This window comes from Enterobacter sp. 168J2 (assembly GCF_034107265.1).
GTDB lineage: Bacteria > Pseudomonadota > Gammaproteobacteria > Enterobacterales > Enterobacteriaceae > Enterobacter > Enterobacter nematophilus.
In genome coordinates this window covers 1,542,001-1,599,291 of the sequence record NZ_JAWNEB010000001.1, presented here as the reverse complement: position 1 = coordinate 1,599,291, position 57,291 = coordinate 1,542,001, and the positions used below count along the sequence as shown (strand labels likewise).

The 57,291-nt window shown below is 56.8% G+C and carries 54 protein-coding genes (1 of these 54 only partly in view); 35 read left to right on the top strand and 19 right to left on the bottom strand.

Annotated elements, in window-relative coordinates; all coding sequences use genetic code 11:
• Positions 1 to 236 precede the first annotated feature (236 nt).
• From USG84_RS07650 to cheZ, 11 genes are all read left to right on the top strand, one after another.
• Positions 237 to 809, top strand: a complete 573-nt coding sequence (locus USG84_RS07650; RefSeq protein WP_061097849.1) for a spore coat U domain-containing protein — start codon at positions 237 to 239, stop codon at positions 807 to 809.
• Positions 810 to 821: 12 nt separating this feature from the next.
• Positions 822 to 1,370 (top strand): spore coat U domain-containing protein, encoded by a 549-nt coding sequence (locus USG84_RS07645; RefSeq protein ID WP_061097850.1) that lies wholly within the window; start codon positions 822 to 824, stop codon positions 1,368 to 1,370.
• Positions 1,371 to 1,386: 16 nt separating this feature from the next.
• Positions 1,387 to 2,145 (top strand): molecular chaperone, encoded by a 759-nt coding sequence (locus USG84_RS07640; RefSeq protein ID WP_151412582.1) that lies wholly within the window; start codon positions 1,387 to 1,389, stop codon positions 2,143 to 2,145.
• Positions 2,121 to 4,505: a fimbria/pilus outer membrane usher protein gene (locus tag USG84_RS07635; RefSeq protein ID WP_151412583.1), complete on the top strand. Its 2,385-nt coding sequence runs from the start codon at positions 2,121 to 2,123 to the stop codon at positions 4,503 to 4,505. Before USG84_RS07640 ends, USG84_RS07635 begins: the two co-directional genes overlap by 25 nt.
• Entirely contained in the window at positions 4,502 to 5,464 is a 963-nt protein-coding gene (locus tag USG84_RS07630; protein ID WP_061097853.1) for a spore coat protein U domain-containing protein, read from the top strand. The genes USG84_RS07635 and USG84_RS07630 overlap by 4 nt, the downstream gene beginning before the upstream one ends.
• Before the next feature lie 84 nt (positions 5,465 to 5,548).
• Entirely contained in the window at positions 5,549 to 7,216 is a 1,668-nt protein-coding gene (gene tar, locus USG84_RS07625) for a methyl-accepting chemotaxis protein II (protein WP_253542578.1), read from the top strand.
• Positions 7,217 to 7,260: 44 nt separating this feature from the next.
• Positions 7,261 to 8,862, top strand: a complete 1,602-nt coding sequence (gene tap / locus USG84_RS07620) for a methyl-accepting chemotaxis protein IV (protein WP_151412585.1) — start codon at positions 7,261 to 7,263, stop codon at positions 8,860 to 8,862.
• Between the two features lie 19 nt (positions 8,863 to 8,881).
• Entirely contained in the window at positions 8,882 to 9,748 is an 867-nt protein-coding gene (gene cheR, locus USG84_RS07615) for a protein-glutamate O-methyltransferase CheR (RefSeq protein WP_014884342.1), read from the top strand.
• Positions 9,745 to 10,794: a protein-glutamate methylesterase/protein-glutamine glutaminase gene (locus USG84_RS07610; protein WP_014884341.1), complete on the top strand. Its 1,050-nt coding sequence runs from the start codon at positions 9,745 to 9,747 to the stop codon at positions 10,792 to 10,794. Before cheR ends, USG84_RS07610 begins: the two co-directional genes overlap by 4 nt.
• Before the next feature lie 17 nt (positions 10,795 to 10,811).
• The gene (gene cheY / locus USG84_RS07605; RefSeq protein ID WP_008500431.1) at positions 10,812 to 11,201 is read left to right on the top strand and encodes a chemotaxis response regulator CheY; all 390 of its coding nucleotides are present in this window, start codon (positions 10,812 to 10,814) and stop codon (positions 11,199 to 11,201) included.
• 10 nt (positions 11,202 to 11,211) lie between these two features.
• Positions 11,212 to 11,856, top strand: coding sequence for a protein phosphatase CheZ (gene cheZ, locus USG84_RS07600; protein ID WP_028013643.1), 645 nt, complete (start codon positions 11,212 to 11,214; stop codon positions 11,854 to 11,856).
• Positions 11,857 to 11,904: 48 nt separating this feature from the next.
• On the opposite strand, the gene USG84_RS07595 is transcribed toward cheZ, so the two are convergent.
• From USG84_RS07595 to USG84_RS07580, 4 genes are all read right to left on the bottom strand, one after another.
• Positions 11,905 to 13,059 (bottom strand): fimbrial protein, encoded by a 1,155-nt coding sequence (locus tag USG84_RS07595; protein WP_320738223.1) that lies wholly within the window; start codon positions 13,057 to 13,059, stop codon positions 11,905 to 11,907.
• A complete protein-coding gene (locus USG84_RS07590) occupies positions 13,049 to 15,604 on the bottom strand; it encodes a fimbria/pilus outer membrane usher protein (RefSeq protein ID WP_151412586.1) in 2,556 nt (851 codons plus the stop codon). Before USG84_RS07590 ends, USG84_RS07595 begins: the two co-directional genes overlap by 11 nt.
• Before the next feature lie 9 nt (positions 15,605 to 15,613).
• Positions 15,614 to 16,306 carry a molecular chaperone gene (locus USG84_RS07585; RefSeq protein ID WP_151412587.1) on the bottom strand — a complete coding sequence of 231 codons (693 nt, stop codon included), beginning with the start codon at positions 16,304 to 16,306 and terminating at the stop codon, positions 15,614 to 15,616.
• A 130-nt stretch (positions 16,307 to 16,436) separates the two neighbouring features.
• On the bottom strand, positions 16,437 to 17,012 hold the full coding sequence (locus USG84_RS07580; protein WP_061097859.1) for a fimbrial protein: 576 nt from the start codon (positions 17,010 to 17,012) through the stop codon (positions 16,437 to 16,439).
• A 499-nt stretch (positions 17,013 to 17,511) separates the two neighbouring features.
• On the opposite strand from USG84_RS07580, the gene flhB reads away from it, so the two are divergent.
• From flhB to USG84_RS07555, 5 genes are all read left to right on the top strand, one after another.
• On the top strand, positions 17,512 to 18,660 hold the full coding sequence (gene flhB, locus USG84_RS07575; RefSeq protein ID WP_041909432.1) for a flagellar biosynthesis protein FlhB: 1,149 nt from the start codon (positions 17,512 to 17,514) through the stop codon (positions 18,658 to 18,660).
• Positions 18,653 to 20,731, top strand: a complete 2,079-nt coding sequence (flhA, locus tag USG84_RS07570; protein WP_061097861.1) for a flagellar biosynthesis protein FlhA — start codon at positions 18,653 to 18,655, stop codon at positions 20,729 to 20,731. The genes flhB and flhA overlap by 8 nt, the downstream gene beginning before the upstream one ends.
• Complete coding sequence (gene flhE / locus USG84_RS07565; RefSeq protein ID WP_151412608.1) at positions 20,731 to 21,123, top strand: flagellar protein FlhE; 393 nt, start codon at positions 20,731 to 20,733, stop codon at positions 21,121 to 21,123. The genes flhA and flhE overlap by 1 nt, the downstream gene beginning before the upstream one ends.
• Before the next feature lie 262 nt (positions 21,124 to 21,385).
• On the top strand, positions 21,386 to 22,969 hold the full coding sequence (locus USG84_RS07560; RefSeq protein WP_151412590.1) for an MFS transporter: 1,584 nt from the start codon (positions 21,386 to 21,388) through the stop codon (positions 22,967 to 22,969).
• Positions 22,970 to 22,973: 4 nt separating this feature from the next.
• The gene (locus USG84_RS07555; protein WP_151412609.1) at positions 22,974 to 24,113 is read left to right on the top strand and encodes a glycoside hydrolase family 105 protein; all 1,140 of its coding nucleotides are present in this window, start codon (positions 22,974 to 22,976) and stop codon (positions 24,111 to 24,113) included.
• A gap of 35 nt (positions 24,114 to 24,148) precedes the next feature.
• Here the strand turns inward: USG84_RS07555 and argS are convergent, their stop codons facing one another.
• Positions 24,149 to 25,882, bottom strand: coding sequence for an arginine--tRNA ligase (gene argS / locus USG84_RS07550; protein ID WP_253542566.1), 1,734 nt, complete (start codon positions 25,880 to 25,882; stop codon positions 24,149 to 24,151).
• Positions 25,883 to 26,121: 239 nt separating this feature from the next.
• Between argS and USG84_RS07545 the strand changes: the two genes are divergently transcribed.
• Together USG84_RS07545 and cutC are read left to right on the top strand one after the other, a co-directional pair.
• The gene (locus USG84_RS07545; RefSeq protein WP_151412591.1) at positions 26,122 to 26,682 is read left to right on the top strand and encodes a VOC family protein; all 561 of its coding nucleotides are present in this window, start codon (positions 26,122 to 26,124) and stop codon (positions 26,680 to 26,682) included.
• 78 nt (positions 26,683 to 26,760) lie between these two features.
• Positions 26,761 to 27,504: a copper homeostasis protein CutC gene (gene cutC, locus USG84_RS07540; RefSeq protein ID WP_253542563.1), complete on the top strand. Its 744-nt coding sequence runs from the start codon at positions 26,761 to 26,763 to the stop codon at positions 27,502 to 27,504.
• A gap of 183 nt (positions 27,505 to 27,687) precedes the next feature.
• On the opposite strand, the gene cmoB is transcribed toward cutC, so the two are convergent.
• Genes cmoB through USG84_RS07515 form a run of 5 tightly spaced genes read right to left on the bottom strand, consistent with a single transcriptional unit; the run spans position 27,688 to position 31,268 of the window.
• Entirely contained in the window at positions 27,688 to 28,659 is a 972-nt protein-coding gene (gene cmoB, locus USG84_RS07535) for a tRNA 5-methoxyuridine(34)/uridine 5-oxyacetic acid(34) synthase CmoB (RefSeq protein WP_151412592.1), read from the bottom strand.
• Positions 28,656 to 29,399 (bottom strand): carboxy-S-adenosyl-L-methionine synthase CmoA, encoded by a 744-nt coding sequence (cmoA, locus tag USG84_RS07530; protein WP_045260318.1) that lies wholly within the window; start codon positions 29,397 to 29,399, stop codon positions 28,656 to 28,658. The genes cmoB and cmoA overlap by 4 nt, the downstream gene beginning before the upstream one ends.
• Before the next feature lie 40 nt (positions 29,400 to 29,439).
• On the bottom strand, positions 29,440 to 29,835 hold the full coding sequence (locus USG84_RS07525) for an MAPEG family protein (RefSeq protein WP_028013630.1): 396 nt from the start codon (positions 29,833 to 29,835) through the stop codon (positions 29,440 to 29,442).
• A gap of 51 nt (positions 29,836 to 29,886) precedes the next feature.
• A complete protein-coding gene (locus USG84_RS07520; protein ID WP_151412593.1) occupies positions 29,887 to 30,705 on the bottom strand; it encodes a DUF72 domain-containing protein in 819 nt (272 codons plus the stop codon).
• Positions 30,702 to 31,268, bottom strand: coding sequence for a hydrolase (locus USG84_RS07515; protein WP_151412594.1), 567 nt, complete (start codon positions 31,266 to 31,268; stop codon positions 30,702 to 30,704). The genes USG84_RS07520 and USG84_RS07515 overlap by 4 nt, the downstream gene beginning before the upstream one ends.
• A gap of 264 nt (positions 31,269 to 31,532) precedes the next feature.
• Here USG84_RS07515 and aspS point away from each other — a divergent pair, with 264 nt between their 5' ends.
• The 6 genes from aspS (at position 31,533) to ruvB (ending at position 36,788) form a co-directional block, all read left to right on the top strand.
• A complete protein-coding gene (aspS, locus tag USG84_RS07510; RefSeq protein ID WP_061097871.1) occupies positions 31,533 to 33,305 on the top strand; it encodes an aspartate--tRNA ligase in 1,773 nt (590 codons plus the stop codon).
• Between the two features lies 1 nt (position 33,306).
• The gene (gene nudB, locus USG84_RS07505) at positions 33,307 to 33,750 is read left to right on the top strand and encodes a dihydroneopterin triphosphate diphosphatase (protein ID WP_059353978.1); all 444 of its coding nucleotides are present in this window, start codon (positions 33,307 to 33,309) and stop codon (positions 33,748 to 33,750) included.
• A 27-nt stretch (positions 33,751 to 33,777) separates the two neighbouring features.
• Positions 33,778 to 34,518, top strand: a complete 741-nt coding sequence (locus USG84_RS07500; protein WP_003859747.1) for a YebC/PmpR family DNA-binding transcriptional regulator — start codon at positions 33,778 to 33,780, stop codon at positions 34,516 to 34,518.
• Positions 34,519 to 34,552: 34 nt separating this feature from the next.
• Positions 34,553 to 35,074: a crossover junction endodeoxyribonuclease RuvC gene (ruvC, locus tag USG84_RS07495; RefSeq protein ID WP_003859749.1), complete on the top strand. Its 522-nt coding sequence runs from the start codon at positions 34,553 to 34,555 to the stop codon at positions 35,072 to 35,074.
• Between the two features lie 80 nt (positions 35,075 to 35,154).
• Positions 35,155 to 35,769: a Holliday junction branch migration protein RuvA gene (gene ruvA, locus USG84_RS07490; RefSeq protein WP_061097873.1), complete on the top strand. Its 615-nt coding sequence runs from the start codon at positions 35,155 to 35,157 to the stop codon at positions 35,767 to 35,769.
• An 8-nt stretch (positions 35,770 to 35,777) separates the two neighbouring features.
• Positions 35,778 to 36,788 (top strand): Holliday junction branch migration DNA helicase RuvB, encoded by a 1,011-nt coding sequence (ruvB, locus tag USG84_RS07485; RefSeq protein ID WP_061097874.1) that lies wholly within the window; start codon positions 35,778 to 35,780, stop codon positions 36,786 to 36,788.
• Positions 36,789 to 36,847: 59 nt separating this feature from the next.
• On the opposite strand, the gene znuB is transcribed toward ruvB, so the two are convergent.
• Both znuB and znuC read right to left on the bottom strand, forming a co-directional pair.
• Complete coding sequence (gene znuB, locus USG84_RS07480) at positions 36,848 to 37,633, bottom strand: zinc ABC transporter permease subunit ZnuB (RefSeq protein WP_151412595.1); 786 nt, start codon at positions 37,631 to 37,633, stop codon at positions 36,848 to 36,850.
• Positions 37,630 to 38,385, bottom strand: a complete 756-nt coding sequence (znuC, locus tag USG84_RS07475) for a zinc ABC transporter ATP-binding protein ZnuC (protein ID WP_014884314.1) — start codon at positions 38,383 to 38,385, stop codon at positions 37,630 to 37,632. The genes znuB and znuC overlap by 4 nt, the downstream gene beginning before the upstream one ends.
• Positions 38,386 to 38,462: 77 nt before the next feature.
• Here znuC and znuA point away from each other — a divergent pair, with 77 nt between their 5' ends.
• The 3 genes from znuA to lpxM all read left to right on the top strand — a co-directional run bounded on the left by znuA (position 38,463) and on the right by lpxM (position 41,833).
• Positions 38,463 to 39,407 carry a zinc ABC transporter substrate-binding protein ZnuA gene (znuA, locus tag USG84_RS07470; RefSeq protein ID WP_151412610.1) on the top strand — a complete coding sequence of 315 codons (945 nt, stop codon included), beginning with the start codon at positions 38,463 to 38,465 and terminating at the stop codon, positions 39,405 to 39,407.
• 15 nt (positions 39,408 to 39,422) lie between these two features.
• Entirely contained in the window at positions 39,423 to 40,742 is a 1,320-nt protein-coding gene (gene mepM, locus USG84_RS07465; RefSeq protein WP_028013619.1) for a murein DD-endopeptidase MepM, read from the top strand.
• Positions 40,743 to 40,861: 119 nt separating this feature from the next.
• Entirely contained in the window at positions 40,862 to 41,833 is a 972-nt protein-coding gene (gene lpxM / locus USG84_RS07460) for a lauroyl-Kdo(2)-lipid IV(A) myristoyltransferase (RefSeq protein ID WP_253542554.1), read from the top strand.
• Positions 41,834 to 41,898: 65 nt separating this feature from the next.
• Here the strand turns inward: lpxM and pyk are convergent, their stop codons facing one another.
• Both pyk and USG84_RS07450 read right to left on the bottom strand, forming a co-directional pair.
• Complete coding sequence (gene pyk / locus USG84_RS07455) at positions 41,899 to 43,341, bottom strand: pyruvate kinase (protein WP_028013616.1); 1,443 nt, start codon at positions 43,339 to 43,341, stop codon at positions 41,899 to 41,901.
• Positions 43,342 to 43,480: 139 nt separating this feature from the next.
• Positions 43,481 to 44,350: a MurR/RpiR family transcriptional regulator gene (locus USG84_RS07450; RefSeq protein ID WP_028013615.1), complete on the bottom strand. Its 870-nt coding sequence runs from the start codon at positions 44,348 to 44,350 to the stop codon at positions 43,481 to 43,483.
• Between the two features lie 358 nt (positions 44,351 to 44,708).
• Here USG84_RS07450 and zwf point away from each other — a divergent pair, with 358 nt between their 5' ends.
• The 3 genes from zwf (at position 44,709) to kdgA (ending at position 48,911) form a co-directional block, all read left to right on the top strand.
• Positions 44,709 to 46,184, top strand: coding sequence for a glucose-6-phosphate dehydrogenase (gene zwf, locus USG84_RS07445; protein WP_193540542.1), 1,476 nt, complete (start codon positions 44,709 to 44,711; stop codon positions 46,182 to 46,184).
• Positions 46,185 to 46,418: 234 nt separating this feature from the next.
• Complete coding sequence (edd, locus tag USG84_RS07440) at positions 46,419 to 48,230, top strand: phosphogluconate dehydratase (protein ID WP_320738222.1); 1,812 nt, start codon at positions 46,419 to 46,421, stop codon at positions 48,228 to 48,230.
• Positions 48,231 to 48,269: 39 nt separating this feature from the next.
• The gene (kdgA, locus tag USG84_RS07435; RefSeq protein ID WP_014884307.1) at positions 48,270 to 48,911 is read left to right on the top strand and encodes a bifunctional 4-hydroxy-2-oxoglutarate aldolase/2-dehydro-3-deoxy-phosphogluconate aldolase; all 642 of its coding nucleotides are present in this window, start codon (positions 48,270 to 48,272) and stop codon (positions 48,909 to 48,911) included.
• Positions 48,912 to 48,952: 41 nt separating this feature from the next.
• On the opposite strand, the gene purT is transcribed toward kdgA, so the two are convergent.
• The gene (gene purT, locus USG84_RS07430) at positions 48,953 to 50,131 is read right to left on the bottom strand and encodes a formate-dependent phosphoribosylglycinamide formyltransferase (RefSeq protein ID WP_320738221.1); all 1,179 of its coding nucleotides are present in this window, start codon (positions 50,129 to 50,131) and stop codon (positions 48,953 to 48,955) included.
• 170 nt (positions 50,132 to 50,301) lie between these two features.
• Here purT and USG84_RS07425 point away from each other — a divergent pair, with 170 nt between their 5' ends.
• Both USG84_RS07425 and ptrB read left to right on the top strand, forming a co-directional pair.
• Positions 50,302 to 50,952, top strand: a complete 651-nt coding sequence (locus tag USG84_RS07425; protein ID WP_061097880.1) for a tellurite resistance TerB family protein — start codon at positions 50,302 to 50,304, stop codon at positions 50,950 to 50,952.
• An 85-nt stretch (positions 50,953 to 51,037) separates the two neighbouring features.
• A complete protein-coding gene (gene ptrB / locus USG84_RS07420; RefSeq protein ID WP_151412598.1) occupies positions 51,038 to 53,098 on the top strand; it encodes an oligopeptidase B in 2,061 nt (686 codons plus the stop codon).
• On the opposite strand, the gene exoX is transcribed toward ptrB, so the two are convergent.
• The 3 genes from exoX to USG84_RS07405 form a co-directional block, all read right to left on the bottom strand.
• Positions 53,095 to 53,757: an exodeoxyribonuclease X gene (gene exoX / locus USG84_RS07415; protein WP_025756911.1), complete on the bottom strand. Its 663-nt coding sequence runs from the start codon at positions 53,755 to 53,757 to the stop codon at positions 53,095 to 53,097. The two genes, ptrB and exoX, sit on opposite strands and share 4 nt — an antisense overlap.
• Before the next feature lie 24 nt (positions 53,758 to 53,781).
• Positions 53,782 to 54,432, bottom strand: a complete 651-nt coding sequence (locus USG84_RS07410) for a nitrilase-related carbon-nitrogen hydrolase (protein ID WP_151412599.1) — start codon at positions 54,430 to 54,432, stop codon at positions 53,782 to 53,784.
• Between the two features lie 110 nt (positions 54,433 to 54,542).
• Complete coding sequence (locus USG84_RS07405) at positions 54,543 to 54,773, bottom strand: DNA polymerase III subunit theta (protein WP_013096102.1); 231 nt, start codon at positions 54,771 to 54,773, stop codon at positions 54,543 to 54,545.
• A 136-nt stretch (positions 54,774 to 54,909) separates the two neighbouring features.
• On the opposite strand from USG84_RS07405, the gene yobA reads away from it, so the two are divergent.
• Genes yobA through USG84_RS07390 form a run of 3 tightly spaced genes read left to right on the top strand, consistent with a single transcriptional unit; the run spans position 54,910 to position 56,507 of the window.
• On the top strand, positions 54,910 to 55,281 hold the full coding sequence (gene yobA, locus USG84_RS07400; RefSeq protein WP_266178933.1) for a CopC domain-containing protein YobA: 372 nt from the start codon (positions 54,910 to 54,912) through the stop codon (positions 55,279 to 55,281).
• A gap of 1 nt (position 55,282) precedes the next feature.
• Positions 55,283 to 56,152, top strand: a complete 870-nt coding sequence (gene copD / locus USG84_RS07395) for a copper homeostasis membrane protein CopD (protein ID WP_151412600.1) — start codon at positions 55,283 to 55,285, stop codon at positions 56,150 to 56,152.
• Positions 56,153 to 56,168: 16 nt separating this feature from the next.
• Entirely contained in the window at positions 56,169 to 56,507 is a 339-nt protein-coding gene (locus tag USG84_RS07390; RefSeq protein ID WP_266178861.1) for a YebY family protein, read from the top strand.
• A gap of 405 nt (positions 56,508 to 56,912) precedes the next feature.
• Here USG84_RS07390 and USG84_RS07385 read toward each other — a convergent pair whose 3' ends face one another.
• Positions 56,913 to 57,291, bottom strand: the 3' end of a protein-coding gene (locus tag USG84_RS07385; RefSeq protein ID WP_151412602.1) for a VirK/YbjX family protein. Its footprint extends 563 nt past the window's final position; only the last 379 of its 942 coding nucleotides appear in the window; its start codon lies off the right edge, out of view — the gene reads right to left on this strand; the stop codon is at positions 56,913 to 56,915.

Genomic DNA, 57,291 nt, shown 5'->3' with positions numbered 1-57,291 from the left:
TATCCTCAGTCAACGTGCAGGAATATTCCTTTTTTTTGTTTTAACCCATTGTTTTATATCTACAAACAAAGTTATCAGGACATGGGTTTTGCCTGCCATGCGCCGGGTGGTCGAAGCGATATCCGTAAACTAAATTCTCAATAACCCCCTCTGAGGAACGTTAAGCGGGGCTAACATCTTGAACGTTAAAAATAAAATGTCGCAAGGGAACGGAGACGTCTTCTGGAGGGTGGTAAATGAAAAGAAAACTCCTTTTGATCTGCGCAGGCACGTTGCTGACTGCGACAACAGCCCATCATGCGCTGGCCGTCACCAGCAACGGCACCATTGGCGCCACGCTGACGCTGACAAACGGTTGTCTGATTAACGGATCGCCCGCGCAAAGCGGCATTAACTTCGGGATACTCGATTTCGGTACCCATCCCGCAACGTTTTCCACCCTGACCACGCAGCTAACCGGCGCCAGCGGCGGAAATACCTTCACCATTCAATGCACGACCGCCAGCTATTCGGTGGCGATCACCGGCAACACCAACTCCACGGCACCTGGCACCGTTGTCGGCTCGCCGGGAACGCCCGCGCGCTATCTGGTAAACACGGCCAATACGGCGCAGGGCGTGGCTTATAGCCTGTACAGCGACAGTGGCTTCAACACCCTGATTGCCAATAACGCCGCGTTGCCTATCGCGTCCACGGCGGGGGGCGTTGACAGTTACACCCTTTACGGACGTATTACCGGCGGCGGTAACAGCGTAACGGTGGTACCAGGCACCTATACCGACACGATTAACGTCAGCGTAACCTATTAGATCTGCACTGCCATGAAGGCACCTTTTATAGGTCTGCGCAAAAGCGCAGAGGGACACGTGCAGCCTTTTTTCGCGCTGATCGTCGGGCTGCTGCTGCTCCCCACGGCGGGGGCGGTGACGTCGCAATCCTTTAAGGTCAGCGCGACCATTGTACCGGGGTGCGCAGTGGCTACCGGCAGCGGGGGGCTTCTCGGTACGCTGGATTTTGGCACCCATAACGGCGTGGCAAGCGCGCCGGTAAGCACCAGCTTTGTGCCGAACGGGGCCTTGTCCATCGCCTGCACGCCGGGCGTGGCGCTGAGTATGAGTATTAACGGCGGTCAGAATTATTCATCCGTTCGCCGAATGAAGCGCGCGAACGGGACGGAAATGGTCCCTTACCGGCTGTACAGCAGCAGTTCGCTGGCCGCGAACAGCGAAATCGGCGTTAACCAGGCGATACCGGTGACCTATACCAACAGCAATAACATCGCGCTGCCGCTATTTGGCGTGGCGCTATTGACCGGGTTTAGCCCGGCAGGAACCTATTCCGATCAGCTCACCGTGACCTTGTCATGGTAATAAAGGGAGAGAGGCAATGAAGCCATTTATCAGGCATTTGTGTCTGGCGAGCGCGTTGTCAGGCGTCGCGGCAGCCGGAGAGGCGCAGGCGGCGGCCACTATTCTGCTCTGGCCCATCGATCCCTGGCTTGCCGCAGATGCTAACGCTACGGAGCTGTGGATCCAGAACCAGGGGAACAGCGCAACGACCATGCAGGTGCGCATTGTGCGCTGGAAGCAGGAGGGGGGGTACGAACGCTACAGCGCGCAGCAGGACGTGGTCGCCAGCCCACCCATTGTCACCATCCAGAAAGGCAATAAGCAGCTGATTCGTCTTATTAAACAGGGCGCGGTTCCAGCGGGCGTCGAACAGGCCTACCGTATTATCGTGGATGAAATTCCGCAGCCTGACGGCAAAGACGCCCCCGCCATCGGCCTCAAATTACAGATGCGTTACTCCATTCCGCTGTTTGTCTACGGACAGGGGATCCCGATCCTGAAAGAGGGGGCGCATCACGCGCTGGTGGAGACCCGAAACCTGAGCTGGCGGGTGACGCAGGAGGGAGGACAACCTGCATTACAGGTGCGTAATCAGGGGGATGTGCACGTCAGGCTTAGCCAGGTGTCGCTGACGCAGGGGGGACAAAAACGCACCGTAGCGGAGGGGTTACTGGGGTACGTTCTGCCGGGCAGCACCCGCAGCTGGCCGATACCCGCTGGCGTTCGTCAGCCAGACCGGATGAGCGCGCAGATTAATGCCAGGGACGAACAATGGCAGTCGCCTCCCGTCAACTGAAGCCGGCAATGATGATGCTGCTTTGCGTCAGTACCACAGCCTGGGGCGATCCCGGCGACGACAGTTTGCCGCCGCCTCCCCAGGCACAGGCGGTAAATGATGAAGCGGTCTTTCAGCTTGCCCTCGTGCTCAACCACTACGACACAGGTCTGGTGGTACCCGTGACGCAGCGCAACGGCGCTTTCTTTATCTCCAGCGCCGATTTGCTGCGCGCGGGGCTTCCCCCGGAGCATGTGCCCGCCGGAGAGGTGAATCTCGCCTCACTGAGCCAGGTGCGCGTGGAGTACGACAGCGCCGGGCAGCGACTGCTGCTGACCCTTCCCCGGGACTGGGTCACCGCCCGGGTGACTCCCTTTAGCGCGCAAACGGCGCAGTCCAAACCGCACTACGGACGCGGGGCGCTGCTGAATTACGATCTTTACACCAACCACACGGAGCACGTTGGCGGCCAGGCGTCGCTCTGGCATGAGCTCCGCTACTTCGACGAGAACGGCTCGTTTTCCTCTACCGGGTACGCCCGGAAAAATTTCACTGGAAACGACGGCCAGCAGGAAGGGTATGTTCGCTATGACACCACGCTGCTGATAACGAATGAGGATGACGCGACCACCTGGAGCGCCGGAGACGTGATCGGCGATGCCCTGAGCTGGACCTCCAGCGTGCGGATAGGCGGTATCAGCTACGGACGCGATTTCTCCCTGCGCCCGGACCTGGTGACATGGCCGCTGCCCGAATTTTCGGGAGAGGCCGCGGTCCCCACCTCGGTGGATCTCTTCATCAACGGCTATCGATCCGGCTCGACTCAGCTTCAGCCGGGGCCTTTCACCCTGACCAATCTGCCCTATATCAACGGGGCGGGGGATGCGGTGCTGGTCACCACCGATGCGCTGGGACGCCAGGTGAGCACCACGCTGCCGTTTTACGTCACCAGCGATTTGCTTAAAACAGGGCTGAGCGACGGGGCCGTGACGCTCGGCAGCCTGCGCCGCAATTACGGCATCAGGAATTTTGACTACGGCCCGGCGGCAGGCAGCGGCTCGTATCGCTACGGGCTGACCGACTGGCTGACGCTGGAGGGCCACGCGGAAGGGGCAGAAGAGCTGGCGCTGGGCGGAGCGGGGACGGTGATAAAGCTGGGGCGGTTTGGCGTGGTGAATACCTCCTACTCACAAAGCCGCATGCGCGGAGACGACGGCGGGCAAATCAGCTGGGGCTATCAGTACAGCACCAGCGAATTTAGCGTCGCGACCCAGCACACCCGCCGCGATCGCGGCTTTGGCAATCTCGCTCTCTACGATCAGCCGACGGTGTATGACGAAAATGACCGGCCCATCGCCAGCTTTAGCCGCAATACCGACCAGTATTCTCTGACCTTCAATCTGGGACAGTACGGCAATATCGGCGCGGCCTGGATCGGCGTGGAGAGCTTTGACAGCCAGAAAACGGAACTGCTGAATCTCTCCTGGAGCCGCAATCTCTGGGGATCAAGCAGCATTTACCTGGCCGGCAGCCGGGACCAGCAGCGTGGGGACTGGACGGTCGCGCTGTCGCTGCAGGTGCCGCTGGGGGAACGCGACAGCGCTGCCGTCACCTTCGAAAACACCCCGGATGCAGGCAGCTCGCAGCGCATTAACTATAACCACTCTATGCCTTCTGACGGCGGGTTTAGCTGGAACGTGGCCTGGGCCAACCAGTCAAAATCCAGCGATTATCAGCAGGGTACGCTGGGCTGGCGCAATAACAATATCGAACTGCAGGGCGGCGGCTATGGCGAAAGGGACACTATGACCTGGTGGGGCGAGGCGATGGGCGCCATAGTCCTGATGGACGGCGAGCTGTTCGCGGCGAACAAAATCAACGATGCGTTTGTGGTGATCAGCACCGACGGCCATCCGGACGTGCCCGTCAGCTATGAGAACCAGCCCGTCGGCAAAACGAACAACAACGGCTACCTGCTGGTCAGCGGGGTGTCGGCCTATTATCCGGCAAGCTACCGGATCGATACGCTGAATCTGCCGGCGGACACCCGGCTGAAGGAGACGGAGCGGCGGATCGCCATTCGTCGTCACAGCGGATATCTGGTGGACTTCCCGATGGAGCAGGAGCGGGTGGCGAGCGTCATCCTGCACGATGCGCAGGGCCAGGCGATCCCGGTGGGAAGCCAGGTCCGACGCGCCTCGCGCAGCAATGCGGTGGTGGGGTATGACGGTATTGCCTGGCTGGAAAACCTCAGCGATGTCAACCCGCTTGAGGTGGTCACCCCTGGCGGAAAACGCTGCACGGCGACCCTGACCGTGGGGGCCAATCCGGAGCACAAGCTGCAAACCTACGGTCCGCTGATTTGTCGGGAGGGACCATGATGCGCCTGCTGCTGTTGACGCTGCTGCTGTTCTCCGGCGGCGGCTGGGCGGCGTGTACCGTCAGTACGGTTAATGCGTCGTTTGGCAGCGTCACCTCGTTTGCGTTGAGCGGGACCGGGGAAGTGCAAACCACCGGCACGCTGGTGGTGGCGTGTGACGCCGTGCTCAACGTGCTGACCAACGACTCGGTGACCCTCAACTACACCGCGGCGTCGGTATCTGGCAACAGCCGCGCGACCATGAAACGCACGGATAATGCCGCTATTACAGACGTGATCCCCACCCGGCTGTGCGGGTTATCCGGCTGCGCCAGCAGCAGCGAGGTGCAGATAAGTAAATCGTATACCTGGAGCGGGAATACCCTGCTGGGATTGCTCGGGTCAAAGCAGTACAACATTCCGCTCTATTTTCGCACCGTCCCCGGACAAAACGTGACTGCCGGGCCTTACCAGGTGCTGCTGAACTTTAGCATCAACTACAACGTCTGCGCCGTCGGCCTGGGAAGCCTGTGTACATCTCCCCAGTCGGGAACCGCAACGACCAGTATTCTGCTTAACATGACCGTCACCAACGACTGCAGCGCCATGACCACGCCGGACGTGAACTTTAACAGCGCGCCGCTGGTGCAAAGTTTTCCCACCGTTTCGCAGGCCATTGCCGTTACCTGTACCAAAGGCAGCACCTACACCATTGGCATTAATAACGGTGCCAATGCTCTCAATAATGTCCGCCGGATGGTAAGCGGCAGTAACTACCTGAGCTACGACATCTATAAAGAAGCCAGCGGCAACCGCTGGGGCGGCAGCGGCGCCGAGCGCTGGACCAGCGCGACGTCGTCCCAGATCAGTACCGACGGGTTGCTGCGCACCTACAACTATACCGCTAAGGTTCTGACCAATCAGGCCACGCCGCCCGCCGGCACCTACACCGATACGCTGATTGTTGACGTCGCGTTTTAACCCCGCGCTTTTCCCTTTCGCAAATGTAAAGTTCCTGTGGCCTGTGCCGATAACACCGTTAATAAATCTATGAGAAGGTGTTGTATGTTGAACCGTATCCGCGTTGTCACAATGCTGATGATGGTGCTGGTCATTTTCGCACTACTTCAGCTTATCTCCGGCGGGCTTTTTTTCTCGTCGTTAAAACAGAACCAGGACAGCTTCGCCGCCTCGAACGATCTCCGCCTTCAGCAGAGTGAGCTTACGTCAACGTGGGATCTGATGCTGCAAACGCGCATCAACCTGAGCCGCTCGTCCGCGCGCATGATGATGGATCCGAACAATCAGCAGAGCAGCGCGAAAACCGATCTGCTAAAAAATGCCCGGGCCACGCTGGCCGACGCGGGAAAACACTACGCCGCCTTCAAACAGATCGCACCGCAGCCCGCGATGGCGCAGGTAAGCCAGAACATTGATGAAAAATACAGCGCCTACTATGCCGGGCTGACGGAGCTGATCCAGTTCCTGGAGAGCGGCAACATGGATGCCTACTTCGCACAGCCCACGCAGGGGATGCAAAACGCACTCGGCGCGGCGCTGGGGGAATACGCGAAGGCCAGCGGCGATCTGTACCACTCGGCCTTTACTGAAAGCCAGAATGACTACCGCTTTGCGAAATGGCAGATGGCGGTGCTGGCCCTGGCCTTAGTCATTGTGCTGTTCGCTGTGTGGTACGGCATTCGCCATATCCTGCTGAACCCGCTTGGCCGCGTGATTGCCCATATTCGTGAGATTGCCTCTGGCGATCTGACCAAAACGCTGACCGTTTCCGGACGCAACGAGATCACCGAGCTGGCCAACAGCGTCGACCACATGCAGCGTTCATTGATCGAGACCGTCGCCAACGTGCGTAACGGATCCGAGGCTATTTATACCGGCACCAGCGAAATCGCGATGGGGAATAACGATCTCTCATCCCGTACCGAGCAGCAGGCGTCGGCGCTGGAGGAGACGGCCGCCAGCATGGAGCAGCTCACCGCAACCGTGAAGCAGAACGCCGATAACGCCCGCCAGGCGTCTCAGCTGGCGGAAAGCGCCTCCGAGACCGCACAGCGGGGCGGGCGCGTGGTGGATGGCGTAGTGAAAACCATGCACGAAATCGCCGACAGCTCGAAGAAAATCGCCGACATCATCAGCGTCATCGACGGCATTGCCTTCCAGACCAATATCCTGGCGCTCAACGCCGCCGTGGAAGCGGCGCGCGCGGGCGAGCAGGGGCGCGGGTTTGCGGTGGTGGCCGGGGAAGTGCGCAATCTGGCCAGCCGCAGCGCCAACGCGGCAAAAGAGATTAAAGCCCTTATTGAAGACTCCGTCTCCCGCGTGGATACCGGCTCGGTGCTGGTGGAAAGCGCCGGGGAGACCATGAATGACATCGTGAATGCCGTTACCCGCGTAACGGACATCATGGGTGAAATCGCCTCTGCGTCCGATGAGCAGAGTCGTGGTATCGACCAGGTTGCCCTGGCGGTATCGGAAATGGATCGCGTGACACAGCAAAACGCCGCGCTGGTGCAGGAGTCCGCTGCGGCGGCCGCTGCCCTGGAAGACCAGGCGAGCCGTCTGAAGATGGCCGTCTCGGCGTTTCGTCTCGCTTCACTCGCTGGAAGTACGGTCACGCCGCACGCGGTGTACCGCGCGCCAGCCGCCGACACGGCGGTCATCCGAACGCGTGCTGCAACGACCGGACAAGATGAAAACTGGGAAACATTTTGACTGACAATTAAACCGCGGCTGCTTGCCGCTTGATGGGAGCGTGGATGTTAAATCGTATTCGTATCTCGACCACACTGTTTTTGATTCTGATCCTTTGCGGTGTGTTGCAGGTTGGCAGTAACGGGTTGTCTTTTTGGGCGTTTCGCGATGGCTATCAGAATTTGCAGGACGTTGAGGCGAGTAATCAGCAGCGCTCCGCACTGGCACAAACGCGTGCCGTGCTGTTGCAGGCAAGCACTGCGCTGAACAAGGCAGGAACCTTAACCGCGCTCAGCTATCCGCCGGATGACATTAAGGCGCTGATGGCAACGGCGCGCGACAGCCTCAAGCAGGCAGACGCACAGTTTAAGGCCTTCACGGCGCAGGCGGCCGACAGCGAGAAAGAGAAAGCGCTGAAGGCGGCCATGAAAAAGAACTTTGAGCAGTGGTACAGCGATCTGGACCACCAGGCGACCTGGCTTGAGAACAACCAGCTTTCGGACTTTATGACCGCACCGGTTCAGGCGTCTCAGGCCGCGTTTGACGCCAGCTTTAACGCGTGGCAGCAGGACATTAACCGGTCTGTTCAGCGTGCAGGTGAAGCGAGCCGCACCAGCTATCACATGTCCGGCGTTATCTTTGCCGTCGTCGTGATCCTGGCGGGGCTGCTGACCGGCGGGGCGCTGCTCTGGGCGCGCAGAATGATTGTGCAGCCGCTGGCGATTATCAGCAGCCACTTCGACAGTATTGCGAAGGGGGATCTGGCGCGTCCGGTGGCGGTGTTTGGCAGGAACGAAATTTCGGCGATCTTCGCCAGCCTGAAGGCGATGCAGGGATCGCTGCGCGAAACGGTGAGTGATGTGCGCCAGGGCAGTTACGCCATGCATACCGGGATCTCAGAGATTGCGGCAGGCAATAACGATCTCTCATCCCGCACCGAGCAGCAGGCGGCGTCGCTGGCGCAGACGGCGGCCAGCATGGAGCAGCTGACCGCGACGGTAAGCCAGAACGCCGATAACGCGCGCCAGGCGTCTGACCTGTCAAAACAGGCGGCGATGACGGCGAAGAGAGGGGGCGATCAGGCTTCTCACGTGGCCAGCACCATGCAGGAGATTGCCGCCAGCTCGCAGAAGATCGGCGACATCATTAGCGTGATCGACGGTATTGCGTTCCAGACCAATATTCTGGCCCTGAACGCCGCCGTGGAAGCGGCGCGCGCCGGCGAGCAGGGGCGTGGGTTTGCGGTGGTGGCAGGTGAAGTGCGAAACCTGGCGAGCCGCAGCGCCAACGCGGCGAAAGAGATTAAGACCCTGATTGAAGAGTCGGTCTCTCGCGTCCAGCAGGGGTCAACGCTGGTGGATACGGCGGCGCACACCATGCACGAAATCGTCACCTCCGTGACGCGGGTCAACGACATCATGGGCGAGATTGCCTCGGCGTCGGACGAACAGCGTCGTGGCATTGAGCAGGTGGCTCAGGCCGTCAGCCAGATGGATCAGGTGACGCAACAGAACGCCTCGTTAGTTGAGGAAGCGGCAGCGGCAACCGATCAGCTGGCCAGCCAGGCGGATCGTCTCACCGGGCTGGTCGCGGTATTTAATGTGAAAGAGCACGTTGAAGCAGTAACAGAAGTCGGGCGGTCGCAGGCCGTGCCAGTTGTATCCTGAATGTAATTAAGAAGGCGCTATGACATCACCAATGCCCCCTGGGCAAACGTCATTATTGTTGCAGATGACACAGCGCCTCGCGCTGTCCGACGCGCATTTTCGTCGGATATGTCAGTTAATCTACCAGCGTGCGGGGATCGTGCTTGCGGATCATAAGCGGGACATGGTCTACAACCGGCTGGTGCGGCGCTTGCGTACGCTGGGGCTGGATGATTTTGGTCGCTATCTGAGCATGCTCGAAGCGAACCAGAACAGCGCGGAGTGGCAGGCTTTTATTAACTCGTTAACCACCAACCTGACGGCCTTTTTCCGTGAAGCCCACCACTTTCCGGTTCTGGCCGAGCACGCGCGGCGTCGCACCGGGGAGTATCGCGTCTGGAGTGCGGCCGCCTCGACGGGCGAAGAGCCGTACTCGCTGGCGATCACCCTTGCAGACACGCTGGGCATGGCGCCGGGGCGCTGGAAAGTCTACGCCAGCGATATCGACACCGAGGTGCTGGAGAAGGCGCGCAACGGCGTGTATCGCCAGGACGAGCTGAAAACGCTGTCGCCGCAGCAGCTGCAGCGTTACTTCATGCGCGGTACAGGGCCGCATGAAGGCCTGGTTCGCGTACGCCAGGAGCTGGCGAACTGCGTCGAATTCGCGCCCGTTAACCTGCTCGATAAGCAGTACAACGTGCCGGGGCCTTTCGACGCCATTTTTTGCCGTAACGTCATGATCTATTTTGATAAAACGACGCAACAGGACATTCTGCGTCGGTTTGTTCCGTTGCTCAAGCCTGACGGTTTACTGTTTGCCGGGCACTCGGAAAACTTCAGCAACCTCGCGCGTGAGTTTAGCCTGCGTGGGCAAACGGTATATGCGCTGAGTAAGGAAAAAGCATGAGTAAAATCAGGGTATTGTCCGTCGATGATTCAGCGCTGATGCGCCAGATCATGACTGAAATCATCAATAGCCACAGCGACATGGAGATGGTGGCTACTGCGCCAGATCCGCTGGTAGCGCGGGATTTAATTAAAAAATATAACCCCGACGTGCTAACGCTGGATGTCGAGATGCCGCGCATGGATGGCATCGATTTCCTGGAGAAATTGATGCGGCTGCGGCCCATGCCGGTGGTGATGGTCTCCTCCCTGACCGGGAAAGGATCGGAGATCACCCTGCGCGCGCTGGAGCTGGGGGCGGTGGATTTTGTCACCAAACCGCAGCTCGGCATTCGCGAGGGGATGCTGGCGTACAGCGAGATGATTGCCGAAAAAATTCGTACCGCATCGCGCGCGAAGCTCGCGGCCCACAAGCCGATGGCCGCGCCGGCAACCCTGAAGGCCGGACCGTTACTCAGCTCGGAAAAACTGCTGGTTATTGGGGCGTCAACCGGAGGAACAGAGGCAATTCGCCATGTACTCCAGCCATTGCCGCTTTCAAGTCCGGGTATTCTGATTACTCAGCATATGCCGCCAGGCTTTACCCGCTCGTTCGCCGAACGTCTGAACAAGCTGTGCCAGATCAGCGTGAAAGAGGCGGAAGACGGCGAGCGCGTGCTGCCGGGCCATGCGTATATCGCCCCGGGCGACAAGCATATGGAACTGGCGCGCAGCGGCGCTAACTATCAAATCAAAATTCATGACGGACCGCCGGTCAACCGGCACCGTCCGTCGGTGGATGTGCTGTTTCATTCGGTGGCGAAACATGCGGGGCGCAACGCCGTTGGGGTGATCCTGACGGGGATGGGCAACGACGGTGCCGCCGGAATGCTTGCAATGCACCAGGCTGGCGCCTGGACGATTGCGCAGAATGAAGCAAGTTGTGTGGTGTTCGGCATGCCGCGCGAGGCCATCAATATGGGTGGCGTGAGCGAAGTGGTCGATCTTAGCCAGGTAAGCCAGCAGATGCTGGCGAAAATCAGTGCCGGACAGGCAATACGTATTTGACTCAGGAGTATTATTTTATGGCGGATAAAGAGCTTAAGTTTTTGGTTGTGGATGACTTTTCCACCATGCGTCGCATTGTGCGCAACCTGCTGAAAGAGCTGGGCTTCAACAACGTTGAAGAAGCAGAGGACGGCGTGGATGCGCTGAACAAACTGCAGGCTGGCGGGTTTGGTTTCGTGATCTCCGACTGGAACATGCCGAACATGGACGGTCTGGAGCTGCTGAAAACGATTCGTGCGGACGCGGGCATGGCGTCTATGCCGGTGCTGATGGTCACTGCAGAAGCGAAAAAAGAGAACATCATTGCCGCTGCACAGGCGGGCGCAAGCGGCTATGTGGTGAAGCCATTCACCGCAGCGACCCTGGAAGAGAAGCTCGGTAAGATCTTCGAGAAACTCGGCATGTGAGGTGTTGGTGATGATGCAACCTGCAATGAAACCCGTTGAAGAACACTCGCCGAGCGACATCATCGTGCGCATCGGCAGCCTGACGCGCATGCTGCGTGACAGCCTGCGTGAACTGGGGCTGGATCAGGCCATTGCCGAAGCGGCGGAAGCGATCCCGGACGCCCGCGATCGTCTGGACTACGTTGTGCAGATGACCGCTCAGGCGGCTGAGCGTGCGCTGAACAGCGTTGAAGCGTCGCAGCCGCACCAGGATGCGATGGAAAAGGGCGCGAAAGCCCTGACCCAGCGCTGGGATGAGTGGTTCGAGAACCCCATCGAGCTGGCGGATGCCCGCGAGCTGGTCACCGACACCCGTCAGTTCCTGGGGGATGTGCCGGGCCACACCAGCTTCACCAACGCCCAGCTGCTCGACATCATGATGGCGCAGGATTTCCAGGACCTGACCGGTCAGGTTATCAAGCGCATGATGGATGTGATTCAGGAGATTGAGCGCCAGCTGCTGATGGTTTTGCTGGAGAACATCCCGGAACCGGCTGCCCGTCCAAAACGCGAGAACGAAAGCCTGCTCAATGGGCCGCAGCTCGACGCCAGCAAGGCGGGCGTGGTGGCAAGCCAGGACCAGGTGGACGACCTGCTGGACAGCCTCGGCTTCTGATAACTGTGATTACCCTCAGGTTGCGGCGTCAACCTGAGGGTGTTTCGGTTAGCGCAGATCCATTTTCACCGTCACGTTACCTTCAAAACTACCGGGTTGAGGTTTCTCATTGAGGGTGCTAACCGGTGTTGCTTTGATGCGTACAAGGCCATTTCCCTGCTCGTCTATTGTAACCGGGAACTCGTAGGTCCCATCCAGTGCAATGTTAAGATTGTCCTCATTATAAACTTTCACGCCAATATCCTCCCGGCCAACCATTTTGGCGATAACCGGGTCGCTACTGTCGACGACCCCCTGGTCTGCGGTGAGGGTAAGCTTGATTCTGTCGTCACTCCCTATGGCGTTATCGTCACAGTGGTAAGAGATATCGACATCTTTCAGCGTATAGCCTTTTGGTTGCTGCCCTTTTGCAACAAACTGGCTTGACACCAGTTCACCGAAATCGACCTCAATAGTACTGCCCTCGTTGATCGTACAGCTCAGCGGTGCAGAAATAGTCCCGCTTAACCAAATGTTAGAGACCAATTCTGCATCAGACGGGGCACAACTGCCGCTAATATAGATGCAGGCATAGTTCTGAACGACCAGGGTAGGAGGGAACGAGATGACCCCAAGAATAGGTTTCTTGATCAGAAAATTAGCCGCGATGACGTTCCATTTGAACATGCGTTTGGGACGGGGTTCGCCAGCAGGACGAGTATCGTTACTGCACACACTGGCAGTACCTTCTGTTGTTTTAATGTTTTCAACTTTTTTTTGCATGGAGGAACGAGGCGTCGGATACTGGAATACCTCTAGCTTCGTCAAATTAGCGCCGTCCGGAGAGTTAATGGCATCGCTGTAACCGGATACATGAATATCCAGTACGTCATTCAGATAGCCGTAACCACTGGCACCTGCACTTAATGGGCTTCCGGCCAACGTCATTTCCATAACGCTGGTGGACTCTTCCATATCACTGACGCAACTGCAGTTAGCCTCCATCTCTGCTCCATTACCGAGAAGGTGCATGTTGTCCACAATTTCACTCCCGGCAATGTTTTCTGCTGCACTCAGTTCACGTTCATAGCTAACGGTATAATCCTGAGGTGAGCTAAAGCAATTTTTTAGAACCGTCGAGGCATGAACAGAAAAGGACAACATGAGAGACACGACTGTCACTTTAACAAGAAGGGCAAGGGGCATTTTGAAGTTAGTTAACATGCTGTTGTTCCTGCTGACAAATAACTCGGGCATAGCGGATCCCCGTTGGGCCGGTTAACCCCTGCGATGAATTGAGGGAGATATGAGCGATACACTGCTGCTCAGTAGCGTTTCCCCAACTCACTTTCACCTGACTTTCCTCGCCAATTCCGGCGAGATAGAGTGTTCCGGTGTCATCAACGATCCCACTGATGTCGGACTGACTAACGCTGGCAATAGCACCAAAAGGAACGTTTCGGCCGTCAGGACGCGTGAGGGTGACCAACGCACGATAGCCAACGTGGGCATCAAAGCTCGCTACGACCGCAGCACTGCGTGAGGGGATGACCGTAATGGCGGTTTCGCTTGTATCAACATCTTCCTGAAGGCTAGTGGTATCAATGCGGATACGGTTTTCCTGGTAGGGAGTAAGTGACGGAATGACCGCATTTCCCTGCCAGTCCGTCTGAATACCGCGCTGGTTCTTAAAGCGAACCCCTTCGGCACCCTCGGCATTGACGATGGCAAATTGATTGCCTAATGGCTGAGCAAGCGTGACGCCGTGGGGATGTGCAACAACGGCACCACTAACACCGTAATTGAACTGCTGAGTGTTGTCTGAAGAATAGTAGTAGCCCACATTCAGGTTGGCGTAACGCGAACGATAACTGCTATAAACGCTACTGGTGTCCTCTCCGTCGTGATTAGAACGACTCTGCTGAAGTGAATAGCTCATACGCTCATCGTCTAGCAGCGTTCCATTAATACCTAAATTTTGGCGGGTGTAACCATGCCTGGTATTGCTGATGGTGTAGTTGCTCCAGGCGCGCGGAAGCCATCTACTTAACGGCATACTGATGCCAAAAGAAACCATTCTGTCGGCACTGTCATCATTGTTTTTACTGTAGGTGTAGGCCATATGCATGCTGATACCATCTACAACCGTATTAAATCCGGCTGAGAGGTTACGTTCCTTCAGCGAGGTCCCCCAGTAATCCTGTTGATAGCCGTTCAGATAAACGCTGCTGCCGAATACATTCTGGCTAATGCTGGCCTGGATGCGGTTGCGTTTGTTATAGCGGTATAGCCAGTTGTCTTCGTTGTCATCATATTTTTGCGTGGCATCGGCGAAGCTATAATATCCGCTGGTAGAATAGCGATAACTGGCCAGGGTGAAATTGGTGCCCGTGGTATCAACTTTACCGGAGTACAGTAGGCGATAGGATTGCCCCGTACTCTCGTCATTATTATCGAGACGGGTTTTTGCCATCGTCACATCTGCTGAAAGTGAGCCTAATGGACCCAAAGCGATGCCCGCGCCACTGTTGAGCGCCTGATAATCTTCAGATGCGGTCAATCCTCCGAACAGCGTGACGGTATTATTAAGGCCGTAAATAACGCTTCCCTGTACAAACAGCGGCTCTTTTTGATCGCTCCCGCTGTCAGCACGATACCGTGCCGCTGTGAATTCATACTTCAGATGGCCTGGCCGCTGCATTACCGCGATGCTTGAGTAAGGCTGGGTGAAATGGTGTTCGCTACCATCGGCTTCTTTTATCGTTACCTCCAGGTCCCCGCTATTGGTTGTAGAGTAAAGATCGTTTATTTCGAATGCCCCGGGAGCCACGTTTTGCTGATAAATGAGATAACCGTTTTGCCGTACCGAGACTTCGGCATTCGAGCTTGCGATGCCGCGAATCACGGGCGCAAATCCACGTTGGCTGTAGGGCAGCATCTCTTCATCAGACACCAGATTGACCCCGCGATATTGCAGACTGTCAAATACCTCACCGCGAGTGCTGTTTTCACCCGCTGTGAACTGAGCTCTTAGAACGTCAATATCATGCTGGAGAAAGGTGCTTATGGAATCCCAGCTCGAAGCATCTTCCGTATTATTCCATGTTGAATAATTGCGCAACCGCCATCCGCCAAGATTGGCACCGCTTCGCAAATTGAGGTACTGGCTGGAAGTCGCATTCTTTGCGCTGTCTTTGTGCTGAGAGCCCGAAAAAGCATAATCTGCGAACATCACCGGGACGCCATCATTCCACCGGGAAGGAGCGATAAAGTCTGGGCTGTCGCTTAGTAATGCCGCCTGCGGAATACTCAAATTGAGCGTCATTTCGCTAAAATCGAGTGATGATGATGCGAACGGGATAAAGTCAGACAAAGGCTTTGTCAGTGGCGTTTGCCCCTCCAGCTTCGCCAGTGAGGGGTATTTGTCTACATCGACTCCCCATTGACGCAGCATGTCAGGTGATATTTGCGCGATGAGTTCACCTGTATCGCTACTTTTATAGGTAATGTCTTGATCGCGCAGCCGCATCGTGTTGATACGTATATGCGATGAATAGCGGCCAGGAAGTTGGCTATTTTCTTTAGAAAAGAGCGAAAGGTCGATATCTTGCTGTGTGAGTGCATCGCCCTCAAGCGAGGAAGGCGAAAAAAGATATTCACGTGCGTAGATATTACCGGAGCTCAGCAGCAACGCTCCGCTGATGCAGCAGATTACAGGCGCACTTGGTACGTTGTATTTATCGTGGAATAGACGTAATCCCTTAGTCATATTATCGTTTTATTCCTGAACCAATGTGGAGGTGTATTGATCTGAGGCATTTCCATAGTCGGTGATGCAGCGCCAGCTCACGCGGTTTCCTGCGATATTTTTTGGAAGGTCAACGGAGATCGCGGAAGCGGGGGCTACCATATCGGCCTTTTCAACCTTTGCGTTGCCTACATATAAGCTGTCAAACGTACTGTAGTACGCACCCTCGTTGATCACCTGCAGCTCATTGTTTTGCCGCTTAAAATGCAGGTTTTTACAGGTTTCTCCTTGCGTTCCTTTTAAACCATCTGGCCGCCAGAAAAGCTTCAGCCGCGTTTTATAGATCAACAGCATAACATTTTTATCGCTGTCCTCTTTTGCCGTCGCTGGAATGGTTCGAATATTCATGTAGAAAATACTTTCACGGTCGTCTGGCAATACGGTGCCATTCCATGCGATGCGAAGACTTTGTTCTTTTTGAGGATCGAGACGGAAAAGCGGTGGGGTAATGATGAAGGGGCCGCGCGTTTTACCGTCACCCGTATCCGTCCATGACTGTACCAGCCAGGGCAGAGCGTTGTCCTTGTTCACCAGTGGCAGGGCAATCTCTTTTTTGTCCGCATTATAAATGATGCGTGTGCGTCCAATCTGAATACCCGCCGCATGACTAATTGAACTCAAGCTGAACATAAGACAGAAAAATATGTGCGGTAGTTTGCGCATAAAAAAAGCCTGCAATCATTGACTCATAAATTAACGGTAATAGCCCTGTTTTTGAGCTATTACCGGCGTTTTCTTTCCAGGTAAATGCGCCTGAAAAATGTTTAATAAGAGAATGCGTTAATTGCTGATATTAACGATAAAGAATATTCACGGTTAGATCGGCATCTGCCGCCCCCGGCTCAACAGTCGCCGCAAAGGATTTGTAGCGTGCTGTGAAGTCTGCATGAATTTGATCGTCTTTTATCGTCGGCAATGTGATCTTGACCTGCTCTTCACTGCCGTCGAAAGCAATGAATTTTGTTGCATCACCGGCAGGACTTACAGCGATACCAATTCCTGTTGCGGCTTTTTCACCCTCGGTGGTGATCTTGCTGACATCCAGCAAAGTCGTTGAACCTGTTAGAGTTGTTTGACCATTAAATGTTAACTGTACAGCAGGGAGGCCATCACTTTTAAGCGGGCAATTTGCGAGCGTGATAGTAAAATCCATAAGATCGGTTTCTTTACCGACTTCAGTAAATACCGATTTTGGATACGTCCCTAAAGGCACAGTACTGTCTGTACCATTATCACCTTCAATGGTACAGCTAGGTTCGATAATTTGACCCGTGAAGTGAATCGTCCCTGCGTTCATTTCGGCAGCAAAAGTACCCATCGAAATGGTGGCAAGCACAACACCTGCAATAATGTTATTTTTGAAGTCCATCTGCAAAATTTCCTGAGTTTAAAAATATAGGGCATGCAATTTGAGGGGGAGGTCAAATTACGCCGTTCCGAAGTATAGCGGGTAATTTTCCTTAGGTAAGCGCAGGGCAAAATACATATTATATATGATAATGCTCGTGTGGATTTTTGTAAATTAATGAGACTTATATGATAAATATCCCTGACTTATTAAATTTACATAGATTTAGCACTTTGATAATCCAATAATTAAAAAAAATGGCGTTTTGTGAGAATTCTTTTCTGAATATTAAGCCTCACAGGTCATAATTAATTTTTGCTAAGTTCATTTTCAATAAAAAATCATGCTAAAAAACGGCTTTTTGGAGCCGATCGATCATTATTCCTCCATTCTTCCTCTTTGCTTGTGCTTAGCCTGGCTTTGAACTGGATAAAAGAACGCGGTTATAGGGCTTTTTCAGCCCATTGATGAGGCAGGGGACTGGCATGATACCCGTGACGTAATGGGCTGAGCATGCATTGTGGCAGAAGAGAACGACGACAAAACGGAAGCCCCCACACCCCACCGACTTGAAAAAGCGCGTGAGGAAGGGCAGATCCCCCGATCCCGAGAATTGACCTCCCTGCTGATCCTTATCGTTGGGGTGTGCATTATCTGGTGGGGCGGGGAGTCGCTCGCCCGCAAGCTGGCGGGGATGCTCTCCACCGGCTTACGTTTTGACCACAGCATGGTCAACGACCCGAATTTAATCCTCAGCCAGATTATTCAGCTGATAAAAGGGGCCATGGTTGCGCTGCTCCCCCTGATTACCGGCGTGGTGCTGGTGGCGCTGGTCTCCCCGGTGATGCTGGGCGGGCTGGTCTTTAGCGGAAAATCGCTGCAACCCAAATTTTCGAAGCTGAACCCGCTCCCGGGCATTGCGAAAATGTTCTCGGCGCAAACCGGGGCCGAGCTGCTCAAGGCCATTCTCAAATCGGTGCTGATGGGCAGTTCCGCAGGTTTTTTTCTCTGGTACCACTGGCCCGAAATGATGCGCCTTATCAGCGAGTCGCCCCTTACCGCGATGAGCAATGCGCTGAACCTGGTCGGGCTTTGCGCGCTGCTGGTGGTGCTCAGCATTATTCCGATGGTGGGTTTTGACGTTATCTTCCAGCTTTATTCCCACTTCAAGAAACTGCGAATGTCGCGTCAGGACATTCGCGACGAATATAAGCAGATGGAAGGTGACCCGCACGTGAAGGGGCGCATCCGCCAGATGCAGCGTGCCGCCGCCCGTCGCCGCATGATGGAAGATGTGCCGAAGGCGGACGTCATCGTTACCAACCCGACGCACTATTCCGTGGCGCTGCGCTATGACGAAAACAAAATGAGCGCGCCGAAAGTGGTGGCGAAAGGGGCGGGGCTGATTGCACTGCGCATCCGGGAAATCGGCACCGAAAACCGCGTGCCGATCCTGGAGGCGCCTCCGCTGGCGCGCGCCCTCTACCGCCACGCGGATATCGGACAACAGATCCCTGGACAGCTCTACGCCGCGGTGGCGGAAGTGCTGGCCTGGGTATGGCAGTTGAAGCGCTGGCGTCTGGCCGGCGGTCAACGGCCCGTCAAACCTGAGAACCTTCCGGTGCCTGCCGCGCTGGATTTTATGAACGAGAAGGACACTGATGGCTAATCTGGTGGCAATGTTGCGCCTGCCCGGCAACCTGAAATCGACCCAATGGCAGATCCTTGCCGGGCCGATCCTCATCCTGTTGATTCTGTCGATGATGGTACTGCCGCTCCCGGCGTTCATCCTCGATCTGCTTTTCACCTTCAATATTGCGCTGTCCATTATGGTGCTGCTGGTGGCGATGTTCACCCAGCGCACCCTGGAGTTCGCCGCGTTCCCGACCATTCTGCTGTTTACCACCCTGCTGCGACTGGCGCTGAACGTGGCCTCCACGCGTATCATCCTGATGGAAGGCCACACCGGTGCGGCAGCGGCGGGTAAGGTGGTCGAGGCCTTCGGCCACTTCCTGGTGGGCGGGAACTTCGCTATCGGTATCGTGGTGTTCGTTATCCTCGTTATCATCAACTTTATGGTTATCACCAAAGGTGCGGGGCGTATCGCGGAAGTGGGCGCGCGCTTTGTGCTGGACGGGATGCCGGGCAAGCAGATGGCGATCGATGCCGATCTGAACGCCGGGCTTATCGCCGAAGATGAAGCGAAAAAGCGCCGCGCGGAAGTGACCCAGGAGGCGGACTTCTACGGCTCGATGGACGGTGCGAGTAAGTTTGTGCGCGGCGATGCCATCGCGGGCATCCTGATCATGGTGATTAACGTGGTCGGCGGCCTGCTGGTGGGGGTACTGCAGCACGGTATGGACATGGGCCGCGCGGCGGAGAGCTATACGCTGCTGACCATTGGTGACGGTCTGGTCGCCCAGATCCCGGCGCTGGTTATCTCCACTGCGGCGGGTGTTATCGTGACCCGCGTCAGTACCGATCAGGACGTTGGCGAACAGATGGTGGGCCAGCTCTTCAGTAACCCGCGCGTCATGCTGCTGGCGGCTGCGGTGCTCGGGCTGCTCGGGCTGGTGCCGGGGATGCCAAACCTCGTGTTCCTGCTGTTTACGGCGGGGCTGCTGGGGCTGGCCTGGTGGATGCGTGGCCGTGAGACCAAACCGGCTGCGGATCCGGTTCCGGTAAAAATGCCGGAGAACACCCAGGCCGTAGAGGCGACCTGGAACGACGTTCAGCTGGAAGATTCCCTGGGAATGGAGGTCGGGTATCGCCTGATCCCGATGGTGGATTTCCAGCAGGATGGCGAGCTGCTTGGGCGCATCCGCAGTATCCGTAAAAAATTCGCCCAGGACATGGGCTTCCTGCCGCCGGTGGTTCACATCAAGGACAATATGGACCTGCCGCCCGCGCGCTACCGCATTCTGATGAAGGGTGTGGAAATTGGCAGCGGCGATGCCTATCCGGGCCGCTGGCTGGCTATTAACCCTGGCACTGCAGCAGGCACGCTGCCGGGCGAGCAAACCGTCGATCCGGCCTTTGGCCTGGCGGCAATCTGGATCGAAAGCGCGCTGAAAGAGCAGGCGCAAATTCAGGGTTATACGGTTGTCGAAGCCAGTACCGTGGTGGCAACACACCTTAATCATCTGATTGGTCAATTCTCGGCAGAGCTGTTTGGCCGTCAGGAAGCGCAGCAGCTTCTCGACCGCGTAACGCAGGAGATGCCGAAGCTGACGGAAGACCTGGTGCCGGGCGTGTTGACGTTAACCACGCTGCACAAGGTGCTGCAAAACCTGCTCGAGGAAAAAGTGCCGATCCGCGATATGCGTACCATTCTGGAAACCCTTGCCGAGCACGCGCCGCTGCAGAGCGATCCGCACGAGCTGACGGCGGTGGTGCGCGTGGCGCTGGGGCGGGCGATCACCCAGCAGTGGTTCCCGGGAACCGGCGAAGTCCAGGTAATTGGCCTCGATACGCCGCTTGAGCGCCTGCTGCTGCAGGCTCTGCAGGGCGGCGGCGGCCTGGAGCCAGGCCTGGCGGATCGTCTGCTGGAGCAGACCCAGGAGGCGCTGGCGCGTCAGGAGATGCTGGGCGCGCCGCCGGTGCTGCTGGTCAACCACGCGCTGCGCCCGCTGCTGTCACGCTTCCTGCGCCGCAGCCTGAACCAGCTGGTTGTGCTGTCGAATCTGGAACTGTCGGATAACCGCCATATCCGCATGACGGCGACGATTGGAGGAAAATGATGGGTAAATGGCTATGGATTTTGCTCTTCCCGCTGACGGCTCAGGCTGCCGGAGAAGGGAGCTGGCAGGCAAGCAGCATGGGCGTGACCCTGAGCAACCGCGGTGTCGCCATGTCTTCTGGTCCGCTGTCGCCTTCTGAAACGGTTTCTGGCCTGATGGGGATGGTGGTGTGGAACTACAGGCTGATTGGCCCAACGCCAGCCGGCCTTCGGGTGCGCCTCTGCACACAGAGCCGCTGCACGGAAATCGACGGCGAAAATGGCACAACGCAGGCGTTCAACGGCGTGCCGGCCGTTGAACCTTTGCGTTTTATCTGGGAAGTGCCGGGCGGGGGACGCTTAATGCCGGCGCTGAAGGTGCAGAGCAATTCTGTCATCGTGAACTACCGCTAACCGCCTGCCTTTTCACCAGCCGTCAGGCAATTCTGATGGCTGGCTCGCAAAATTGACCTCACCTTTTGATGCAATAGAAACACTGTTTTATAAATCAGTGACACGCGTGACGATACTCTTTGCATTTTTGCCATTCACCCTCTTTGTGATGGCAGAAACAGAAAGGTATGAAGAAGTCGATGCATTTACTGTAGCCGTGTAAAAACTCCCGGATGAGGTTTGCTTACAGGGAGTCTCCTAAAATTGATTAGGGTTGACGGCAATGAAAACACGTAAAATTGGACTCGCAAATTACCTTGCTTACGGGTCAGGCGATTTTCTCGGGGCGGGTACTACCGCCCTGACGGCGGCCTGGCTTTTGTATTTTTATACCACCTTCTGTGGACTCACACCGATTGAAGCAACCTTCATCTTTGCCGCTGCGAGGGTGCTGGATGCCGTTGTCAGCCCGTTAATGGGTTTTTTGACGGATAATTTCGGTACAACCCGGCTTGGGAAGCGCTTTGGTCGCCGTAAGTTCTTTATCCTGCTGGGTATTCCGTGCGTGTTCAGCTACTCGTTGATGTGGGTGGGGGACATGAATTTCTGGTACTACCTGCTGACCTATCTGGTGTTTGATATTGTCTACACCATGATTCTGGTGCCTTACGAGACGCTGGTGCCGGAAATGACCGACGACTTCAAACAGAAAACCAAGTTTTCCGGGGCGCGTATTTCTATGGCGCAAATGTCCGCCATTCTGGCCTCCTTCCTGCCGGGGATCCTGCTCACGCAATTCGGGAAAGACAACGCCGTCTCGTTCTTTTACGCAAGCCTGGTCTTCTCCGTGCTGTGCGCGCTGATGCTGACCTTTGTCTGGTTCTTTACCTGGGAGCGCCCGCGTGAGGAGTGGTCTGAAGCGGCGCTGCGTGCCGAAGAAGAGAAGAAGAAGCTGACGCTGGGCCAGAGCATAAATCGTCTGTTTGTCGAATTAAGCTCGACGCTGCGCATCAAGATTTTCCGCCAGCATCTTGGGATGTACCTCGGCGGCTACATCGCGCAGGACGTATTTAACGCAGTCTTTACCTACTACGTGGTGTTTGTGCTGATGCAGGAAGCGTCAATGGCGTCCAACCTGCTCGGCACGATGGCTATCTTCCAGTTCCTCGCCGTGATCGGGATGATCCCGCTGTGTATTCGCTTCGGGCCAGCGCCGTCCTACCGCATGGTGGTGGTGCTGTTTGGCCTGGCCTCTATTTCTTACGCCGTACTCTATTATGCGGGACTGAGCGATATCTATTCTCTGCTTCTGCTGGTTTCTGCCATTGCCGGCCTCGGCCGCGGCGGTATCAACTACGTACCGTGGAATACCTATACCTATATTGCTGACGTGGATGAAGCGATCACCGGCCAGCGCCGCGAAGGGATTTTCGCCGGCATCATGACCCTGACCCGTAAGGCATCTCAGGCCGGTGCGGTGATGCTGGTGGGCATCGTGATGCAAATGTCCGGCTTTGTCAGCGGTCAGAAGGTACAGCCTGCGGAAGTGAGCCACACCATTCTGATGATCCTGAGCGTGGGCACCATCCTGGTGCTGTTCTGCGGCTTCCTCGTTTCCCTGCGCTTCAAGCTCAATTTGCAGACCCACAGCACGCTGCGCGAGGAGACCGCGAAAATGCGTGAATCTGGTCATGCGATGCCGGAGTCAGCGACGCCACACGCCCGCGCCACCGTCGAGATGCTGGCCGGTATGCCTTATGAATCACTGTGGGGCAATAACAACATCGGCTATCTGAACCGCAATAAGCCAGCGGCACCTTCGCTGAAGGATCGCGCGATACTCAATTCGACATACAACAGAGGTTAAGATGATGAAAGTTTGGCCTGTCAAACATAGCCCGTTATTGCGCCAGCCCGAACGCTTTATTGCCAGGGATGAGCTGAAATCGCTGATTCAAAAGGTGACGCACAACCTGGTCAATATCCACGACAAAACGGGGGAGTTTTTGCTGCGGCTGGACGACGGACGCGTGATCGACACCAAAGGCTGGGCCGGATGGGAGTGGACGCACGGCGTCGGGTTGTATGGTATCTGGCAGTACTACTGCCAGACCGGCGACGAAGGGATGCGTAACATTATCGACAGCTGGTTTACCGACCGCTTTGCGGAAGGCGCCACCACCAAAAACGTCAATACCATGTCGCCGTTCCTGACGCTGGCCTATCGCTACGAAGAGACCAAAAACCCGGCCTGGCTGCCGTGGCTGGAAAGCTGGGCGGAGTGGGCGATGACCGAAATGCCGCGCACCGAACACGGCGGCATGCAGCACATCACGCTGGCGGAAGAGAACCATCAGCAGATGTGGGACGATACGCTGATGATGACGGTGCTGCCGCTGGCAAAAATCGGCAAGCTGCTCAACAAACCGGAGTACGTTGAAGAGGCGGTGTATCAGTTCCTGCTGCACGTGCAGAACCTGATGGACCGGGAGACCGGGCTGTGGTTCCACGGCTGGAATTACGACGGCAACCATAACTTTGCCAATGCCCGCTGGGCGCGCGGCAACAGCTGGCTCACCATCGTGATCCCCGACTTCCTCGAACTGGTTGATCTGCCTGAAAACAACGCCGTGCGCCGCTACCTGGCGCAGGTATTGAATGCGCAGATTGCCGCGCTGGCGAAATGTCAGGACGAGAGCGGCCTGTGGCATACGCTGCTGGACGATCCGAACTCGTACCTGGAGGCATCCGCTACGGCCGGGTTTGCCTACGGGATCCTGAAAGCGGTGAGGAAGCGCTACGTTGAGCCTGAATATGCTGACGTTGCTGAAAAAGCGATTCGCGGCATCGTGAAAAATATCTCGCCGGAAGGGGAGTTGCTGCAAACGTCGTTCGGTACGGGCATGGGCAGCGATCTTGAGTTCTATCGCCAGATCCCGCTGACGTCTATGCCGTACGGACAGGCGATGGCGATTCTGTGTCTGACGGAGTATTTGCGGAAATACTTCTGATAATAAAAAACCCGGCGACTGCCGGGTTTTTTGTATTACATACGTTCTACGGTCTCGATACCCAGGGTATCCAGACCCAGCTTCAGGGTCTTCGCCGTCAGCTGAGCCAGCTTCAGGCGGCTGTTGCGCACCGATTCGTTTTCTGCCGACAGGATAGGGCAGTGCTCGTAGAAGCCGGAGAACAGACCCGCCAGATCGTACAGATAAGCACACATCACGTGCGGCGTCCCGTCACGCGCGACAACCGTCAGCGTCTCTTCGAACTGCAGCAGACGCGCCGCCAGCTGCGCTTCGCGATCTTCCGTAATGGTCACACTCGCATTCGCCAGCACGCTTTCATCAATGTTCGCCTTACGGAACACGGAGAGCACGCGGGTATAGGCGTACTGCATGTACGGCGCCGTGTTGCCTTCAAACGCCAGCATGTTGTCCCAGTCGAAGATATAGTCGGTGGTGCGGTTCTTGGACAGATCCGCGTATTTCACCGCGCCGATACCGACGGCGTTAGCCAATTTTTCCAGCTCGTCAGCAGGCATGTCCGGGTTCTTCTCGGCCACCAGACGGCGGGCGCGTTCCAGCGCTTCGTCCAGCAGATCGGAAAGCTTCACGGTGCCGCCCGCGCGGGTTTTGAACGGCTTGCCGTCTTTACCCAGCATCATGCCGAACATGTGGTGTTCCAGCGGCACGCAGTCCGGCACGTAACCGGCTTTACGCACGATAGTCCACGCCTGCATCAGGTGCTGGTGCTGACGGGAGTCGATGTAGTACAGCACGCGGTCGGCGTGCAGGGTTTCGTAACGGTATTTCGCGCAGGCGATATCGGTAGTGGTGTAGAGATAGCCGCCATCCTTTTTCTGGATAATCACGCCCATCGGTTCGCCTTCCTTGTTTTTGTACTCATCAAGGAACACCACCGTTGCGCCTTCGCTCTCCACCGCCAGGTTTTTGGCTTTCAGGTCCGCCACAATGCCGGGCAGCATCGGGTTATACAGGCTTTCACCCATCACGTCGTCTCGTGTCAGGGTCACGTTCAGACGGTTGTAGGTAAGCTGGTTCTGGGACATGGTGATGTCAACCAGCTTGCGCCACATCTCGAGGAAGTATTGATCGCCGCCCTGCAGCTTCACCACGTAGCTACGCGCGCGCTCGGCAAAGGCTTCGTCTTCGTCGTAGTGTTTTTTGGCTTCGCGGTAGAACCCTTCCAGATCCGCCAGCGCCATCTCGCCCGCGTTTTCCTGCTGCTGTTTTTCCAGGTAAGCAATCAGCATGCCGAACTGGGTGCCCCAGTCGCCCACGTGGTTCGCACGGATCACCTTGTGACCGAGGAACTCAAGGGTGCGCACCGCGGCGTCACCGATGATGGTGGAGCGCAGGTGGCCTACGTGCATCTCCTTCGCCACGTTCGGGGCAGAGTAGTCGACCACCACGGTCTGCGCTTCCGGCTGGGAAACGCCCAGACGGTCAGACTTCAGCGCCGCGTCAACGTGGCTCGCCAGGAATGCAGGCTCAAGGAAAATATTGATAAAGCCCGGACCGGCAATTTCGGTTTTGCTGGCAATGCCGGAGAGATCCAGATGCGTCAGTACCTGCTCAGCGAGCTGTCGCGGCGGCATGCCCAGTTTTTTAGCCACTGCCATCACGCCATTAGCCTGATAGTCGCCAAACTGTACTTTCGCTGACTGACGAACCTGCGGTTCGCAATCCGCAGGCGCGCCTGCGGCAATCAGTGCCTGACTGACTTTTTCGGAGAGAAGAGCCTGAATATTCACCTGGATACCTTACGTTTTTGATGCGGGCTTACAACCGCCCGCGCCAGTTAAAGAATTTAGGGCGGGAGTATACTGCAAATGCCTTCTGGCGTCAGCATTGCGGGGCCTGAAGATTGCTCAGAATCCAGGCTAAGAAAGCGTGCATAACCATGCAGTCATAAAAAGCCGGATTCTGCGGTTGGTCAAAACGGGGCAACGGAGTAAATTAGCGGCTTTGCGACACGAAAAGAGACTGACTTATGGCGAACTGGCAATCCATTGACGAACTGCATGATATTTCCGCAGATTTACCGCGCTTCACAAAGGCGTTCACAGAACTTGCCACCCGTCTTGGTCTGGATATCGCGCCGCTTGAGGCGGATCACATTTCGTTGCGCTGTCACCAGAACGCCACCGCCGAGCGCTGGCGTCGCGGGTTTGAACAGTGCGGCGAGCTGCTCTCTGAGAACATCATCAATGGACGCCCCATTTGCCTTTTTAAGCTGCATGAACCGGTGAACGTGGCGCACTGGCAGTTCACCGTGGTTGAACTGCCGTGGCCGGGCGAGAAACGCTATCCGCACGAAGGGTGGGAGCATATTGAAATCGTCCTTCCGGGTGAGCCGGAAACGTTGAACGCGCGCGCCCTGGCCCTGCTGTCAGACGACGGGTTAAGCAAGCCAGGGATTTTTGTGAAGACGAGTTCACCCAAAGGCGAGCGCGAGCGTCTGCCTAACCCGACGCTGGCCGTGACGGACGGGCAGGTGACCGTGAAATTTCATCCCTGGACCATTGAGCAGATCGTTGCCAGCGAAGCCTGAGAGTTGTGACTCGTCGCCAGGACCCGAACCGAGAGGCGTGCCATGATGGCGCGTTAAGCTGATTTTAAGGAGAAGCAGATGGCGTTGCTGGAGATTTGTTGTTACAGCGTGGAGTGTGCCGTAACGGCGCAAAAGATGGGAGCGGACCGTATTGAACTGTGCGCTGCCCCGAAAGAAGGGGGGTTAACGCCTTCATACGGCGTGTTGAAGTCTGCCCGCCAGGCGGTCACCATTCCGGTACATCCGATTATTCGTCCTCGCGGCGGCGATTTTTGTTACACGGCGGGCGAGTTCAGTGCCATGCTTGAAGATATCGCCCTTGTTCGTGACCTGGGTTTCCCCGGCCTGGTGACCGGCCTGCTTGATGAAGACGGACATATCGATCTGCCGCGCATGCGCCAGGTGATGGATGCCGCAAAAGGAATGGCCGTCACGTTTCACCGTGCGTTTGATATGTGCAAAGATCCCCTGCAAGCGTTTGATACGCTTGCCGAACTTGGCGTGGCGCGCGTCCTGACATCGGGGCAGCAGTCTTCGGCTGAAAAAGGACTGCAATTAATTACGGAACTAAAAGCACATTCCGGTGTTCCAATAATAATGGCGGGTGCGGGAGTCCGTGCCAGCAATCTGGAACGGTTTTTAAACGCCGGGGTGGAAGAGCTTCACAGCTCTGCGGGTAAATGGATACCTTCACCCATGCGTTATCGCAATACAGGGCTGTCAATGTCGACGGATGCTGAAGCGGATGAGTATTCGCGCTACGGCGTAGAGGGAGAGTCGGTTGCGGAAATGAAGTCGCTGATTGAGCGCCATCACGTGTAGCAACGTACCGATTTTTACCGCGCATCATGTCGCCCAATATGATGCTTGCTTGTACCAGGCCCCTGCCAATTACACAGGGGCCTTTTTTTATCTATGCCCCTCTCCCCAAAGGGGCGAGGGTGAAAAGACCGCACCGTGCAGTCCCCTCTCCCCTGTGGGAGAGGGTTAGGGTGAGGGGTAAAACTACGGCTTGGTCGCAATCAGCACCGCACGCATCGGTGCAGGATAGCCTTCAACGGTTTTGCTGTGGTCGGCCGGGTCGAGGAACTGCTCCAGCGATTCGGTGATCATCCAGTCGGTGCGGCGCTGCTCTTGGATAGACGTCACGCAGACGTCTGCAATGCGCACGTCCACAAACCCGCATTTCTCCAGCCAGTTTTTCAGCGCCAGCGCGGACGGGATGAAGTAAACGTTGCGCATCTGCGCGTAGCGATCGCCCGGCACCAGCACGGCATGTTCATCGCCTTCAATCACCAGCGTTTCCAGCACCAGCTCGCCGCCGCTGACCAGCTGATCTTTGAGCTGCCACAGGTGTTCAAGCGGGGAACGACGGTGATACAGCACGCCCATGGAGAAGACGGTATCAAAGGCTTTCAGGGCCGGGAGCTGCTCTATGCCCAGCGGCAGCAGGTGCGCGCGCTGGTCGTTGCCGAGCAGTTTTCGCACCGCTTCAAACTGGCACAGGAAGAGCTGCATCGGGTCGATGCCGACCGCCAGATGCGCGCCAGCGCCAATCATGCGCCACATGTGGTAACCGCTGCCGCAGCCTACGTCCAGAATGGTGCGCCCGGTCAGGTCGGAAAGGTGCGGCAGAACGCGATCCCACTTCCAGTCTGAGCGCCACTCGGTATTGATGTTCACGCCGTACAGCGAAAACGGCCCTTTGCGCCACGGCATTAAATTTCGCATCAGCGTTTCGATGCGGTTGATCTGCCCGGCCGGGAGCGGCTCTGCGCTTTCCGCCGTCACGCTGTGCAATAAGTCCAGACGATGCGGCGTCAGTTCCGGCAGATACTCCACGGCATTTGACCACTGCTTTAACAGGCCGTGCTGCTGGTCGCGCTGCCAGGCGGCAATCTGCGCCGGCAGGGTCTCCAGCCAGTGGGAAAGATGATTTTTAGCAATCAGCTGATAAAAGTTGCTGAATTCAATCATGCGGCATCCCCGGCTTTTAGCGCCACCAGAGAGCCAAAGTTAAAGCACTGGAACCACAGTTCGCTGTGCTCAAACCCGGCTTTGTGCAGGCGCGCTTTATGGGTTTCCACGGAGTCCGTCAGCATTACGTTTTCCAGCATGCTGCGCTTCTGGCTGATCTCCAGCTCGCTGTAGCCGTTCGCCCGTTTGAAATCGTGGTGCATGTTGAACAGCAGCTCGCCTACTTTGGCATCCTCAAAGCTGAATTTCTCAGACAGCACCAGCGCGCCGCCGGGATTCAGCCCCTGATAAATTTTGTCCAGCAGCAGCTGGCGGTCTTCAGGCACCAGGAACTGCAGGGTAAAATTCAGCACCACCATCGAGGCGTTGTTAATCTCGATCTCACGGATATCGCCTTCCACCACGTCCACCGGAACGGGCGCTTTGTACGCGTCAATATGGCGACGGCAGCGTTCCACCATGGCCGGGGAGTTATCGACGGCAATGATTCGGCAGCCATCGTGGTGAATGTTACGACGTACCGACAGCGTTGCCGCGCCGAGCGAGCAGCCCAGGTCGTAGACCTGCGTGCCGGGTTGAACGAAGCGCTCAGCCAGCATACCGATCATTGAGATAATATTGGAATAACCGGGAACAGAGCGCTGGATCATATCCGGGAAGACTTCGGCTACCCGTTCATCGAAGGTCCAGTCGCCCAGGCTGGCGATAGGCGCGGAAAAAAGCGTGTCGCGATCTGACATAACGTAAAAATCCGGGAAAAATAAAGTGGCGTATTGTGCGCTAATGGAGTGAGAAAACCAACTCCCACGGCATATACCACAGGTTAGCCAGCACCATCAGCAAAAGCGAACACCAGGTCGCGCTCATGCCGGAACGACGCCAGCGGAATAAACGGTGGTGAAAGCCGTAATAATGCATTAACCGGCCGGCAATCAGCATCAGGCCACAAATATGCACCATCCAGGTTTCCGCGCCATTCATCTCCATAAACAGCAGCAGGATGAGGGCCACGGGAATGTATTCCACCGCATTACCGTGAATGCGGATAGCGCTTTGCAGTTCGGAGAAACCGCCGTCGCCGTAAGAGACGCGGTACTGCATCCTCAGGCGCACAACATCAAATGAAAATTTAATCAGCAGTAATGCACCTAACACCGCATACAGCGCGCTGACCATACTAACTCCCTGTTTTTGGCAGATGGCACTTCACTATGATAGGGGGTGATATCAGAAAAGAGAAGATTGTTGTGGGATGGAAGGGGCGCTGCCCACGGACGGCACCGCAGCCTGCAAGGCCTGCCACAGAGCATCGACCAGTTCGGGCGCCTGAGCGATATCCGGCGTATGCAAAAAGAGGTACGGCGTGGTGGTGTGCTCCCAGTTCGCGAGTTTTTGCAGCCAGACGGCGAACATCGCCTGATTTTGCTGCATATTGTCGCTGCCGATAAACCGAACCATCGGGTTCTGCGCGGTCACGATGGCGTGAACCGGCACTTTCGGTTTTTTACGCTGAGCTTCAACGATGGCCTCGTTATGCGGTACCGCACTGTGCACCGGGCGACTGTCAAGGATCACGCGGTTAACGGAACGATCCAGCAGGCCGCGGTTGAGCGCTTTCTCGGCTTCGCCCTTCGCAAAGAACTCCTGGTGCCGGACTTCAACGCCGTAGGTGAAGTCGCGGGGCAGGGCATCGAGGAACTGCCACAGCGCGGTCAGGTCGCGCGGGCCAAAGGTGGCGGGAAGCTGGAGCCAGTATTGCCCGATGCGGTTAGCCAGCGGCGACATGCGCGTGAAAAATTCTTCCGTTAAGTCCCCGCAGTTGCGCAGCGCGGCCTGGTGGGAGATGGTCGCCGGAAACTTAAAGCAGAAGCGGAAATCGTCCGTCGTTTGCTCCCGCCAGCGTTCGACAATCTCCGGGCGGGGCAGGGCGTACAGCGTGGTGTTACCCTCGACGCAGTTGAAGTGTCGGGCATACTCTTCAAGGCTGGTAATGCCCAGGCGCACCCATTTCGGGTGCGACCACTGGGGCAGGCCCACGTACATCATAGCGCGCTTAAAATCTCATCCGTGCTGCGCACGCGTCCGATGCGCGGGAAGATATGGATCATGCTGCCCTGATGCTGTTCCGCGGAGGCCGCGCTGCAGGCATCTTCGGCAATCACCAGGTTAAAGCCCAGCTCCCAGGCGTTACGGGCGGTGGATTCCACGCCGATGTTGGTGGATATGCCGCACAGAATAAGGGTGTCGATACCGCGGCGGCGGAGCTGCAGCTCAAGGTCGGTCCCGTAGAAGGCGCCCCACTGGCGTTTGGTCACTTCGATATCGCTGTCGCGCTTTCCGAGCGACACAGGGTACGTCCACCAGTTTTCCGGCAGGGCATGCGCGGGCGCCTGGGCATCAACGGGCTGTTTTAACGCCTCGGCGAAATCAGCGGACCAGCCGACGCGCACCATGACCACAGGGGCACCGCTGGCGCGGCATTTCTCGGCCAGGCGAGCGGCGCGGCTGACGACTTCATCCGCTGCGTGTGGGCCACCGGCGAAGGGTAGGATCCCTTCCTGTAAATCAATCACCACAAGCGCGGTTTTGCGGGCATCAAGTGTTAACATCGTCACTCCAGGTAAATTAATCACTTCCGTAACACCTTACGACGTGATGACCTGTTATCGGTCGGATAATTTTGTTAATTTTTGTGAGAATGCGCAATAAGAGTGCAGCAAACGACCGTCTGGCGGTGGTTCGCTCTTATCGTCCGGCGGAATTTCCAGTATAATAGCCGCCTTTTTTCATCCAGTTGTGACATACAGAAAGCTGCGACATAGTAGCCTGCATACCAGGCGACATTTAGCCTGCGGCTAATTAAGGGATATCTCATGCGTACAGAATATTGCGGGCAGCTGCGTCAGTCCCACGTCGGACAGCAGGTCACCCTGTGTGGTTGGGTCAACCGTCGTCGTGATCTTGGTAGCCTTATCTTTATCGATATGCGCGACCGTGAAGGTATCGTTCAGGTGTTCTTCGACCCGGATCGCGCAGAAGCGCTGAAGCTGGCTTCTGAACTGCGTAATGAGTTCTGCATTCAGGTCACCGGCACCGTGCGTGCGCGTGACGAGAAAAACGTTAACGCCGACATGGCGACGGGCGCTATCGAAGTGCTGGCCTCCGATCTGGTTATCATCAACCGTGCTGAAGCGCTGCCGCTGGACTCCAACCACGTCAACACTGAAGAAGCGCGTCTGAAATACCGCTACCTGGATCTGCGTCGTCCGGAAATGGCCCAGCGCCTGAAAACCCGTGCGAAAATCACCAGCCTGGTGCGTCGCTTTATGGATGACCACGGTTTCCTCGATATCGAAACCCCGATGCTGACCAAAGCCACGCCGGAAGGCGCGCGCGATTACCTGGTGCCATCCCGCGTTCATAAAGGCAAATTCTACGCGCTGCCGCAGTCACCGCAGCTGTTCAAACAGCTGCTGATGATGTCCGGCTTCGATCGCTATTATCAAATCGTTAAGTGCTTCCGCGATGAAGACCTGCGCGCTGACCGTCAGCCAGAATTTACCCAGATCGACGTGGAAACTTCCTTCATGACCGCCGAACAGGTGCGTGAGGTGATGGAAGCTCTGGTGCGTAGCCTGTGGAACGACGTGAAAGGCGTTGAGCTGGGCGATTTCCCGATCATGACCTTCGCCGAAGCGGAACGTCGCTACGGCTCCGACAAGCCAGACCTGCGTAACCCGATGGAGCTGGTGGACGTGGCAGACCTGGTGAAAGCCGTTGAGTTCGCGGTATTCGCGGGCCCGGCTAACGATCCGAAAGGCCGCGTGGCTGCCCTGCGCGTGCCGGGCGGCGCGGCGCTGAGCCGTAAGCAGATTGATGACTACGGCAACTTTATTAAGATCTACGGCGCGAAAGGCCTGGCCTATATTAAAGTGACCGAGCGCGCGAAAGGTCTGGAAGGGATCACCAGCCCGGTAGCGAAGTTCCTGAACGCGGACATCGTGGAAGCGATCCTTGAGCGCACCGGTGCGCAGGACGGCGACATGATCTTCTTCGGCGCAGACAACAAGAAAGTCGTTGCGGATGCGATGGGCGCGCTGCGTCTGAAGCTCGGCAAAGACCTGAACCTGACCGACGAAACCAAATGGGCGCCGCTGTGGGTTATCGACTTCCCAATGTTTGAAGACGACGGTGAAGGCGGCCTGACCGCAATGCACCACCCGTTCACCTCGCCAAAAGACATGACGGCGGCAGAGCTGAAAGCGGCACCGGAAGATGCGGTTGCGAATGCCTACGACATGGTCATCAACGGCTACGAAGTGGGCGGCGGTTCCGTGCGTATTCACAGCGGTGACATGCAGCAGACCGTGTTCGGCATTCTGGGCATTAACGAGCAGGAGCAGCGCGAGAAGTTTGGCTTCCTGCTGGACGCGCTGAAATACGGCACGCCGCCGCACGCGGGTCTGGCCTTCGGTCTTGACCGTCTGACCATGCTGCTGACCGGCACCGATAACATTCGTGATGTTATTGCCTTCCCGAAAACCACTGCCGCAGCGTGTCTGATGACCGAAGCGCCAAGCTTTGCCAACCCGGCAGCGCTGGCCGAGCTGGGCATTGAAGTGGTGAAGAAGGAAGAGAAAAACTGATATGGCATATAAGCTTCCCGTTTCTGTCCTGGTGGTCATTTATGCAGAAGACACGAAGCGGGTGCTGATGTTGCAGCGGCGCGACGATCCTGATTTCTGGCAGTCGGTTACCGGCAGCCTGGAAGAGGGGGAGACCGCGCCGCAGGCCGCCGCGCGTGAAGTAAAGGAAGAGGTCACCATTGATGTTGCTCATGAGCAACTGACCCTGAAGGACTGTCAGCGCACGGTGGAGTTTGAAATTTTTAGCCATTTACGTCATCGCTATGCGCCGGGCATTGAGCGCAACACGGAGTCGTGGTTCTGTCTCGCGCTCCCCCATGAGCGGGAGATCGTGTTTACCGAACACCTGAACTACCGCTGGGTGAACGCGGCGGATGCCGCCGCACTGACCAAGTCGTGGAGCAACCGGCAGGCGATTGAAGAATTTGTAATTAACGCGGCCTGAGAAGGCGCGATTTTTGGAGAACTTTTTATGGCAGGTCATAGTAAGTGGGCCAACACCAAACACCGCAAAGCGGCACAGGATGCCAAGCGCGGTAAGATCTTTACCAAAATTATTCGTGAGCTGGTGACAGCGGCACGTCTGGGCGGCGGCGATCCGGCCTCTAACCCGCGCCTGCGCGCGGCGGTGGATAAAGCCCTGTCCAACAACATGACGCGTGACACCCTGAACCGTGCGATTGCACGTGGCGTGGGCGGTGATGAAGACGCGAACATGGAAACCATCATTTATGAAGGTTACGGCCCTGGCGGTACTGCGGTGATGGTTGAATGTCTGTCTGACAACCGTAACCGTACCGTTGCAGAAGTGCGCCACGCGTTCACCAAAACCGGTGGCAACCTGGGCACTGACGGTTCCGTAGCTTACCTGTTCAGCAAAAAAGGCGTCATCTCCTTCGAGAAAGGCGACGAAGATGCGATCATGGAAGCGGCGCTGGAAGCGGGTGCGGAAGACGTGGTGACCTACGATGATGGCGCCATTGACGTCTACACCGCGTGGGAAGAGATGGGCGCCGTGCGCGATGCGCTGGAAGCTGCGGGCCTGAAAGCGGATAACGCCGAAGTCTCCATGATCCCGTCCACCAAAGCGGATATGGATGCGGAAACCGCACCGAAACTGCTGCGTCTGATCGACATGCTCGAAGACTGCGACGACGTGCAGGAAGTGTACCACAACGGTGAAATCTCTGATGAGGTTGCAGCGACTCTCTGATGAGAGCCTGTAAACCGTTTACGGGAGACGCGTGATGTCGATTATCCTCGGGATTGACCCCGGCTCACGCGTCACCGGCTATGGCGTTATCCGTCAGGTGGGACGCCAGCTGACCTACCTCGGCAGTGGATGTATTCGCACCAAAGTGGACGATCTGCCGTCGCGCCTGAAGCTCATCTATGCGGGCGTGTCGGAGATTATCACTCAGTTCCAGCCGGACTATTTCGCCATCGAGCAGGTCTTTATGGCGAAGAACGCGGACTCGGCGCTGAAGCTCGGTCAGGCGCGCGGGGTGGCGATTGTAGCCGCCGTGAACCAGGATCTCCCGGTGTTCGAATACGCCGCGCGTCAGGTTAAGCAGACGGTGGTGGGGATTGGTAGCGCGGAGAAGAGCCAGGTGCAGCACATGGTGCGCACCCTTCTGAAGCTTCCCGCGAACCCGCAGGCCGACGCCGCCGATGCGCTGGCGATTGCGATTACCCACTGTCACGTCAGCCAGAACGCGATGCAAATGAGCGAGTCGCGGCTCAATCTGGCGCGAGGCAGGTTACGATAATCAGAAATCAGGCTGGATGTTTATCCAGCCTTTTTTTATTATGTCGGCAGTTAATTTCTTCCAGAACGCAGGAGCGTCACGTGATAGGCAGACTCAGAGGCATCATCATTGAAAAACAACCCCCGTTAGTGCTGCTGGAAGTGGGGGGCGTGGGCTATGAAGTCCATATGCCGATGACCTGCTTCTACGAGCTGCCGGACGCGGGCAAAGAGGCGATTGTCTTTACCCAGTTTGTGGTGCGTGAAGATGCTCAGCTGCTGTACGGCTTTAACAACAAGCAGGAACGCACCCTGTTCCGCGAGCTGATTAAAACCAACGGTGTGGGGCCGAAGCTGGCGCTGGCGATTTTGTCCGGCATGTCCGCTCCGCAGTTTGTGAATGCCGTTGAGCGCGAAGATCCCGCGGCGCTGATTAAGCTTCCGGGCATCGGTAAGAAAACCGCCGAACGTCTGATCGTCGAAATGAAAGACCGCTTTAAAGGTCTTCACGGCGATCTGTTCACCCCGGCCGCCGATTTGGTTCTGACTGCTCCTGGTGCGCCTGCCTCTGATGATGACGCCGAGCAGGAAGCGGTTGCCGCGCTGGTGGCGCTGGGCTATAAACCTCAGGAGGCCAGCCGGATGGTGAGCAAAATTGCTAAACCGGACGCCAGCAGTGAAACCCTGATTCGTGAAGCGCTGCGCGCTGCATTGTGAGGTAAAGGATGATTGAAGCAGATCGCCTGGTATCGGCAGGCACCCTTCAGGCAGAAGACGTGGTGGATCGTGCGATCCGCCCGAAGCTGCTTGATGAGTACATCGGCCAGCCGCAGGTTCGTTCCCAGATGGAGATTTTCATCCAGGCGGCAAAGCTGCGCGGCGATGCACTCGATCACCTGCTGATTTTTGGCCCGCCGGGGTTAGGGAAAACCACCCTGGCGAATATCGTCGCCAACGAAATGGGCGTGAATCTGCGCACCACCTCCGGCCCGGTGCTGGAGAAAGCGGGCGATCTGGCGGCGATGCTGACCAACCTTGAACCGCATGACGTGCTGTTTATTGACGAAATCCACCGCCTGTCGCCCATAGTGGAAGAGGTGCTCTATCCGGCGATGGAAGATTACCAGCTAGATATCATGATCGGCGAAGGCCCGGCCGCGCGCTCCATCAAAATCGATCTGCCGCCGTTTACCCTGATTGGCGCCACGACGCGCGCCGGGTCGTTAACCTCTCCACTGCGGGATCGCTTCGGTATTGTACAGCGTCTGGAGTTTTATCAGGTGCCGGACCTCCAGCATATCGTTGGCCGCAGCGCGCGCTACATGGGGCTGGATATGAGTGAAGAGGGTGCATTTGAGGTGGCGAAGCGCTCCCGTGGGACGCCGCGTATTGCCAACCGCCTGCTGCGTCGCGTGCGTGACTTCGCCGAGGTGAAGCACGATGGTACCATATCGGCAGAGATTGCCGCCCAGGCGCTGGATATGCTGAACGTCGATGCCGAAGGCTTTGACTATATGGACCGCAAGCTGCTGCTGGCGGTGCTGGATAAGTTCTTTGGCGGACCGGTTGGCCTGGATAACCTGGCGGCGGCAATCGGCGAGGAGCGCGAGACCATTGAGGACGTGCTGGAGCCGTATCTGATCCAGCAGGGCTTCTTACAGCGCACGCCGCGTGGCCGAATGGCGACGGTGCGGGCGTGGAATCATTTCGGCATTACGCCACCGGCAATGCCGTAATCCATTGTTCCCTCTCCCTGTGGGAGAGGGCCAGGGTGAGGGCATCAGCGCCCTCGATGTTAATTTGCGGTCTTCTTCATCATACTAAAAATAAACAGCACCGCTGCACACAACACCACCGACGGCCCCGCCGGCGTGTCATAAAACGCCGAGAAGGTTAACCCGCCCGTTACCGCAATCATCCCGATAATCACGGCCACACCGGCCATCTGCTCTGGCGTACGGGCAAAGCGACGCGCCGTGGCGGCAGGGATGATCAGCAGCGACGTGATAATCAGCGCGCCGACGAACTTCATCGCCACACCGATGGTTAACGCCGTCACCAGCATCAGCAGCAGCTTCACGCGCTGCAGCTTCACGCCGTCGACGAAGGCCAGATCCGGGCTGACGGTCATTGCCAGTAAATTCCGCCACTGCCACAGCAGAATACCCAGCACCACCGCTACGCCAGTGGCGATAGCGATAAGATCTTCCGGCGTCACGGCCAGCAGATCGCCGAACAGGTAGGCCATCAGGTCAACGCGGATATTCGACATCAGGCTAACAACGACCAGACCCAGCGACAGCGCGCTGTGCGCCATGATGCCAAGCAGCGTATCAATGGCGAGGTGAGGGCGCTTCTCCAGCCAGACCAGACCGGCCGCCAGCAGCAGCGTGACCACAACCACCGCGTAGAAGGGATTCACATCCAGCAGCAAACCAAAGGCAACGCCCAGCAGCGACGCGTGCGCCAGGGTATCACCGAAGTAAGACATTCTGCGCCACACCACAAACGAGCCGAGTGGACCCGCGGCGCAGGCAAGCATAACCCCGGCCAGCCAGCCGGGCAGTAACAGTTCAATCATGAGTGTCCATTTCCCCGACGCAGAACGATTCGTCCCTGCAAATCATGGCGGTGATTATGATGATGGCGATAAATGCCAAGCTGCTCAGCGCCGCGAGGGCCGAACATGGAGATAAATTCCGGGTGCATTGAGACCACTTCAGGCGTGCCGGAACAGCAAATGTGATGGTTAAGACACAGCACTTCGTCAGTTTTCGCCATCACCAGATGCAGGTCGTGGGAGACCATCAGCACGGCGCAGTTCAGTTCGCGGCGCAGCTGGTCTATCAAATCATAAAGCGCGACCTGACCATTGACGTCCACGCCCTGGGTTGGCTCATCCAGCACCAGCAGCTGCGGGCTGCTCAATAGCGCACGGGCCAGCAAAACGCGCTGCGTCTCGCCGCCGGACAGTTTCTGCAGCGGCGCGTCGATAAGATGCCCCGCCTGCACGCGCTTCAGCGCCGGAAGAATATCGGCTTTTCGCGTGCCGGGACGCAGACGCAGGAACCGACTTACCGTCAGCGGCAGGGTGGCGTCCAGATGTAATTTTTGCGGCACATAGCCGATCCGCAATTTTTCCTCGCGCGTGATTACACCTTCATCCGGTGTAACCAGACCCAGCACCACGCGCACCAGAGTGGATTTACCTGCGCCATTGGGGCCGAGCAGCGTTAAAATTTTGCCGGGCTTCAAATCCAGCGACACGTCAGAGAGGACGCGGCGCTGGCCAAAGGAGACCGAAATATTGTCGAGAGAAACCAGAGTCGTCATGTCAATTTAAGCTTGAAGAAGTCAACGAATGTTATAATATCACATTCCACGCATTCACTACGATGAACAGTCGCATTATGTTACATAAAAATACGCTTCTTTTCGCAGCATTATCCACCGCCCTTTGGGGAACAACCGCACAAGATGTTAACGCTGCCGTTGTCGCTTCGCTTAAACCGCTTGGATTCATCGCGTCGGCCATTGCCGATGGGGTAACGGAAACCCAGGTTCTGCTCCCTGACGGGGCTTCAGAGCATGACTATTCGCTGCGCCCGTCTGATGTAAAACGCTTACAAAACGCAGACTTAGTTGTCTGGATTGGTCCGGAGATGGAAGCGTTTATGCAGAAGTCCGCCAAACAGATCCCAGGCGAAAAACAGGTCGCGATTGCCGGGCTGTCCGGCGTGAAACCGCTGCTGATGAAAGGGGCGGATGATGACGCTGACGAACACGACCATCACGCTGCAGAGGGTGAAAAAGGTGATGGAGATCACCATCACGGCGAGTACAACATGCATCTCTGGCTATCCCCAGAGATAGCGCGGCTTTCAGCGGTTGCAATCCATGGCAAATTAGTGGAACTTATGCCGCAAAGTCGAGCCAAACTAGACGCCAACCTGAAGGATTTTGAGGCACAATTAGCCGCAACCGATAAGCAGGTAGGTAATGAGCTCGCACCGTTGAAAGGAAAAGGGTATTTCGTTTTTCATGACGCCTACGGCTACTACGAAAAACACTACGGCCTGACCCCGCTTGGGCACTTTACCGTCAACCCTGAAATTCAACCTGGTGCGCAGCGTTTACATGAAATCAGAACACAGTTGGTTGAGCAGAAAGCGACATGCGTTTTTGCTGAGCCACAGTTCAGGCCAGCGGTCGTAGAAGCCGTGGCCAGGGGAACATCCGTGCGCATGGGAACCCTTGACCCGCTAGGTACGAATATCCAGTTGAGCAAAGCGAGCTACTCGCAGTTCCTCAGCCAACTGGCGAACCAGTATGCGAGCTGCCTGAAAGGAGATTAACGAGGAAGTGAATACGTGCAACAGATAGCCCGCTCTGTCGCCCTGGCATTTAACAATCTGCCTCGACCCCACCGCGTTATGCTGGGGTCGCTTACAGTTCTCACCTTAGCGGTCGCCGTCTGGCGGCCCTATGTTTACCACCCGAGTTCTGCCCCGATCATAAAAACCATCGAGCTTGAAAAGAGCGAGATCCGATCTTTGCTACCTGAAGCCAGCGAGCCTATCGACCAGGCCGCTCAGGAAGATGAAGCTATCCCTCAGGATGAACTGGACGATAAAACCGAGAACGAAGCGGGGATCCACGAATACGTTGTCTCTACCGGTGACACGCTGAGCAGCGTGCTTAACCAGTACGGTATCGACATGGGCAATATCAGCCAGCTGGCCGCTGCGGATAAAGACCTGCGTAACCTGAAAATCGGGCAACAGCTCTCCTGGACATTAACGGCGGATGGCGATCTTCAGCGCTTGACCTGGGAAATGTCCCGCCGCGAAACCCGCACCTACGACCGCACTGCAAACGGTTTCAAAATGACCAGCGAAATGCAGAAAGGCGACTGGGTGAACAGCGTGATGAAAGGCACCGTCGGCGGAAGTTTTGTTTCCAGCGCCCGTGATGCGGGCCTGACCAGCGGTGAAATCAGCGCGGTGATCAAAGCCATGCAGTGGCAGATGGATTTCCGTAAGCTCAAGAAAGGCGACGAGTTTTCCGTCCTGATGTCCCGCGAAATGCTGGACGGCAAGCGCGAGCAAAGCCAGCTGCTGGGGGTGCGTCTGCGCTCCGAGGGCAAAGATTACTACGCCATTCGCGCTGAAGACGGCAAGTTCTATGACCGCAGCGGTACGGGTCTTGCGAAAGGCTTCCTGCGTTTCCCGACGGCGAAACAGTTCCGCGTCTCCTCTAACTTCAACCCGCGTCGTCTGAACCCGGTTACCGGGCGCGTTGCGCCTCACCGCGGGGTAGACTTCGCGATGCCGCAGGGCACGCCGGTGCTGTCCGTTGGCGATGGCGAAGTGGTGATGGCAAAACGCAGCGGTGCAGCGGGTTATTACGTGGCCATCCGTCACGGTCGCACCTACACCACCCGCTATATGCACCTGCGCAAGCTGCTGGTCAAACCGGGGCAGAAAGTGAAACGCGGTGACCGTATCGCGCTCTCCGGCAACACCGGCCGCTCTACTGGCCCACACCTGCACTATGAAGTGTGGATCAACCAGCAGGCCGTGAACCCGCTGACGGCCAAACTGCCGCGCACCGAAGGCCTGACAGGTAAAGATCGTTCCGATTACCTGGCGCAGGCGAGAGAGGTGATACCGCAGCTGAGCTTAAACTAAGTTCTCTGTTTGTGAAAAAAGCCGGTGTCAGTATGCGCCGGCTTTTTCTTTTGTGCGCGGGCGACTGCCTCGCTACACTATCTGAATAATTTTTTGCGTCACCAGACCCTGGAACCAGCATGGAAACAAAAAAAAATAATATTGAATACATTCCCGAGTTTGAAAAATCCTTTCGACACCCGCGCAACTGGGGCGCCTGGCTGGGGGTTTACACCTTTGCGGGCATCGCTATGCTGCCTGCCGCACTGCGCGATCCCGTCCTGGGCAAAATAGGCCGTCTGGCCGGGCGCTTAGGTAAAAGCGCGCGTCGTCGTGCGCAGATTAACCTCTATTACTGTTTTCCTGAAAAAAGCGATGCCGAGCGCGAGGCCATCATCGACGCGATGTATACCACCGCACCGCAGGCCATGGCGATGATGGCGGAGCTGGCGCTGAAAGGACCGGAAAAAATCATCGCTCGCGTTGACTGGAAAGGGCTGGAAATCATTGAAGAAATGCGTCGCAATGACGAGAAGGTCATTTTCCTCGTGCCGCACGGCTGGGGCGTCGACATTCCGGCGATGCTGATGGCCTCTCAGGGCCAGAAGATGGCGGCGATGTTCCATAACCAGGGCAATAAAATCTACGATTTTGTCTGGAATACGGTACGCCGTCGTTTTGGCGGGCGTTTGCATGCGCGTAACGACGGCATCAAGCCGTTTATTCAGTCGGTGCGTCAGGGGTACTGGGGCTACTATCTGCCGGATCAGGACCACGGGCCCGAGCACAGCGAGTTTGTCGACTTCTTTGCGACCTACAAAGCCACGCTTCCCGCGATTGGCCGCCTGATGAAGGTCTGCCGCGCCCGCGTGATCCCGCTCTTCCCGGTTTATGACGGTAAAAAGCATCGTTTGAGCATCGAAGTCCGTCCGCCGATGGACGACCTGCTGACCGCGGACGATCGCACCATCGCGCGTCGCATGAATGAAGAGGTAGAGCTGCTGGTGGGGCCGCATACCGAACAGTACACGTGGATACTGAAGCTGCTGAAAACACGGAAGCCGGGAGAGACGGAGCCCTATAAGCGTAAAGAGCTTTACCCGAGGAAATAGAAAACCTTCACCCCTCACCCTGTCCCTCTCCCCTTAGGGGAGAGGGGATCGCATATATACCGTTATTATTCGACTGTAAGCACGCGGGTGGTATTGGTTGAGCCGATGGTGCTCATCACGTCACCCTGCGTCACGATGACGATATCACCAGACACCAGGTAACCTTTATCGCGCAGCAGGTTTACGGCATCGTGCGCCGCGGCTACGCCGTCATTGGTGCTGTCGAAGTGTACCGGGGTCACACCGCGGTACAGCGCCGTCAGGTTCAGCGTACGCTCGTGGCGGGACATGGCGAAAATCGGCAGGCCGGAGCTGATGCGAGAGGTCATCAGCGCGGTGCGGCCAGATTCGGTCATGGTGATGATCGCCGTAACGCCTTTCAGATGGTTAGCCGCGTACATGGCGGACATCGCAATCGCTTCTTCCACGTTGTCGAACTGGATATCCAGGCGGTGCTTGGAGACGTTAATGCTTGGGATCTTCTCCGCGCCCAGGCAAACGCGCGCCATTGCGGCCACGGTTTCTGCCGGATACTGGCCCGCCGCGGTTTCCGCTGACAGCATCACCGCATCGGTACCGTCCAGCACGGCGTTCGCGACGTCCATGACTTCCGCACGGGTTGGCATTGGGTTGGTGATCATGGATTCCATCATCTGGGTGGCGGTGATCACCGCGCGGTTCAGCTGACGTGCGCGACGAATCAGCGCTTTCTGGATACCGACCAGCTCAGGGTCGCCGATTTCCACGCCCAGATCGCCACGGGCAACCATCACCACGTCAGAGGCGAGGATCACATCGTCCATCGCATCCTGATCGCACACGGCTTCCGCGCGTTCAACCTTAGCGACGATTTTGGCATCACAGCCTGCGTCACGGGCCAGACGGCGCGCATAGTTCAGATCTTCGCCACAGCGCGGGAAGGAGACCGCCAGGTAGTCAACGCCGATCTGGGCCGCCGTGACGATATCCGCTTTGTCTTTGTCGGTCAGGGCTTCCGCAGAGAGGCCGCCGCCCAGTTTGTTGATGCCTTTGTTGTTGGAGAGCGGGCCGCCGACGGTGACTTCAGTGAACACTTTCATCCCCTGAACTTCCAGCACCTTCAGCTGGACGCGACCGTCGTCGAGCAGCAGGATATCGCCAGGCACCACGTCAGCCGGCAGGCCTTTATAGTCGATCCCAACTTTCTCTTTATCGCCTTCGCCTTTGCCGAGGTTGGCATCCAGCAGGAATTTGTCGCCGATATTGAGGAAAACTTTACCTTCTTTGAAGGTTGATACACGAATTTTTGGACCCTGCAGGTCGCCGAGGATAGCGACGTGGCGGCCCAGCTTAGCGGCGATCTCACGCACTTTATCGGCACGCAATTTATGGTCTTCTGGCGTACCGTGAGAAAAGTTCATACGCACCACGTTGGCGCCAGCGGCGATAATTTTTTCAAGGTTATTATCGCGATCGGTGGCCGGGCCTAAGGTGGTTACGATCTTGGTTCTGCGAAGCCTTCTGGACATGTAATACTCCGTTGACTGAAACAACTTTGGTGTTGCGTGAACATTGAATCGGCCTTCATCTGCCGCAAGGCAGCAAAGAGGGGACCGAATGCCGAAAATCATTACATCGTAATTATTGGTTACGTCTTCGTTATCTACTTCAGGGAACATCGCTCTTTATAAGCAATTCTTTATCAAAACGCGATTCCTTCAGCGCTTCCTTGACTCGCTTCAAGTTATCCCGGAATTTTGCGCCGCGGCGTAAGGTAAATCCGGTCGCCAGCACGTCGATTACCGTGAGCTGCGCCAGACGGGACACCATTGGCATATACATGTCGGTATCCTCAGGCACGTCCAGGGTAATGGCGAGAGTCGCCTCCCGCGCCAGCGGCGTGCCGGCGGTGGTGAGGGCGATCACCATGGCATCGTTTTCACGAGCCAGCTGCGCCAGCTCAACCTGGCTTTTGGTGCGGCCAGTGTGCGAAATCAGTACCACGACGTCATCCTCACTGCAATTCATACAGCTCATGCGTTGCAGCACAATGTCATCGGAATAAATTACCGGCACGTTAAAGCGGAAGAATTTATTCATGGCGTCGTGCGCCACGGCGGCTGACGAGCCAAGACCGAAGAAGGCAATGCGTTTGGCCTGGGTAAGTAAATCCACCGCGCGGTTCACGGAACTCATATCCAGACTTTGACGAACGTGGTCGAGCGTGGCCATGGCCGACTCAAATATTTTTGCCGTATAGGCATCTACGCTGTCGTCTTCATCCACATTACGATTAACATAGGGGGTACCGTTTGCCAGACTTTGTGCCAGATGCAGTTTAAAATCAGGAAAGCCGCGCGTTTCCAGGCTGCGGCAGAAGCGGTTGACCGTCGGTTCACTGACGCCCGCTTCCTGAGCCAGAGCGGCGATGCTTGAATGAATCGCCTGAGCGGGCGCGGCCAGAATGACTTCAGCCACTTTTCGCTCGGATTTGCTAAGGTGTTCCAGCTGATACTGGATTTTTTCAAGCATGTTCATTGTTAACAAGGCGCTCATGGGGGTGGAAACGATTTCACGCATTGATGAAATCTTGATTCGATTAGCCGATATTACCCCTGTGGCTTCCCTAAAGGGTAACAGTCGACAAGATAATGTTGTTGTTTTTTTTCATTACTTGATCGATGTCGGGTTTTGCTATGACCCTGTTGCGCAAATTATCGACGGCCGTTGCGTCATTACGTCGCCATAATCGGCTGAATGGCGAAAAATCGCCGTATCGCACGAGACGATAAGCGCTAATGGTTTCGGGAATGACGTAAAAGCAGTACAGTGCATTGTAATAAAATTACAACGATACCTGGCAGAAGCACCAGGTGATCCAACTGAGGAGAATGACATGGCGGTAACGCAAACAGCCCAGGCATGTGACCTGGTCATTTTCGGCGCGAAAGGCGATCTTGCACGCCGAAAATTGCTGCCTTCCCTGTATCAACTGGAGAAAGCGGGCCAAATTCATCCGGATACGCGTATCCTGGGTGTAGGGCGCGCCGACTGGGACAAGGACGCTTATACCAAAGTCGTCCGCGAGGCGCTCGAAACTTTCATGAAGGAAAAAATTGATGAAAGTTTGTGGGATACCCTCAGCGGTCGTCTCGATTTCTGTAACCTGGACGTCAATGACGTCAGCGCGTTTTCCCGTCTGGGTGCCATGCTGGATCAGAAAAACCGTGTCACCATTAACTATTTCGCCATGCCGCCAAGCACCTTTGGCGCCATCTGCAAAGGTTTGGGCGAAGCCAAACTGAACGCCAAGCCGGCGCGCGTGGTGATGGAGAAGCCGCTGGGTACGTCGCTGGCAACCTCGCGTGAAATCAACGACCAGGTGGGCGAGTTCTTTGAAGAGTGCCAGGTCTACCGTATCGACCACTATCTCGGTAAAGAGACGGTACTGAACCTGCTGGCGCTGCGTTTCGCTAACTCCCTGTTTGTGAACAACTGGGACAACCGTACCATCGACCACGTGGAGATTACCGTGGCGGAAGAGGTGGGGATTGAAGGTCGCTGGGGTTACTTTGACCAGGCCGGCCAGATGCGCGACATGATCCAGAACCACCTGCTGCAAATACTGTGCATGATTGCCATGTCTCCACCGTCTGACCTGACGGCTGACAGCATCCGCGACGCTAAAGTTAAAGTGCTGAAGTCGCTGCGCCGCATCGACCGCTCCAACGTGCGCGAGAAGACCGTGCGCGGCCAGTACACCGCCGGGTTTGCGCAAGGCAAAAAAGTGCCGGGCTATCTGGAAGAAGAGGGCGCGAACAAGACCAGCAACACCGAGACCTTTGTGGCGATCCGCGTGGATATCGACGACTGGCGCTGGGCGGGCGTACCGTTCTACCTGCGTACCGGTAAACGTCTGCCGGCGAAGTGTTCCGAAGTTGTCGTCTACTTCAAAAATCCGGAACTGAACCTGTTCAAAGAATCCTGGCAGGAACTGCCGCAGAACAAGCTGACCATACGTCTGCAGCCGGACGAAGGGGTGGATATCCAGATCCTCAACAAAGTGCCGGGCCTGGATCATAAGCACAACCTGCAGACCACCAAGCTGGATCTGAGCTACTCCGAAACCTTTAACCAGACGCACCTTGCGGATGCTTACGAGCGTCTGCTGCTGGAAACCATGCGCGGTATCCAGGCGCTGTTCGTGCGTCGCGACGAAGTGGAAGAGGCGTGGAAATGGGTCGACTCCATCACCGAAGCCTGGGCTGCCGATCAGGATGCGCCAAAACCGTATCAGGCGGGTACCTGGGGGCCAGTTGCGTCGGTGGCGATGATCACCCGCGATGGCCGCTCCTGGAACGAGTTTGAGTAGGATAATCCGCTAGCCCGAAAGTGTTATTTTACCGGTAACATGATCTAACACAGCTAGTGGCACAATTTTTATACTTTTAAGCTCCGCGTGGATTCACCCGCGGAGCTTTTTTTATTACACTGCCGGAAGTGATTTTGCCCCTGAGCTCCGGACAGCAAGCGTTTCAGCGTTGTTAACAACCGCCAGCGACTTTGTAAACTCCCGAGCCCGGACAGATAAATTAAAGGAGCTTTTATGAATCCTGTATTGTTACGCGTAACACAACGCATTATCGAGCGCTCGAAAGAGACCCGTTCGGCCTACCTCGCCCGCATTGAACAGGCGAAAAGCAACACCGTTCACCGCTCCCAGCTGGCCTGCGGTAACCTGGCTCACGGTTTCGCCGCCTGCCAGCCCGATGACAAAGCCTCCCTGAAAAGCATGTTGCGTAACAATATCGCTATTATCACGTCCTATAACGATATGCTCTCCGCACACCAGCCGTATGAGGTCTATCCCAATATCATTCGTAAAGCGTTGCACAGCGTGAACGCGGTGGGTCAGGTGGCGGGCGGCGTGCCGGCGATGTGTGACGGCGTGACGCAGGGGCAGGATGGTATGGAGCTGTCGCTGCTGAGCCGCGAAGTGATTGCGATGTCTGCGGCGGTGGGCCTGTCACACAACATGTTTGATGGCGCGCTGTATCTCGGCGTATGCGACAAAATCGTCCCGGGCCTGGTGATGGCGGCGCTGTCGTTTGGTCATCTGCCTGCGATTTTCGTGCCGTCCGGCCCGATGGCCAGCGGTCTGCCGAATAAAGAAAAAGTGCGTATCCGCCAGCTGTATGCGGAAGGCAAAGCCGATCGTCAGGCGCTGCTGGAAGCCGAAGCCGCGTCCTACCATGCGCCGGGCACCTGTACGTTCTACGGTACGGCCAACACCAACCAGATGGTGGTGGAGTTTATGGGGATGCAGCTTCCGGGCTCGTCCTTCATCCAGCCGGACGCGCCGCTGCGCCAGGCGTTGACCGAGGCCGCGGCCCGTCAGGTGACGCGTCTGACCGGAAACGGCAATGAATGGATGCCGATGGGCAAAATGGTCGACGAAAAAGTGATCGTCAACGGTATCGTCGCCCTGCTGGCGACCGGCGGTTCAACTAACCACACCATGCACCTGGTGGCCATGGCGCGCGCGGCGGGCATTCTGATTCACTGGGATGACTTCTCCGACATCTCCTCCGTTGTACCGCTGATGGCGCGCCTGTACCCGAACGGTCCGGCGGACATCAACCACTTCCAGGCCGCGGGCGGCGTCCCGCTGCTGATGCGCGAGCTGCTGAAAGGCGGTCTGCTGCATGAAGACGTGAACACCGTAGCCGGATTTGGCCTGCAGCGCTACACCCAGGAGCCGTGGCTGAACAACGGCGAGCTGGACTGGCGCGACGGGGCAACCGCGTCTCTTGATCCGCAGGTGATTGCCACTATCGACAAACCGTTCTCCCACCACGGCGGTACCAAAGTGCTGAGCGGCAACCTTGGCCGCGCGGTAATGAAGACCTCTGCCGTGCCGGAAGAGAACCAGGTTATCGAAGCCCCGGCGGTAGTGTTTGAAAGCCAGCACGACGTGCTGCCTGCCTTCGACGCCGGTCTGCTTGATAAAGACTGCGTGGTGGTGGTGCGTCATCAGGGGCCAAAAGCGAACGGCATGCCAGAATTACATAAACTTATGCCACCACTTGGTGTATTATTGGACCGCCGTTTCAAAATTGCGTTAGTGACCGATGGCCGCCTGTCAGGCGCATCCGGCAAAGTGCCTTCCGCCATCCACGTCACGCCTGAAGCCTACGACGGCGGCTTGCTGGCGAAAGTGCGTGACGGCGACATGATCCGCGTGAACGGCCAGACAGGCGAGTTAACTCTGTTGGTGGACGACGCAGAGCTGGCGGCACGTCAGCCCCATATTCCTGACCTGAGCGCATCGCGCGTGGGGACCGGACGCGAAATGTTCAGCGCGCTGCGTGAGAAGCTCTCCGGTGCGGAGCAGGGCGCAACCTGTATTACGTTTTAAGACGACTTGACTTTAACGATCTGGCGAGAGAGAACTCTGATGAAAAACTGGAAAACAAGTGCAGAAGCAATCCTGACCACTGGCCCTGTCGTGCCGGTTATCGTGGTAAACAAGCTGGAGCACGCTGTGCCGATGGCGAAAGCGCTGGTTGCGGGCGGCGTTCGCGTTCTGGAAGTGACCCTGCGTACCGCCTGCGCGATGGATGCCATCCGCGCCATCGCTAAAGAAGTGCCGGACGCCATCATCGGTGCGGGTACCGTTCTCAACGCGCAGCAGCTGGCGGAAGTGACCGAAGCCGGCGCACAGTTTGCCATCAGCCCGGGCCTGACCGAGCCGCTGCTGAAGGCCGCGACCGAAGGCACCATTCCTTTGATCCCGGGCATCAGCACCGTTTCTGAACTGATGCTGGGCATGGACTACGGTCTGAAAGAGTTCAAATTCTTCCCGGCAGAAGCAAACGGCGGCACCAAAGCGCTGCAGGCGATTGCGGGTCCCTTCTCTCAGGTACGCTTCTGCCCGACGGGCGGTATCTCCCCGGCTAACTACCGCGACTACCTGGCGCTGAAAAGCGTGCTGTGCATCGGCGGTTCATGGCTGGTTCCGGCGGATGCGCTGGAAGCGGGCGACTGGGATCGCATCACGAAACTGGCTCGTGAAGCGGTTGAAGGCGCGAAGCAGTAAGCCATTCGCAGCATGAAAAACGGGCCTTTCGGCCCGTTTTTTTATCCTGCTACCTGAACGTTCGCTGCCGCCGCTTTTGCTCTTGCTACGGCCTCGTCAACGTTATCCCCGGTGGCTAACGCCACGCCCAGGCGACGCGTACCGTCGATCTCCGGCTTGCCGAACAGACGGACCTGCAGGCCCGCGCCAACCGCGCCTTCGACGTTATCAAACGTCACATTCTGGCTTGTCAACCGCGGCAGGAGCACCGCCGACGCCGCCGGGCCGTACTGGCGTATGCCGCCAACCGGCAGGCCGAGGAAGGCGCGCACGTGCAGGGCGAACTCCGAGAGATCCTGCGAAATGAGCGTGATCATACCGGTGTCGTGCGGGCGAGGAGAGACTTCGCTGAAGATCACTTCGTCACCGCAGACGAACAGCTCCACGCCGAACAGGCCGTAACCGCCCAGGGCCAGAACGGTCTTACGGGCAATCTCCCGGGCACGCTCCAGCGCCAGGGGGCTCATCTGCTGCGGCTGCCAGGATTCGCGGTAATCGCCATCTTCCTGTCGGTGACCGATCGGGTCGCAGAAATGGACGCCGTCCACGGCGCTGACGGTGAGCAGGGTGATTTCGAAATCAAACTTCACCACGCCTTCAACAATGACGCGACCGGCACCGGCACGGCCACCCTGTTGCGCATAATCCCACGCGCTGTCCAGCGTACTGCTGTCGCGAATAAAGCTCTGACCTTTACCGGAAGAGCTCATCACCGGCTTAATGATGCACGGGTAGCCAATCTCTTCAACGGCCTGCAGGAATGCGGCTTTGTCACCCGCAAAACGGTAGCCTGAGGTAGGCAGCCCCAGCTCCTCCGCCGCCAGGCGGCGAATGCCTTCACGGTTCATGGTCAGCTTTGCCGCTTTGGCGCAGGGCACCACGCGCTGGCCTTCCTGCTCAAGGGCGATCAGCGTATCGGTTGCGATAGCTTCAATTTCCGGCACGACAAAATCCGGTTTCTCTCGTGCAATGAGCGTACGCAGGGCATCACCGTCCAGCATGTTAATCACATAAGAACGATGGGCGACGTGCATGGCGGGCGCGTCGGCGTAGCGGTCTACGGCAATCACCTCCACCCCTAAACGCTGACATTCAATGGCGACTTCTTTACCCAGTTCGCCCGATCCCAACAGCATTACGCGCGTCGCCGCAGGTCGCAGCGCGGTTCCTAAACGAGTCATAACATTCCCCCTGAAAAAGATGCGCGCAGTATAAACGAAAACGTTTGCGTCTGTCTTGCGCAGGGCAAAAGGGCAGACGAGAAATTTGCGCTTCTTTAGCCTTAGCGGACATTTCCTGACGCCTGCTCGCTTACGCTGTGGAAAATGTTACCCGTTAAGCGAGGGAATCCATGTCAGGCTGGTTAAATCAACTGCAATCCATGTTAGGGCAGAAAACGTCAGGTTCCGGCGAGCAGGGGCTGAGCAAGCTACTGGTACCGGGGGCACTCGGTGGGCTGGCAGGGCTGCTGGTTGCCAATAAATCCTCACGTAAGCTGCTGGCAAAATACGGTACCGGCGCGCTGCTGGCCGGGGGCGGCGCAATCGCCGGCACCGTGCTGTGGAACAAATATAAGGACAGAGTGCGAGCGGCGCACCGCGATGAACCTCACTATGGGGAGCATACTTCTCCGCTGGATCTGCGCACGGAGCGGCTCATCCTTGCGCTGGTTTTCGCCGCCAAAAGCGACGGGCACATTGATGATAAAGAGAGAGCGGCTATCGAACAGCAGCTGCGCGAAGCCGGTGTTGAAGAGCAGGGCAGGACGCTGGTGGCGCAGGCCATTGAGCAGCCGCTCGATCCGCAGCGTCTGGCGCTAGGCGTAAAGAATGAAGAAGAGGCGCTGGAGCTCTATTTCCTCAGCTGTGCCGCCATTGATGTCGATCACTTTATGGAACGCAGCTATCTCAACGCCCTGGGCGATGCGCTGAAAATCCCTCAGGACGTACGCGAAGGAATAGAAAAAGATATCCGGGAGCAAAAACAGACGCTACAGGGCTAGCTATCGCCCCTCTGGTTATGTTTCGCTTGCATCATGCGCGGGTTTTGCCAACCTTATAGGGTGTAAAACTCAAAAGAATGATGACATGCCACCGAAAGCCCGACGTACTCCTTATGCGATCGTCACGCATGGCGATACGCGTATAGACAACTATTACTGGCTGCGGGACGATTCGCGTTCCCGGCCAGAGGTGCTCGACTACCTGCACGAAGAAAACGACTATGGCCGCAGGGTCATGGCCAGCCAGCAGGCGCTGCAGGACCAGCTGCTGAACGAAATGGTGCAGCGTATTCCCCAGCGCGATATCTCCGCGCCCTGGACCAAAAACGGCTATCGCTATCGCCATATCTACGAGCCGGGCAACGAGTATCCCATCTATCAGCGGCAGTCGGTATTAAGCGCCGAGTGGGATGAATGGGACATTCTGCTGGATGCGAACCAGCGCGCCGCCCACAGCGAGTTTTATACCCTGGGTGGTATGTCCATCTCCCCGGACAACACCATTATGGCGCTGGCGGAGGATTATCTCTCCCGGCGCCAGTACGGCCTGCGTTTTCGCAACCTGGAAACCGGCAACTGGTATCCGGAAATGCTGGAAAACGTCTCCCCGGATTTTGTCTGGGCGAACGATTCCGAGACGGTCTACTACGTCAAAAAGCACGCCTCCACGCTGCTGCCTTATCAGGTATGGCGCCATACTGTAGGCACGGACTCAGCCGATGACGAGCTGGTCTATGAAGAGAAAGACGAAACGTTTTATGTCAGCCTGCATAAAACCTCCTCGCGCCACTATGTGATTATCTTCCTCGCCAGCGCCACCACCTCGGAAGTGCTGCTCCTGGATGCCGAACTGCCTGACGCCCAGCCGCTCTGTTTCCTGCCGCGCCGCAAGGATCACGAGTACAGCCTGGATCACTTCCAGCACAGCTTTTATCTGCGTTCGAATCGTGAAGGCAAGAACTTTGGTCTGTACAAAACCAAGGTGCGCGACGAGCGCAAGTGGGAGGTGCTCATTCCCGCGCGGGATCAGGTGATGCTTGAAGGATTCACGCTGTTTACCGACTGGCTGGTGGTGGAGGAGCGCCAGCGGGGGCTGACCAGCATCCGGCAGATCAACCGTAAAACGCGTGAGGTGATAGGGATTGCGTTCGACGATCCGGCCTACGTCACGTGGATCGGCTTTAACCCGGAACCTGAATCATCCCGGCTGCGCTACGGCTACTCGTCCATGACCACGCCGGATACGCTCTTTGAACTGGATATGGATACCGGACAGCGCCAGGTGCTTAAGCAAACCGAAGTAAAGGGCTTTGATTCCGACAATTACCGCAGCGAACACCTGTGGGTCACCGCGCGCGATGGCGTGGAGGTGCCGGTCTCGCTCGTTTATCACAAGGCGCATTTCCAGAAGGGTAAAAATCCGATCCTGGTCTACGGCTACGGCTCCTATGGCTCCAGCATGGATGCCGACTTCAGCAGCAGCAGATTAAGCCTGCTCGACCGCGGCTTTGTTTTCGCCATTGCCCATATTCGCGGCGGCGGCGAGCTGGGGCAGCACTGGTATGAAGACGGGAAATTCCTGAAAAAGAAAAACACCTTCAACGACTATCTCGACGTCTGCGATGCGCTGATTGAGCAAGGCTATGGCGATCCTCAGCTCTGCTTCGGCATGGGCGGCAGCGCGGGGGGAATGCTGATGGGGGCCGTCATCAATCAGCGGCCCGATCGCTTTAAGGGCATTGTTGCGCAGGTACCGTTTGTCGATGTGGTTACCACCATGCTCGATGAGTCCATCCCTTTGACGACCGGGGAGTTTGAGGAGTGGGGCAACCCGCAGGATGAAACCTACTATCGCTATATGAAAGAGTACAGCCCGTACGACAACGTGGAAGCGAAAGCGTACCCGCACATGCTGGTGACGACCGGCTTGCACGATTCACAGGTGCAATACTGGGAACCGGCAAAATGGGTAGCAAAGCTGCGGGAGCTGAAAACCGATGATAACCTGCTGCTGCTCTGTACCGATATGGACTCCGGGCACGGGGGGAAATCCGGGCGATTCAAATCCTACGAAGGGGTGGCCCTGGAGTATGCCTTTTTGATTGGCCTGGCGCAGGATACGTTGCCAGGCCGCGCGCAGCGTTAAGCTTCGCCCAGATAGTGCTTCAGGGTTAAGCGCAGTTCCGGGCTCATTTTGTCGAGGTTGTTATACAGCCAGCGCAGATAGCCCGGATCTTTATCCGCAATATCCGATACCGCTCTCCCGCGGTATTTGCCGAAGGTGAACGTCGTCAGCAGCGCAGGGCGCCCGGTGATCGTTGCCATATCATCCGGCGTCCAGCCCGATGTATTCATAATATCTATGAGCAGCGCGGCGGTGATATAGCAGTCATACAGGGCGCGGTGATGGTGCAGCCCTTCCGGGGTTCTGACGCTGAGCTTGCGGGATTTATACAGCGCCATATTGCTGTATTTGATCCCCGGCCAGAGGCGACGCGCCAGCTTCATGGTACAAATCCACTCCCCGGGCATTTCGGGGAGTACCCGACGGTCAAAGCTGGCGTTGTGGGCAACGTACCATGGGCTGCCGTAGTAGTGCGGGATAACGTCTTCTATCCAGGGTTTATCCGCCACCATTGATTCTGTAATGCGATGGATAGCCATTGCCTGTGGGCTAATAGGACGATCGGGACGCACCAGATGGCTCATCGGGTTGACGATTTTTCCGTCAACCACGTCGACCGAGGCCACTTCTACAATTCCGCCCTGAAGATCGCAAGTTTCGGTATCAATGACGCGCAGCATGAAAATCTCCTGAGCTTAAAACGCTTAGCCTAAAGGAATGATATCGCCTTGCCAACCCTGTCCGTTGCGCGTGCCGGTCAACAGGAGCTCACCCTTATCGGCCCGAACGATCAGCTGGCCTTTTTCATCCCATAACGCGCTGCCCGCGCTGGCATTCGCCATTAATACCGCGATGGCATACCTGTGCGCAAAGCGCTGCAGAGTATTGATGGACTGTCGCCAGCGGTAGTCCCTCACCGACTGGCAGCTGGTGAAGAGCGTTGCCTGCGGATCAAGATTCGGGGAATCACTTTGCCCATCGATAATCGTGAGCTGTTTATCACCCGGCACCAGGCTGGCGCCGCTCCCCTGAGGGTAGCGCAGAATACGATCGCGAGAGGGGGTGAACAGCGCAAGGCCTTTCTGGCGCTGGCCGTTTCGTTCAACGGGAAGCCCTGCAATGAGGGTAATGCGGTAAAAATGGGCGGCGTCAAGCAATGGCTGTAGCCGATCGTCTTCGGGCGGGAGCGGCAATGCCGTCGCGCCCGGGCCGGTTAACGAGAGTTCCGGGAAAACCAGCAAATCGCACTGATGCTGTGCCGCTTCGGCAATAAAGTGGAGATGGTGCGCAACATGGTCATCTACGCTGTGGTGCTGCCCGCCATACTGGGCTGCCGCAATATTCCAATGTGACATCGTGACTTCCTTATACACAGAGTCGCAGGGATTAGAGAATACACCTAATTTAATCAGGGTTTTCTTATCCTGCCAGATTCCGCGTAAGGAAGTGTAACGAGTCGTTAAGCTTATTTAACTTTCGGCTCGTACGGCAAGCGGGAGAGGTTGACCGAGGCGAGACGGTGAGCAATTAACCTTTCGCGAAACCAGTCACGCAGATGTGCGGGCTGTTCTCGCTCTACCACTTCTGCCACGATAGGCATGTTGTAACGCTCTTTAAAGGCGACGCCAGCGGCAGCGAGATCGACATTTACTTTATCCATCTCGTCCTGAGGAAGGGCGGCCAGATTGATCTTCATTACCTTCTCCTTATTTTGCGGCGGCAACGTTACCGCGATTGCGCGACGATGACAAGCAGAGCGGGATGATCCTCGACTCGTTTATTATACAGCGTTATTCTTTAGCATACAGGCATAACAAAAAGGAATGATTGTGATGGGTTTATCCGCTTCCCGCGCGGTATGCGCACTGGTTTTTCTGGCCTCAACGGTAATCTCACCCTCCGTGCTGGCGCATGCGCATCTTAAGCAGCAGAGCCCGGCTGCTGACAGCCAGGTGGCACCACCGCAGGTGCTGACGCTGAATTTCTCCGAAGGCATTGAGCCCGGATTTAGCGGCGTCGTGGTGACGGATGCGCAAAAGCAGGTGATTAAAACCGGTACTGCTTCGCGAGACGAAAAGAACAAGGCGCAGCTGACCGTTCCGCTGGAACAGACGCTGGCGCCGGGGGCTTACCGGGTGGACTGGCACGTGGTTTCCGTCGACGGCCATAAAACCAAAGGCAGCTATCACTTCAGCGTGAAATAGCATGCTGGGACTGTTATACGTAGGATTGCGCTTTATCCATTTTGCGGCGCTGATGCTCGTGTTTGGCAACGCGCTTTACAGCGTCTGGTTTGCACCTTCCGGGCTGCACCGCCTGATGGCCAGGCGTTTCCAGCTCCAGCAGAGAGTGGCGTCCATCATCAGCCTGGCCGCTGCGATCCTGATGTTTATGCTTCAGGGCGGCTTAATGGGCAACGGCTGGGGCGATGTGTTTAACCCGCAAATCTGGCACAGCGTTCTGGGAACGCGGTTTGGCGGCGTCTGGCTGTGGCAAATTATCCTCGCTGCCATCACCGTTGCCGCCGCGTGGCTCGCGCCGCTGAAAGGCTCGCGGCTGCTGCTGCTCGCCATGGGTCAGCTTATCCTGCTGGCAGGGGTAGGGCATGCGGCGATGAACGACGGCCCGATGGGGGCGATACAGCGTCTGAATCATGCTGTTCACCTGCTGTGTGCCGCAACCTGGGTGGGGGGATTGCTGCCGCTGCTGTTCTGCATGCACCTGGCGAAAGGACGCTGGCAGAACGCGGCCATCTACACCATGATGCGTTTCTCGCGCGTGGGGCATTATGCCGTCGCGGGCGTGCTGCTCACCGGCGTAGTGAATGCGCTGCTGATTCTGGGCATCCATATTCCCTGGCAGGCTGGCTACGTGCAGTTTTTGTTGTTCAAATGTGCTCTCGTGGCGTTGATGGTGGCAATTGCGCTGGCAAATCGGTATTTTCTGGTGCCACGGTTCCGTCCGGATTCCGGGCGCGCACAACGGCTTTTTATCAGGATGACACAGGCAGAGGTGGTGCTGGGCGCGCTGGTTCTGGCAACGGTCAGTCTGTTTGCTACCTGGGAACCCTTCTGACAAGGTTAACTATTCAATGAAAAAGACAGTACTTTCACTCTTATTGCTGGCCTGCGCGGGAAGCGCCCTGGCGGCACCGCAGATAATCACCGTCAGCCGTTTTGAAGTGGGCAAAGATAAATGGGCCTTTAATCGCGAAGAGGTGATGCTGACCTGCCGTCCGGGCCATGCGCTGTATGCGATCAACCCGAGCACGCTGGTCCAGTACCCGCTAAACGATACCGCTGAGCAGCAGGTCACCAGCGGCAAGAGCAGCGGTCAGCCAATCAGCGTGATTCAGATTGATGACCCGGCCCACCCGGGGCAGAAGATGAGCCTGGCACCGTTTATCGAGCGTGCCGAAAAGCTCTGCTGACGTTCAGGTTTCCCATAAAAAACCGCAGATGCTCGCGAAAGCACTGCGGTTTTTTACTTTTAATGATGCTCTGACGCTTTTTTTCAGGCCACTTTTGCTGTGGACTGGAAAACCTGGCGTCGTCATCTATTCTTAAAAGGCAAGGCGACTTAGCCTGCATTAATGCCAACTTTTAGCGCACGGCTCTCTCCCAAGAGCCATTTCCCTGGACCGAATACAGGAATCGTATTCGGTCTCTTTTTATCTGTATAAAAGTGAATAACTTAACCCCATTATCTTCTTTATACAGCGCATACGTCCTTTGCGACTTCGTAAAACATAACACAACACAGCATGCGGAAGTCCAGCCCTTTTTGCCTGTTTTGTTAAATTTTTGTGAGTAGTCAGCGAAAGTCAGTGCTGTGCTTAAAAGCGGGACTTAACGGACGCCTCGATTTCATCAAGCAGTTCAAAGCGACGGCGGTATTCAGCGCGTTTTTTACTGGCTATCTCGTCAAGGGATTTGCGCTCCATCTGCAGCGGCAGCTGCCAGCAGAAGGCGGAGAGTTTTTTTCCGCCCAGAGAATCCCAGAATTCGTCATAGCTGGCGTGGAAATGACGGCCTTTGCTGAGGCGATAGCGTAGCGCGCGGAAAACGTGCCCCTCATCGCTGACGGCAAAAATGGCCCTGACAGATGACTGCGCTGCCAGTTGGAAAAGCACTTCCATCAGCACGCGCTTGGGAAACAGGCCATGGCAGGCGCGAGTTGCCTGTTTAATGGCATCTCGTGTTACGCAGCGACGA

Bases quoted from the DNA above. Each gene is read 5' to 3' on its own strand.
- USG84_RS07650 (WP_061097849.1), top strand. From the start codon at position 237: ATGAAAAGAAAACTCCTTTTGATCTGCGCAGGCACGTTGCTGACTGCG.
- USG84_RS07645 (WP_061097850.1), top strand. From the start codon at position 822: ATGAAGGCACCTTTTATAGGTCTGCGCAAAAGCGCAGAGGGACACGTG.
- USG84_RS07640 (WP_151412582.1), top strand. From the start codon at position 1,387: ATGAAGCCATTTATCAGGCATTTGTGTCTGGCGAGCGCGTTGTCAGGC.
- USG84_RS07635 (WP_151412583.1), top strand. From the start codon at position 2,121: ATGGCAGTCGCCTCCCGTCAACTGAAGCCGGCAATGATGATGCTGCTT.
- USG84_RS07630 (WP_061097853.1), top strand. From the start codon at position 4,502: ATGATGCGCCTGCTGCTGTTGACGCTGCTGCTGTTCTCCGGCGGCGGC.
- tar (WP_253542578.1), top strand. From the start codon at position 5,549: ATGTTGAACCGTATCCGCGTTGTCACAATGCTGATGATGGTGCTGGTC.
- tap (WP_151412585.1), top strand. From the start codon at position 7,261: ATGTTAAATCGTATTCGTATCTCGACCACACTGTTTTTGATTCTGATC.
- cheR (WP_014884342.1), top strand. From the start codon at position 8,882: ATGACATCACCAATGCCCCCTGGGCAAACGTCATTATTGTTGCAGATG.
- USG84_RS07610 (WP_014884341.1), top strand. From the start codon at position 9,745: ATGAGTAAAATCAGGGTATTGTCCGTCGATGATTCAGCGCTGATGCGC.
- cheY (WP_008500431.1), top strand. From the start codon at position 10,812: ATGGCGGATAAAGAGCTTAAGTTTTTGGTTGTGGATGACTTTTCCACC.
- cheZ (WP_028013643.1), top strand. From the start codon at position 11,212: ATGATGCAACCTGCAATGAAACCCGTTGAAGAACACTCGCCGAGCGAC.
- USG84_RS07595 (WP_320738223.1), bottom strand. From the start codon at position 13,059: ATGTTAACTAACTTCAAAATGCCCCTTGCCCTTCTTGTTAAAGTGACA.
- USG84_RS07590 (WP_151412586.1), bottom strand. From the start codon at position 15,604: ATGACTAAGGGATTACGTCTATTCCACGATAAATACAACGTACCAAGT.
- USG84_RS07585 (WP_151412587.1), bottom strand. From the start codon at position 16,306: ATGCGCAAACTACCGCACATATTTTTCTGTCTTATGTTCAGCTTGAGT.
- USG84_RS07580 (WP_061097859.1), bottom strand. From the start codon at position 17,012: ATGGACTTCAAAAATAACATTATTGCAGGTGTTGTGCTTGCCACCATT.
- flhA (WP_061097861.1), top strand. From the start codon at position 18,653: ATGGCTAATCTGGTGGCAATGTTGCGCCTGCCCGGCAACCTGAAATCG.
- flhE (WP_151412608.1), top strand. From the start codon at position 20,731: ATGGGTAAATGGCTATGGATTTTGCTCTTCCCGCTGACGGCTCAGGCT.
- USG84_RS07560 (WP_151412590.1), top strand. From the start codon at position 21,386: ATGAAAACACGTAAAATTGGACTCGCAAATTACCTTGCTTACGGGTCA.
- USG84_RS07555 (WP_151412609.1), top strand. From the start codon at position 22,974: ATGAAAGTTTGGCCTGTCAAACATAGCCCGTTATTGCGCCAGCCCGAA.
- USG84_RS07545 (WP_151412591.1), top strand. From the start codon at position 26,122: ATGGCGAACTGGCAATCCATTGACGAACTGCATGATATTTCCGCAGAT.
- cutC (WP_253542563.1), top strand. From the start codon at position 26,761: ATGGCGTTGCTGGAGATTTGTTGTTACAGCGTGGAGTGTGCCGTAACG.
- cmoB (WP_151412592.1), bottom strand. From the start codon at position 28,659: ATGATTGAATTCAGCAACTTTTATCAGCTGATTGCTAAAAATCATCTT.
- cmoA (WP_045260318.1), bottom strand. From the start codon at position 29,399: ATGTCAGATCGCGACACGCTTTTTTCCGCGCCTATCGCCAGCCTGGGC.
- USG84_RS07525 (WP_028013630.1), bottom strand. From the start codon at position 29,835: ATGGTCAGCGCGCTGTATGCGGTGTTAGGTGCATTACTGCTGATTAAA.
- USG84_RS07520 (WP_151412593.1), bottom strand. From the start codon at position 30,705: ATGATGTACGTGGGCCTGCCCCAGTGGTCGCACCCGAAATGGGTGCGC.
- USG84_RS07515 (WP_151412594.1), bottom strand. From the start codon at position 31,268: ATGTTAACACTTGATGCCCGCAAAACCGCGCTTGTGGTGATTGATTTA.
- aspS (WP_061097871.1), top strand. From the start codon at position 31,533: ATGCGTACAGAATATTGCGGGCAGCTGCGTCAGTCCCACGTCGGACAG.
- nudB (WP_059353978.1), top strand. From the start codon at position 33,307: ATGGCATATAAGCTTCCCGTTTCTGTCCTGGTGGTCATTTATGCAGAA.
- USG84_RS07500 (WP_003859747.1), top strand. From the start codon at position 33,778: ATGGCAGGTCATAGTAAGTGGGCCAACACCAAACACCGCAAAGCGGCA.
- ruvC (WP_003859749.1), top strand. From the start codon at position 34,553: ATGTCGATTATCCTCGGGATTGACCCCGGCTCACGCGTCACCGGCTAT.
- ruvB (WP_061097874.1), top strand. From the start codon at position 35,778: ATGATTGAAGCAGATCGCCTGGTATCGGCAGGCACCCTTCAGGCAGAA.
- znuB (WP_151412595.1), bottom strand. From the start codon at position 37,633: ATGATTGAACTGTTACTGCCCGGCTGGCTGGCCGGGGTTATGCTTGCC.
- znuC (WP_014884314.1), bottom strand. From the start codon at position 38,385: ATGACGACTCTGGTTTCTCTCGACAATATTTCGGTCTCCTTTGGCCAG.
- znuA (WP_151412610.1), top strand. From the start codon at position 38,463: ATGTTACATAAAAATACGCTTCTTTTCGCAGCATTATCCACCGCCCTT.
- lpxM (WP_253542554.1), top strand. From the start codon at position 40,862: ATGGAAACAAAAAAAAATAATATTGAATACATTCCCGAGTTTGAAAAA.
- pyk (WP_028013616.1), bottom strand. From the start codon at position 43,341: ATGTCCAGAAGGCTTCGCAGAACCAAGATCGTAACCACCTTAGGCCCG.
- USG84_RS07450 (WP_028013615.1), bottom strand. From the start codon at position 44,350: ATGAACATGCTTGAAAAAATCCAGTATCAGCTGGAACACCTTAGCAAA.
- zwf (WP_193540542.1), top strand. From the start codon at position 44,709: ATGGCGGTAACGCAAACAGCCCAGGCATGTGACCTGGTCATTTTCGGC.
- edd (WP_320738222.1), top strand. From the start codon at position 46,419: ATGAATCCTGTATTGTTACGCGTAACACAACGCATTATCGAGCGCTCG.
- kdgA (WP_014884307.1), top strand. From the start codon at position 48,270: ATGAAAAACTGGAAAACAAGTGCAGAAGCAATCCTGACCACTGGCCCT.
- purT (WP_320738221.1), bottom strand. From the start codon at position 50,131: ATGACTCGTTTAGGAACCGCGCTGCGACCTGCGGCGACGCGCGTAATG.
- USG84_RS07425 (WP_061097880.1), top strand. From the start codon at position 50,302: ATGTCAGGCTGGTTAAATCAACTGCAATCCATGTTAGGGCAGAAAACG.
- ptrB (WP_151412598.1), top strand. From the start codon at position 51,038: ATGCCACCGAAAGCCCGACGTACTCCTTATGCGATCGTCACGCATGGC.
- exoX (WP_025756911.1), bottom strand. From the start codon at position 53,757: ATGCTGCGCGTCATTGATACCGAAACTTGCGATCTTCAGGGCGGAATT.
- USG84_RS07410 (WP_151412599.1), bottom strand. From the start codon at position 54,432: ATGTCACATTGGAATATTGCGGCAGCCCAGTATGGCGGGCAGCACCAC.
- USG84_RS07405 (WP_013096102.1), bottom strand. From the start codon at position 54,773: ATGAAGATCAATCTGGCCGCCCTTCCTCAGGACGAGATGGATAAAGTA.
- yobA (WP_266178933.1), top strand. From the start codon at position 54,910: ATGGGTTTATCCGCTTCCCGCGCGGTATGCGCACTGGTTTTTCTGGCC.
- copD (WP_151412600.1), top strand. From the start codon at position 55,283: ATGCTGGGACTGTTATACGTAGGATTGCGCTTTATCCATTTTGCGGCG.
- USG84_RS07390 (WP_266178861.1), top strand. From the start codon at position 56,169: ATGAAAAAGACAGTACTTTCACTCTTATTGCTGGCCTGCGCGGGAAGC.